Origin of the sequence: Pseudomonas capeferrum (assembly GCF_013523055.1) — a bacterium.
Classification (GTDB): Bacteria; Pseudomonadota; Gammaproteobacteria; order Pseudomonadales; family Pseudomonadaceae; genus Aquipseudomonas; species Aquipseudomonas capeferrum_A.
In genome coordinates, this window is the sequence record NZ_JAAMQM010000010.1 from 1 (window position 1) to 55725 (window position 55725).

At 62.5% G+C, this 55725-nt stretch carries 53 protein-coding genes and 3 pseudogenes (1 of these 56 only partly in view); 29 read left to right on the forward strand and 27 right to left on the reverse strand.

Annotated elements, in window-relative coordinates; genetic code table 11:
* From G7009_RS12665 to G7009_RS12680, 5 genes and pseudogenes are all read left to right on the forward strand, one after another.
* Positions 1-185, forward strand: a pseudogene (locus tag G7009_RS12665) (phytanoyl-CoA dioxygenase family protein); the annotation flags it as partial.
* A 143-nt stretch (positions 186-328) separates the two neighbouring features.
* Positions 329-535 carry a hypothetical protein gene (locus G7009_RS12670; protein ID WP_181130417.1) on the forward strand — a complete coding sequence of 69 codons (207 nt, stop codon included), beginning with the start codon at positions 329-331 and terminating at the stop codon, positions 533-535.
* 461 nt (positions 536-996) lie between these two features.
* Positions 997-1854, forward strand: a pseudogene (locus G7009_RS28220) (PDC sensor domain-containing protein); the annotation flags it as partial.
* 339 nt (positions 1855-2193) lie between these two features.
* A pseudogene (locus G7009_RS28225) lies at positions 2194-2712 on the forward strand (methyl-accepting chemotaxis protein); the annotation flags it as partial.
* A gap of 388 nt (positions 2713-3100) precedes the next feature.
* Positions 3101-3433 carry a tyrosine-type recombinase/integrase gene (locus G7009_RS12680; RefSeq protein WP_181130419.1) on the forward strand — a complete coding sequence of 111 codons (333 nt, stop codon included), beginning with the start codon at positions 3101-3103 and terminating at the stop codon, positions 3431-3433.
* On the opposite strand, the gene G7009_RS12685 is transcribed toward G7009_RS12680, so the two are convergent.
* Together G7009_RS12685 and G7009_RS12690 are read right to left on the reverse strand one after the other, a co-directional pair.
* A complete protein-coding gene (locus G7009_RS12685) occupies positions 3434-4576 on the reverse strand; it encodes a glycerate kinase (protein WP_181130420.1) in 1143 nt (380 codons plus the stop codon). It lies immediately after the preceding gene.
* A 140-nt stretch (positions 4577-4716) separates the two neighbouring features.
* Entirely contained in the window at positions 4717-5814 is a 1098-nt protein-coding gene (locus G7009_RS12690; protein ID WP_181130421.1) for a sugar diacid recognition domain-containing protein, read from the reverse strand.
* A gap of 158 nt (positions 5815-5972) precedes the next feature.
* Between G7009_RS12690 and G7009_RS12695 the strand changes: the two genes are divergently transcribed.
* On the forward strand, positions 5973-7301 hold the full coding sequence (locus G7009_RS12695; RefSeq protein ID WP_181130422.1) for an MFS transporter: 1329 nt from the start codon (positions 5973-5975) through the stop codon (positions 7299-7301).
* A 54-nt stretch (positions 7302-7355) separates the two neighbouring features.
* Here the strand turns inward: G7009_RS12695 and catA are convergent, their stop codons facing one another.
* The 9 genes from catA to G7009_RS12740 all read right to left on the reverse strand — a co-directional run bounded on the left by catA (position 7356) and on the right by G7009_RS12740 (position 15554).
* On the reverse strand, positions 7356-8282 hold the full coding sequence (gene catA / locus G7009_RS12700) for a catechol 1,2-dioxygenase (RefSeq protein ID WP_181130423.1): 927 nt from the start codon (positions 8280-8282) through the stop codon (positions 7356-7358).
* Positions 8283-8325: 43 nt separating this feature from the next.
* Complete coding sequence (catC, locus tag G7009_RS12705; RefSeq protein ID WP_181130424.1) at positions 8326-8616, reverse strand: muconolactone Delta-isomerase; 291 nt, start codon at positions 8614-8616, stop codon at positions 8326-8328.
* Between the two features lie 27 nt (positions 8617-8643).
* A complete protein-coding gene (locus G7009_RS12710) occupies positions 8644-9765 on the reverse strand; it encodes a muconate cycloisomerase family protein (RefSeq protein WP_181130425.1) in 1122 nt (373 codons plus the stop codon).
* A gap of 63 nt (positions 9766-9828) precedes the next feature.
* Entirely contained in the window at positions 9829-10590 is a 762-nt protein-coding gene (locus G7009_RS12715) for a 1,6-dihydroxycyclohexa-2,4-diene-1-carboxylate dehydrogenase (protein ID WP_181130426.1), read from the reverse strand.
* A gap of 121 nt (positions 10591-10711) precedes the next feature.
* Entirely contained in the window at positions 10712-11722 is a 1011-nt protein-coding gene (gene benC, locus G7009_RS12720; RefSeq protein ID WP_181130427.1) for a benzoate 1,2-dioxygenase electron transfer component BenC, read from the reverse strand.
* 70 nt (positions 11723-11792) lie between these two features.
* A complete protein-coding gene (benB, locus tag G7009_RS12725; RefSeq protein ID WP_181130428.1) occupies positions 11793-12281 on the reverse strand; it encodes a benzoate 1,2-dioxygenase small subunit in 489 nt (162 codons plus the stop codon).
* Positions 12278-13636: a benzoate 1,2-dioxygenase large subunit gene (benA, locus tag G7009_RS12730; protein WP_181130429.1), complete on the reverse strand. Its 1359-nt coding sequence runs from the start codon at positions 13634-13636 to the stop codon at positions 12278-12280. Before benA ends, benB begins: the two co-directional genes overlap by 4 nt.
* Positions 13637-13749: 113 nt before the next feature.
* The gene (locus tag G7009_RS12735; protein WP_258197929.1) at positions 13750-14457 is read right to left on the reverse strand and encodes a conjugal transfer protein TraX; all 708 of its coding nucleotides are present in this window, start codon (positions 14455-14457) and stop codon (positions 13750-13752) included.
* Positions 14454-15554, reverse strand: a complete 1101-nt coding sequence (locus G7009_RS12740) for a metal-dependent hydrolase (RefSeq protein ID WP_181130430.1) — start codon at positions 15552-15554, stop codon at positions 14454-14456. Before G7009_RS12740 ends, G7009_RS12735 begins: the two co-directional genes overlap by 4 nt.
* Positions 15555-15709: 155 nt before the next feature.
* Here G7009_RS12740 and G7009_RS12745 point away from each other — a divergent pair, with 155 nt between their 5' ends.
* Complete coding sequence (locus G7009_RS12745; RefSeq protein ID WP_181130431.1) at positions 15710-16717, forward strand: aldo/keto reductase; 1008 nt, start codon at positions 15710-15712, stop codon at positions 16715-16717.
* On the opposite strand, the gene G7009_RS12750 is transcribed toward G7009_RS12745, so the two are convergent.
* From G7009_RS12750 to G7009_RS12760, 3 genes are all read right to left on the reverse strand, one after another.
* Entirely contained in the window at positions 16695-18953 is a 2259-nt protein-coding gene (locus G7009_RS12750; RefSeq protein WP_181130432.1) for a PAS domain-containing hybrid sensor histidine kinase/response regulator, read from the reverse strand. The two genes, G7009_RS12745 and G7009_RS12750, sit on opposite strands and share 23 nt — an antisense overlap.
* Positions 18886-20034, reverse strand: coding sequence for a nitric oxide-sensing protein NosP (gene nosP / locus G7009_RS12755; protein ID WP_181130433.1), 1149 nt, complete (start codon positions 20032-20034; stop codon positions 18886-18888). Before nosP ends, G7009_RS12750 begins: the two co-directional genes overlap by 68 nt.
* Positions 20035-20493: 459 nt before the next feature.
* Positions 20494-21675: a porin gene (locus tag G7009_RS12760; RefSeq protein ID WP_181130434.1), complete on the reverse strand. Its 1182-nt coding sequence runs from the start codon at positions 21673-21675 to the stop codon at positions 20494-20496.
* A gap of 325 nt (positions 21676-22000) precedes the next feature.
* Here G7009_RS12760 and G7009_RS12765 point away from each other — a divergent pair, with 325 nt between their 5' ends.
* From G7009_RS12765 to G7009_RS12775, 3 genes are all read left to right on the forward strand, one after another.
* Positions 22001-23071, forward strand: coding sequence for an enoyl-CoA hydratase/isomerase family protein (locus G7009_RS12765; RefSeq protein ID WP_181130435.1), 1071 nt, complete (start codon positions 22001-22003; stop codon positions 23069-23071).
* Positions 23072-23087: 16 nt separating this feature from the next.
* Positions 23088-24239 (forward strand): acyl-CoA dehydrogenase family protein, encoded by a 1152-nt coding sequence (locus G7009_RS12770; RefSeq protein WP_181130436.1) that lies wholly within the window; start codon positions 23088-23090, stop codon positions 24237-24239.
* A 1059-nt stretch (positions 24240-25298) separates the two neighbouring features.
* Positions 25299-25679, forward strand: coding sequence for a hypothetical protein (locus G7009_RS12775; RefSeq protein ID WP_181130437.1), 381 nt, complete (start codon positions 25299-25301; stop codon positions 25677-25679).
* Between the two features lie 39 nt (positions 25680-25718).
* Here the strand turns inward: G7009_RS12775 and G7009_RS12780 are convergent, their stop codons facing one another.
* The 3 genes from G7009_RS12780 to pedF are packed head-to-tail and all read right to left on the reverse strand — an operon-like array spanning position 25719 to position 27847.
* Complete coding sequence (locus G7009_RS12780; RefSeq protein ID WP_181130438.1) at positions 25719-26645, reverse strand: quinoprotein relay system zinc metallohydrolase 1; 927 nt, start codon at positions 26643-26645, stop codon at positions 25719-25721.
* Between the two features lie 3 nt (positions 26646-26648).
* Positions 26649-27404, reverse strand: coding sequence for a quinoprotein dehydrogenase-associated SoxYZ-like carrier (locus tag G7009_RS12785; protein ID WP_308813323.1), 756 nt, complete (start codon positions 27402-27404; stop codon positions 26649-26651).
* Between the two features lie 5 nt (positions 27405-27409).
* Complete coding sequence (gene pedF / locus G7009_RS12790) at positions 27410-27847, reverse strand: cytochrome c-550 PedF (RefSeq protein WP_181130439.1); 438 nt, start codon at positions 27845-27847, stop codon at positions 27410-27412.
* 261 nt (positions 27848-28108) lie between these two features.
* On the opposite strand from pedF, the gene exaA reads away from it, so the two are divergent.
* Together exaA and G7009_RS12800 are read left to right on the forward strand one after the other, a co-directional pair.
* Positions 28109-29980: a quinoprotein ethanol dehydrogenase gene (gene exaA, locus G7009_RS12795; protein WP_181130440.1), complete on the forward strand. Its 1872-nt coding sequence runs from the start codon at positions 28109-28111 to the stop codon at positions 29978-29980.
* A gap of 365 nt (positions 29981-30345) precedes the next feature.
* On the forward strand, positions 30346-30990 hold the full coding sequence (locus G7009_RS12800) for a pentapeptide repeat-containing protein (RefSeq protein ID WP_181130441.1): 645 nt from the start codon (positions 30346-30348) through the stop codon (positions 30988-30990).
* A gap of 1287 nt (positions 30991-32277) precedes the next feature.
* On the opposite strand, the gene G7009_RS12805 is transcribed toward G7009_RS12800, so the two are convergent.
* The gene (locus G7009_RS12805) at positions 32278-32913 is read right to left on the reverse strand and encodes a response regulator (RefSeq protein ID WP_181130442.1); all 636 of its coding nucleotides are present in this window, start codon (positions 32911-32913) and stop codon (positions 32278-32280) included.
* Between the two features lie 155 nt (positions 32914-33068).
* Between G7009_RS12805 and G7009_RS12810 the strand changes: the two genes are divergently transcribed.
* The 3 genes from G7009_RS12810 (at position 33069) to G7009_RS12820 (ending at position 35939) form a co-directional block, all read left to right on the forward strand.
* Positions 33069-33620, forward strand: coding sequence for a PQQ-dependent catabolism-associated CXXCW motif protein (locus G7009_RS12810; protein WP_181130443.1), 552 nt, complete (start codon positions 33069-33071; stop codon positions 33618-33620).
* A 45-nt stretch (positions 33621-33665) separates the two neighbouring features.
* Positions 33666-34331, forward strand: a complete 666-nt coding sequence (locus tag G7009_RS12815) for a response regulator transcription factor (protein ID WP_181130444.1) — start codon at positions 33666-33668, stop codon at positions 34329-34331.
* 540 nt (positions 34332-34871) lie between these two features.
* A complete protein-coding gene (locus G7009_RS12820; RefSeq protein ID WP_181130445.1) occupies positions 34872-35939 on the forward strand; it encodes a 3-deoxy-7-phosphoheptulonate synthase in 1068 nt (355 codons plus the stop codon).
* Here G7009_RS12820 and G7009_RS12825 read toward each other — a convergent pair.
* Positions 35931-36911 (reverse strand): AraC family transcriptional regulator, encoded by a 981-nt coding sequence (locus tag G7009_RS12825; protein WP_181130446.1) that lies wholly within the window; start codon positions 36909-36911, stop codon positions 35931-35933. The genes G7009_RS12820 and G7009_RS12825 overlap by 9 nt on opposite strands.
* 385 nt (positions 36912-37296) lie before the next feature.
* On the opposite strand from G7009_RS12825, the gene G7009_RS12830 reads away from it, so the two are divergent.
* On the forward strand, positions 37297-38181 hold the full coding sequence (locus tag G7009_RS12830) for an alpha/beta hydrolase (protein WP_181130447.1): 885 nt from the start codon (positions 37297-37299) through the stop codon (positions 38179-38181).
* Positions 38182-38186: 5 nt separating this feature from the next.
* On the opposite strand, the gene G7009_RS12835 is transcribed toward G7009_RS12830, so the two are convergent.
* From G7009_RS12835 to G7009_RS12850, 4 genes are all read right to left on the reverse strand, one after another.
* Positions 38187-38918, reverse strand: coding sequence for a hypothetical protein (locus G7009_RS12835; protein ID WP_375139555.1), 732 nt, complete (start codon positions 38916-38918; stop codon positions 38187-38189).
* 150 nt (positions 38919-39068) lie between these two features.
* A complete protein-coding gene (hisN, locus tag G7009_RS12840; protein ID WP_181130449.1) occupies positions 39069-39860 on the reverse strand; it encodes a histidinol-phosphatase in 792 nt (263 codons plus the stop codon).
* A 125-nt stretch (positions 39861-39985) separates the two neighbouring features.
* Complete coding sequence (locus tag G7009_RS12845) at positions 39986-40864, reverse strand: alpha/beta fold hydrolase (protein WP_181130450.1); 879 nt, start codon at positions 40862-40864, stop codon at positions 39986-39988.
* 20 nt (positions 40865-40884) lie between these two features.
* Entirely contained in the window at positions 40885-41505 is a 621-nt protein-coding gene (locus G7009_RS12850; RefSeq protein WP_181130451.1) for a LysE family translocator, read from the reverse strand.
* A 257-nt stretch (positions 41506-41762) separates the two neighbouring features.
* Between G7009_RS12850 and G7009_RS12855 the strand changes: the two genes are divergently transcribed.
* From G7009_RS12855 to G7009_RS12890, 8 genes are all read left to right on the forward strand, one after another.
* Positions 41763-42242 carry a GNAT family N-acetyltransferase gene (locus tag G7009_RS12855; protein WP_181130452.1) on the forward strand — a complete coding sequence of 160 codons (480 nt, stop codon included), beginning with the start codon at positions 41763-41765 and terminating at the stop codon, positions 42240-42242.
* A gap of 87 nt (positions 42243-42329) precedes the next feature.
* Entirely contained in the window at positions 42330-42611 is a 282-nt protein-coding gene (locus tag G7009_RS12860) for a peptidylprolyl isomerase (protein ID WP_181130453.1), read from the forward strand.
* A gap of 240 nt (positions 42612-42851) precedes the next feature.
* Complete coding sequence (locus tag G7009_RS12865; RefSeq protein ID WP_181130594.1) at positions 42852-44651, forward strand: extracellular solute-binding protein; 1800 nt, start codon at positions 42852-42854, stop codon at positions 44649-44651.
* Entirely contained in the window at positions 44648-45706 is a 1059-nt protein-coding gene (locus G7009_RS12870) for a microcin C ABC transporter permease YejB (protein WP_181130454.1), read from the forward strand. Before G7009_RS12865 ends, G7009_RS12870 begins: the two co-directional genes overlap by 4 nt.
* Positions 45706-46722 carry an ABC transporter permease gene (locus tag G7009_RS12875; RefSeq protein WP_181130455.1) on the forward strand — a complete coding sequence of 339 codons (1017 nt, stop codon included), beginning with the start codon at positions 45706-45708 and terminating at the stop codon, positions 46720-46722. Before G7009_RS12870 ends, G7009_RS12875 begins: the two co-directional genes overlap by 1 nt.
* Before the next feature lie 42 nt (positions 46723-46764).
* Entirely contained in the window at positions 46765-47535 is a 771-nt protein-coding gene (hbdH, locus tag G7009_RS12880; RefSeq protein ID WP_181130456.1) for a 3-hydroxybutyrate dehydrogenase, read from the forward strand.
* Between the two features lie 145 nt (positions 47536-47680).
* Positions 47681-49639: an acetoacetate--CoA ligase gene (locus G7009_RS12885; RefSeq protein WP_181130457.1), complete on the forward strand. Its 1959-nt coding sequence runs from the start codon at positions 47681-47683 to the stop codon at positions 49637-49639.
* 31 nt (positions 49640-49670) lie between these two features.
* On the forward strand, positions 49671-49946 hold the full coding sequence (locus G7009_RS12890; protein WP_181130458.1) for a peptidylprolyl isomerase: 276 nt from the start codon (positions 49671-49673) through the stop codon (positions 49944-49946).
* Between the two features lie 90 nt (positions 49947-50036).
* Here G7009_RS12890 and G7009_RS12895 read toward each other — a convergent pair whose 3' ends face one another.
* Positions 50037-50678: a LysE family translocator gene (locus tag G7009_RS12895; RefSeq protein WP_181130459.1), complete on the reverse strand. Its 642-nt coding sequence runs from the start codon at positions 50676-50678 to the stop codon at positions 50037-50039.
* A gap of 132 nt (positions 50679-50810) precedes the next feature.
* Here G7009_RS12895 and G7009_RS12900 point away from each other — a divergent pair, with 132 nt between their 5' ends.
* The 4 genes from G7009_RS12900 to G7009_RS12915 all read left to right on the forward strand — a co-directional run bounded on the left by G7009_RS12900 (position 50811) and on the right by G7009_RS12915 (position 53356).
* A complete protein-coding gene (locus G7009_RS12900) occupies positions 50811-51635 on the forward strand; it encodes a helix-turn-helix transcriptional regulator (protein WP_181130595.1) in 825 nt (274 codons plus the stop codon).
* Between the two features lie 66 nt (positions 51636-51701).
* Positions 51702-52325, forward strand: coding sequence for a LysE family translocator (locus G7009_RS12905; protein ID WP_181130460.1), 624 nt, complete (start codon positions 51702-51704; stop codon positions 52323-52325).
* 47 nt (positions 52326-52372) lie between these two features.
* Complete coding sequence (locus G7009_RS12910; RefSeq protein ID WP_181130461.1) at positions 52373-52525, forward strand: hypothetical protein; 153 nt, start codon at positions 52373-52375, stop codon at positions 52523-52525.
* An 87-nt stretch (positions 52526-52612) separates the two neighbouring features.
* The gene (locus G7009_RS12915) at positions 52613-53356 is read left to right on the forward strand and encodes a carbon-nitrogen hydrolase family protein (RefSeq protein ID WP_181130462.1); all 744 of its coding nucleotides are present in this window, start codon (positions 52613-52615) and stop codon (positions 53354-53356) included.
* Positions 53357-53394: 38 nt separating this feature from the next.
* On the opposite strand, the gene G7009_RS12920 is transcribed toward G7009_RS12915, so the two are convergent.
* Both G7009_RS12920 and G7009_RS12925 read right to left on the reverse strand, forming a co-directional pair.
* Positions 53395-53895 (reverse strand): methylated-DNA--[protein]-cysteine S-methyltransferase, encoded by a 501-nt coding sequence (locus G7009_RS12920; RefSeq protein WP_181130463.1) that lies wholly within the window; start codon positions 53893-53895, stop codon positions 53395-53397.
* Between the two features lie 429 nt (positions 53896-54324).
* A complete protein-coding gene (locus G7009_RS12925; protein ID WP_181130464.1) occupies positions 54325-54648 on the reverse strand; it encodes a hypothetical protein in 324 nt (107 codons plus the stop codon).
* A 292-nt stretch (positions 54649-54940) separates the two neighbouring features.
* Between G7009_RS12925 and G7009_RS12930 the strand changes: the two genes are divergently transcribed.
* Positions 54941-55333, forward strand: coding sequence for a low affinity iron permease family protein (locus G7009_RS12930; protein ID WP_181130465.1), 393 nt, complete (start codon positions 54941-54943; stop codon positions 55331-55333).
* 134 nt (positions 55334-55467) lie between these two features.
* Here G7009_RS12930 and G7009_RS12935 read toward each other — a convergent pair whose 3' ends face one another.
* Positions 55468-55725 carry the 3' portion of a hypothetical protein gene (locus tag G7009_RS12935; RefSeq protein WP_181130466.1) on the reverse strand. The gene runs 36 nt beyond the window's last position, so only the last 258 of its 294 coding nucleotides appear in the window; its start codon lies beyond the right edge, outside the window — the gene reads right to left on this strand; the stop codon is at positions 55468-55470.

The following is a 55725-nucleotide window of genomic DNA, read 5'->3' on the forward strand; positions in this document are numbered from 1 at the left end:
GGCTGGTACCCGAGGAAGCCTATCCGTTCGTGGTGGACATGGAGCTGGTACGCACTCTGTCACCGCGCGTGCAACAGATCCTCGGCTTCCGCTCCTTTACCGCCGACCTCTACGGCCTGCCGGGCCTGTGGCAGGTGAACTACGAGGAAATCGCCGACTACATCGGCCTCAATCCTCCTCGCTGATACCTGCACCTCTTGCCGCCACGCACTGATCTTCTTGACTTGCGCGCGTGGCGCGCACCTTTCAACGCCCTACCGTCTTGAGGACTACGCATGTCAACGTCTGGATCACTAAGTCTTCCGTCAGCGTCCTGGGACTGGGTGCCATGGGCGGTTCATTGGCCCGCAGCGAACAGATCGACTACCGCGAAGTCAGCCTCAACAGCCAGGCCGAAGCGATAGATCAACATGACTGCGAACTGCTCTGCTCTGGCTCTCTGAAGGATTATCAGAAACTTCAGCCATTGTGCCGGACACTGGGCGCCACGCTGACTTATCTGGGTAGCGATTGTGGCGCAACCCTGGAGGGCTGAGCGCCCGCCTCTTCTCTACTTGCTGACGGTGATGCATGCGTACAAGCCTGTCGATCCAACTGAAAATCGTTTTCTTGACAGGTCTCTGCCTGTTGCTCTGCCTGGCCGCGGTGATTGCGGCCAACCTCTATCAAATGAATCGAACCGATCACATGGTCGAACAACGCAGCAGCGCGTTACTGGAGGAGACTGCGCGCCTGCAACTGGCCACCAGCGGCGCCGTGCAACGCCAGCTGATCGAGAAAAAATTCAGTGACGCATTGTTATTCGGGCAAGAGTTCAACAGACAGCTGCTGGCCTTGCGCTCCCAGATATCCATGGGCCGTGCGCAGGAACATGAGGTGCGCAAGGAGATCATCGGGCAAAGTCACAGCGCGCTGGCCGCGCACCCCGAACTGCTCGGCCTGTTCGTAACATTTGAGCCTGACCGGCTAGGTGGCAACGATGGCGCATTCGTCGGCATGGACGAACTGGGCGGCAATGACAGCGGGCGTTTTTCAAGCTACTGGTCCCAGGCAGACCCGTCTGAGCCGAAATACGCCGTCTACCCGGAAGAACTGTTTACCCGCACCACCCCCGATGCCAGCGGCACCCCCTACAACTACTGGTACACCTGTGCGCTGAAGACACGCGCGCAATGTCTGACCTCTCCGTACCAGGATATCTTGAACGGCCAGTCTGTGACCCTTATCTCAATGGCCATTCCTCTGCTGGACGCTGGAAGCGTCATTGGCATGACCGTCGTCGACATCAACATTTCCGATCTCCAGAACCAGAGCCAGGAACTGGCTGGCGGACTGTATGGTGCAAACGCTGTAGTCAGCATTATCAGCAGTACCGGCGTAGTCGCGGCTAAAAGCGATGACGGACACGCCAGTGGCAAGACTAGCGCTGAGATATGGCCAGGCACAGGCAGCACTTACAATGCAGCTCACCTTCCGCCTCAGCCCCAAGCGACCCGACTAGGCGAGCACTACCAGTTGCTCGTACCTTTCAGTCCTGTGCCGGGCAACGCGGCATGGGCGGTGAAGATCGATGTACCCTGGGATGTATTGATGCTGCCTGCCCGTACTTTGACCACGATATTGACCGAGCAGCGCCAGGCCGCAACGCTGAATGTCATATTACTGGGGGGGTTATTGGCCTTCATCGGGTTGATCGTGATCGCATGGTGTATTCGCAGCGCGTTGGCGCCGCTCCATTCGATCACCCAGAGGATCCAAGACATTGCGGTTGGCAACGGCGATCTCACTCAACGCATCAGTTACTCGCAACAGGACGAGCTGGGCCTGCTGGCCGGTTGGTTCAACCGTTTTCTTGACAAGCTGCAACCTATCATCAAAGACATTCAGCAGACTTCGCTGCAAACCCGACAGGCCGCAAGACAAGCCTCCCACCTGGCGACTCATTCGCACGAACAGTTGCTGCAACAGGCGAGCGAAGTAGACCTGGTGGCCACCGCCTCCAATGAAATGGCAGCGACGGCCCATGAGGTCGCACGCAGCACTGCATCAGCCGCGCAGGCAGCGTATGACACTGATCAGGCGGCAAGCCGGGCGCGCATTGAAGTGGGCCGCGCCACCCAAGCTATTGAAACCTTGGCCTCGGAAATGAACGACAGCATGGTGTTGGTTGAAAGCCTTGCATTGAGCAGCGCGAAAATCAGTGATGTTCTGGATGTGATCCGAAGCATCGCTGAACAGACAAACCTGCTGGCCTTGAACGCTGCCATTGAAGCTGCCCGCGCGGGAGAAGCAGGTCGTGGTTTTGCCGTGGTGGCCGATGAAGTGCGTACACTCGCGCGGCGAACTCAAGAGTCGGTGATTGAAAGCCAACACGTGATCGAACTGCTGCAAGACAACACCCGCACCGTGGTCAGTGCCATGCACAGCAGCCAGGGGCTGACCACCCAGGGTGTCGAAGAGGTACGCCGTGCCGTCGAGTCTCTGCACGCGATCAGCGCTGCCGTTGGCTCGATCAATGAAATGAATGTACAGATAGCCACCGCCACGGAGGAGCAAAGTGCGGTTGCTGAAGAAATCAATGCCAACGTCAATGCCATCCGCGACCTGAGCCTTACCCTCGGTAAGGGCGGTATGGAGTCTTCTCAACTCAGCGAAAGCCTGGATGGCCTGGCCATCGATCTCACTCAGAAGACGCAACAGTTCCGCGTATAGGGTGGTGCTGTTCACTTGAACCACACGGGCAAGCCCGCTCCTACACGATCCGCGTCAGGCCCAGATTCATGGGCTTTGCAGCGTTCTTGTAAGAGCAGGCTTGCCCGCGATGGGCCGCAAGGCGGTCCCCAGGATACAAAAGCAGGGACTGCGCGATAGCCCCGAGGTCAGGAGAAAAATGAGGTCAAAGGCCCACAACGCTACCGTGGCGGCCCTACGCCCAGTAATGTCCGCCTCAAACAGTTTCTTCCAGTCCAGCGCTACGGGCCTGGTGTCGCGGTACGACCCCATGCCGCTCCATGAACCCTCCGTCATCGACCAGCCGAGGCCGAGTACCAACGCTGGTACGACCAAAGTTTCACCTCCGGCGCCGGTAAGTCCAAAAATAATGCCGACGACAGCCATCGCCCATGGCCCGGTGTTCCGCAAGCTCGATCGCTGGGGCAAGCTGGGCGAGGCTTCGCTCAACAGCAACAGCCTGGTCGGTCTGCTCCGGCGCATGCTTGCACGTGCCGGAGTGCCCGCCGCCCTCTATACCGGTCACTCGCTACGCCGGGGATTCGCGACCTGGGCGATCGCGAACGGCTGGGAGCTCACGTCGCTGATGAGCTACGTGGGCTGGAAGGATGCCAAGTCGGCGCTGCGCTACATCGATGCGGCGCAGGGCTTCGGCGAGCTGGCGGTGCTGCCCGCGGGCCGCCGCCAAGCTCGCGATGCTTGATTAGGCCTGACCCGCCGCGCTGCGCCACAAACGGGCGATATCTCCTGCTCGCGCTTGCAGGAGCACTTGAGCGTCGGCGCAGGCCTGCTCCAGTGTCATCGGTCCGCTGGCCAGGGCGAACGCGGCATCGATGCCGTGGGCGTACAGCGCCTCGTAACCCGCGCCGAGCGTTCCGGCCAGGACCACGACGGGGACACCGTGACGCTTGGCGACTCGCGCCACCCCCAGCGGCGTCTTGCCGCGCAGGGTCTGCGCATCGAAGCGACCCTCCCCGGTAACGACCAGGTCGGCACCCTGCACCAAGGCATCGAGGCCAGACAGTTCGGCGACCACTTCCACACCGGGACGAAAGCGCGCGCTCATGAATGCCTTTGCCGCGAACCCCATGCCCCCTGCCGCGCCGCAGCCCGGGAAATCACGCAGGTCCTCGCCGAGCAGGTTCGCGCACAGGTCGGCGAAGTGGCCCAAGGCCTGATCCAGCGCCTGGACCTGAGCCGGGTCGGCGCCTTTCTGCGGACCGAAGATCGCCGACGCGCCATTGGGGCCGCACAGCGGGTTGTCGACATCCGCGGCGACCTCGATTTCCACCTCCGCCAGACGCGGATCCAGGGCACTGGCATCGAGCCTGGCCAGCGTGGACAAGGCCAGGCCGCCTTCCTCCAATTCACGCCCCTGGGCATCCAGCAGGCGCAGTCCCAGCGCGCGCAACATGCCGCTACCTGCGTCGTTGGTGGCGCTGCCGCCGATGGCCAGGACGATCCGCTTGGCACCCGCGGCGAGGGCGGCGGCAATCAGCTCCCCGGTGCCCCAGGTACTGCTGCGGCAGGCATCGCGCTCGGCGCTGGGCACCAGTTGCAGGCCACTGGCCTCGGCCATCTCGATGATTGCGGTATGGCTGTCCGGCAGCCAGCCCCAGCCAGCCTCCACGCGGGTACCCAAGGGACCGCGCACGAACTGCCGACGCAATTCGCCGTGGCTGACGGCCACGATCGCTGCCATGGTGCCTTCGCCTCCATCGGCCATGGGGCATTCGATGCATTGGGCATGCGGCAGCACCTCGCTCATGCCTCTGGCAATGGCACGAGCGACGCCGGCCGCGTCGAGGCTGTCCTTGAACGAGTCGGGGGCGATGACGATCTTCATGGGGAATCTCCTGTCCAGATGCCTGGCATGCTGACAGCACATAGCCACGGTAAGCCTCGGTCATCTGCACAACACCCCCGAGGCGTTGTTTGGGCAAACGCCTTCGCACCCGGCGCCTGCCTCAAGGTCCCGCCGTGCAATCACTCCACCGGTAGCAGTTGCAAGCCCAGGTAGAGACTGAGCATCCCTTCCAGGCGCTGGGGGTCGACCTCACCCAGCTCGGCGATGCGCTCCAGGCGATAACGCAGACTGTTACGGTGAATGCCTAGCGCATCGGCGCAGGCCTGGCTCTGACCATCGTGCGCGCACCAGGCTCGCAAGGTGGCCAACAGCTGACCGCTACCGTCCCTGGCGCGTATACGTTGCAACGGCTCCAGCAGTTCCTCCAGCGCTTCATCGCTGCGGTGCCGCCAAAGCATGGCCGGCAAACGGTAGCGCGCCAGGGTGAGACAGCGCTCGCCCGGCAGTACGTCCCGCCCGTAGGCGAGCAGGTCGCGAACCCGCCGGTAGCCACGACGCAGCTGCTCCAAGCCCTGCGCGACACTGCCCAATGCCATGCGCTCGACTTGCCAGCCATGACGCTGCAGGCGTTCGAGCAGACGTGACTCGTCCAGCGCCAGGCCCGCCGGCCGACACCATAGCAATGACTGTCGCGCGGGGCTGACGCACCAGCTGTCGGGGTAGCGGCTCAACAGCCAGGCGGACAGCGTTTGCGCGCAGGGACCGGATTCGAGCTCGAACAGGCAGGGAATCCGGGGCAGTTGCGGCTTGAGCCCCAACTGCTGCGCTTCGTCGATCAACCGAGGCGAATCACCGCTGCCTCCCAGCAGCAAAGCCAACAGGTCATCGCAGCGTTGTCGCCGCCACTGCTGTTCCACTTGCAGGTGACGTTGGGCCAGAAGCATCTCGGCCGTCATCCGCAGCAATTCACCCGCGGTGCGCAATTGCTGCGGATCGCCGGTCAGGCCAAGCACTCCGATCAATCGGCCATCGAGCATCAGGGGCAGATTGACGCCAGGTTGCACGCCCTTCAGGCATTTGGCTGCCTCGACATCCAGCTCGACGATCCGTCCGTTGGCCAGCACCAGTTGCGCACCCTCGTGGCGGGTATTGATGCGCTCCGGCTCGCCGCTCCCGAGTATCAGGCCCTGGCTGTCCATGACGTTGACATTGCATGGCAGGATGGCCATTGCCCGGCTGACGATGTCCTGCGCCAGATCATGGTCCAGTTCGAACATGAGAAGGTCCTTGCGGTCGGAGGCTTTGTTCCACGGCACAGCGACGGGCAGCACGGGCTGTGCAAAAGCACAAAGACAGCCGCGGCCCACTCCCCGAGACTCGTCAAGGCGAGCGCCGACAGGCGTGTTGGCGAAAACAAAACATAAGAGAGTTCATCATGGCACACAGCCCTGCCCTCCACCAAGGCCAGGACGTCACCCGCGACGCGCTGTACCGGCGTATCACCCTGCGGCTGATTCCCTTCATCTTCATCTGCTACCTGTTCAACTACCTGGACCGCGTCAACGTCGGCTTTGCCAAGCTGCAGATGCTGGATGCCCTGAAGTTCAGTGAAACGGTCTATGGCCTGGGTGCCGGGATCTTCTTCATCGGCTATGTACTCTGCGGCCTGCCCAGCAACCTGGCGCTCAACCGCTTCGGGCCGCGGCGCTGGATCGCGGTGATGATGATCGTCTGGGGCACGCTGTCGACCTGCCTGCTGTTCGTCACCACGCCCCTGGAGTTCTACGCGCTGCGCCTGCTGACCGGCGCCGCCGAAGCCGGCTTCTTCCCCGGTGTGGTGCTCTATCTCGCGCGCTGGTTCCCGGCCGACCGCCGCGGCCGCATCATGGCCCTGTTCATGTCGGCGATCCCGGTATCGGGCCTGCTGGGCGGGCCGTTCTCCGGCTGGGTTCTCGAACATTTTTCCGCCGGGCAACATGGCCTGGCCGGTTGGCAGTGGATGTTCCTGATCCAGGGTGTGCCGACGGTCGTGCTAGGCGTGCTCGCCATCGTACTGCTCAGTGACGGCTATCAAAAGGCTGCCTGGCTGAGCCCGAGCGAACGCCAGGTGATCGAGGCCGACCTTCGGGCCGATGCCGCGAGCAAGCCTGTCACGACCCACGACAGTGTCCTGTCGGTCCTGACCCACCCGCTGATCTGGACCTTCGGTTTCGTCTACTTCTGCATCCAGAGCGGCGTCTACGCGATCAACTTCTGGCTGCCCTCGATCATCAAGAGCATGGGCTTCGACAGCGCCCTGCTGATCGGATGGCTGAGTGCCATCCCGTACCTGCTGGCGGGTGTCTTCATGATTCTGGTGGGGCGTTCGGCGGACTTGCGCAACGAGCGGCGCTGGCACCTGGTGGTGCCGATGCTGATGGGCGCCATCGGCTTGCTGATCGCCGTGAATTTCGCCCAGACCCCGACCATCGCCATCCTCGGCCTGAGCATTGCAACGATGGGCGCCCTCACCGGCTTGCCGATGTTCTGGCCGGTGCCGACCGCGCTGCTGAGCGCCAGTACCGCTGTCGCGGGCCTGGCGATCATCAACTCGGTGGGGCAGATGGCCGGTTTCCTCAGCCCCTACCTGGTGGGCTTCATCAAGGACCAGACCGGCTCCACCGATGCGGCGCTCTACTCCTTGGCGGGGCTGATCGTGGTAGGCAGCCTGGTGGCGTTGCGCGTTACCCGTGCCGCAGCCCTCAAGCCAGCTGCGGCGGGCTGATCACCGGGCGGGCTGCTGTCCCGAGGCTTGGCTGAGGGACAGCAGCGGATTTTCTCAGCCGACCTGCAGTGCACGTGGTCGGCTGCTGCGCAGCTGCGCGTCCTCATCCGTCGCTTCCTGCAAGCGGAAATCGAACTGCAGCTCGGCGTACCGTCCTGGTACGCCCTGGGCGCCATCTTCCCGGAACACCACTTCGCCCACCAGGCCGTCACGGGTGGCATAGGCGAAGTCATCCCACAGGTAGCGGTCCCCCGAGAGGTTGATCTGAGTCGTCAGGTGACGATGACCCGGTGCCGAGATGAAGAAGTGCACATGGGCCGGGCGCTGGCCGTGACGGCCCAGCAGGTCCAGGCATTCCTGGGTCGGCCCTTGCGGATCGCAGCCGTAACCGGACGGTACGATGGAGCGGGCACGGTAGCGGCCCTCGGCGTCGGTGACGATGTGTCGGCGCAGGTTGTATTCGGACTGGCTCTGATCGAAGAACGAGTAGGTGCCGCGGGTGTTGGCATGCCACAGATCGACCGTGGCACCTGGCAACGGTCGGCCTTGCAGGTCGAAGACCTGGCCTTCGAGGAACATCACCGTAGCCACTCCCTCCTCCGTACCGTCATCCATGCGCACCTGCCCCTCGGCAAGCGGCGCGCCGGCCACATACAACGGCCCTTCGATGGTGCGAGGCGTGCCGCCAATCCGGCCGGCGTGCTCGTCCTTGGCGTCCTGCAGCAGGTCCAGGAAGTGCTCGATACCCAGGCCCGCGACCAGCAGCCCGGCTTCGCCACGTCCACCGAGACGGTTGAGGTAGTCGACGGCGTACCAGAACTCGTCCTCGCTGATCTCCAGGTCTTCGATCAGTCGCGCGGTGTCCTGCAGGACGCGCAGGACGATCTGCTTGAGGCGCGGGTTGCCTTCGTCATTGCCGAGGCCCGCGGCGTTCTTGAAGAATGTTTGTATGTCGGCAGTCTGCGAAATCTTCACGGTCATGGTTGCCTACCTCATCTTGTTCTTGGCAATGGATGAAATTGCTTCAGCGGTCGTCGGCATGGATCGACGAAGGATGACGGCAGAGCCCGTCGACCTCGATGTCCATGTAGGGGAACAGCGGCAGTTGCATCAACGTGTCGTGCAGTGCCTCGACACTCGGCACGTCGAACACGCTGTAGTTGGCGTAGTGGCCGGCGATGCGCCAGAGGTGGCGCCAGGTCCCTTCGGCCTGCAGACGCTGGGCCAGCGCCTTTTCATCGGCCTTCAGGCGCGCGGCCTGGGTAGGGTCCATGTCAAGCGGCAGCTTCACGGTCATCTTCACGTGGAACAGCATGGTGTCTCTCCTTCGTTGGCAGGCGGTTCAGTGGCGTACGAAACGCGCCAGACGCGCCTCGTCCAGGCTCAGGCCGAGGCCGGGCGTGCGCGGGACATGCAGCTCGAAGTCGCGATAGACCGGCGCCTCGGTAACGATGTCCTCGGTCAGCAGCAGCGGGCCGAACAGTTCGGTGCCCCAGGTCAACTGGCGCAGAGTGAGGAAAGCGTGGGCCGAGGCCAGTGTGCCGATAGCCCCCTCGAGCATGGTCCCGCCGTACAGTGCGATGCCGGCCGCTTCGGCGATCTGCGCGGTGCGCAGGACAGCGCGTGGGCCACCGTTCTTGGCAATCTTCAAGGCGAAGATGCTGGCCGCGCCGTCAGCGGCCAGGCTGAAGGCGTCCTCGACGCTCTCGATCGACTCGTCGGCCATGATCGGCGCGATGCTGCGCTGGTTCAGGCGCACCTGGCCCGAGCGGTTGATACGCGAGATCGGCTGCTCGATCAGATCGATGCCGTGCTCGCCCAAGACCTGGCAACCGCGGATCGCCTGGGATTCGTCCCAGTACTGGTTGACGTCCACACGCACGCTGGCGCGATCGCCCAAGGCCTTCTTGATCGCCACCACGTGGCGCAGGTCCTGCTCGAGCGGGTTGGCACCGATCTTCAGCTTGAAGATGCGATGACGTCGCGCCTCGAGCATCTGCTCGGCCTCGGCGATGTCGCGAGTGGTGTCGCCGCTGGCCAGGGTCCAGGCGACCTCCAGGCTGTCGCGCACGCGCCCGCCCAGCAGCTCGCTGACCGGCAGGCCGAGTCGCTTGCCCTGTGCATCGAGCAGTGCGCTTTCGATACCGGATTTGGCGAAGGTGTTGCCCTTGGCGATCTTGTCCAGCTTGAGCATGGCGGCGTTGATGTTGTCCGCCGCCAGGCCCAGCAGCGCTGGAGCGAGGTGGGCATCGATATTGGCCTTGATGCTTTCCGGGCTTTCGTAGCCGTAGGCCAGGCCACCGATGGTGGTCGCCTCGCCGATGCCCTCGACGCCGTCGCTGCAGCGCAGGCGCAGGATCACCAGGGTCTGGCGCTGCATCGTGTGCATGGCCAGCTTGTGCGGGCGGATGGTCGGCAGGTCGACGATCAAGGCGTCCAGCCGGTCGATCAATGGGGTGGTCATGAAGCACTCTCCTGTAGAGTCAGTGGAAAAACGGACAGGCCGATATCGCCGGCAGGCCCGTGATCAGCCAAGGTCGCCACCGCCCACGGGGATCGTCACGCCGGTGATGTAGGATGCCTCGTCGGAAGCCAGGAAGAGGATCGCGCCGACCTGCTCGTCGAGCGTGCCGTAGCGTTTCATCAGGCTGCTGTCGAGGGTCTGGTCGACGATCTGCTGGTACCAGACCTTTTCCTCGGCGGTCTGCTCTTCGCTGTTGCGTGGAATACGCCTTGGAGGCGCTTCGGTGCCGCCCGGGGCAGTGGCATTGACGCGGATACCGCGCTCGGCCGTTTCGAACGCGAGGCAAGCGGTGAGCGCGTTGACGCCACCCTTGGCCGCGCCATAGGGCACCCGGTTGATGCCGCGGGTGGCGATGGACGAGACATTGACGATGGCCCCCTGCTCCCGCGCCAGCATGTAGGGCAGCGCGGCATGGCAGCACCACAGCGTCGGGAACAGCGAACGACGTACCTCCGCCTCGATCTGCTCGGCCTGGTAATGCTCGAACGGCTTGGCCCAGAGCGTGCCACCTACGTTGTTGACCAACACGTCGAGCTGGCCGAACCTGTCCACCGCCTGGCCCATGATCCGGGTGCATTCGGCGTGCTGTTCGAGGTCGGCCGTCAGGGTCAGCATGCCCTCGCCGGCCAGTTCGTGGACCAGCTCGGAGCGGTCGACCGCCACCACCTGGGCGCCTTCCGCGCGCAGTCTCCAGCACACGGCGCGGCCGATGCCTTGCGCGGCGCCGGTGACCAAGGCGACCTTGTCCGAGAAACGATTGTTCATGTGCATCTCCTGTCGCGGGACCTGCCCGCCTATGCGAGGGCGCTCGCTTGCGCGCTCCTCGACCTGGAGTAAAAGGAGGTCGCCCGTACCCGCAGGGTACGCACGACCTCAAAGAGAAGGTTCAGGCCGCTGCCGCGAACTTTTCGAAGTAGAAGTTCGCCGGTGTGATGCCTTGCTCGCGCAGGTGCAGGCTGACCGCTTCGACCATGGGTGGCGGACCGCACAGGTACACATCGACGTCGCCTTCATTGAGATGCCCGGCCTCGATGTGCTGGGTCACATAGCCCTTGCGCGGGTATTCGCACTGCGGATCGGCCACGCAGGCGGCGAAGGTGAAGTTGGGGATGCGTGCGGCGAAGTCCTGCAGGCGGTCCAGCTCGACCAGGTCGAAGTCGTTGGTCACCCCGTAGATCAGGTGCACCGGATGATCGCTGCCCTGCTCGGCGATCCGCTCCAGCATCGCGGTGAACGGGGCCAGGCCGGTGCCGCCCGCCAGCAGCAACAGCGGTCTCTGGATCGAGCGCAGGTAGAAACTGCCCAGGGGTCCGGCCAAGGTCATGCCGTCGCCGGCCTTGGCCATCTCGGTGAGGAAGCTGCTCATCAGCCCGCCAGGCACGTTGCGGATCAGGAAACTGACCTCGCCGTCCTTCTGCAACGAACTGAAGGAATACGCGCGACTCTGGTCGCTGCCTGGGACCTGCAGGTTGACGTACTGCCCCGGGAGGAACGCCAGCCGGGCCAGGGACTCGCCCTTTACGGACAGGGCAATGGTGCTCTGCGACAGCTGGCGAACCCTGCTGATGGTCGCGTCGAAGCTGGCTTGCGCGGTCTTGCAGACCTGGGAAGACGCCGGGATGCGCACCACGCAATCGCTTTCGGCGCGCATCTGGCACGTGAGGACGTAGCCTTGAGCGATTTCATCTTCGCTCAGGGCGTCTTCGATGAAGTTGTCGCCCAGGTCGTAGCGACCCGATTCGGCCTGGCACTTGCAGGTACCGCAAGCGCCGTCACGGCAGTCCAGCGGAATGTTGATGCCTTGGCGGTAGGCCGCGTCGGCAACGGTTTCATGGCCGGCGGCCTCGATGAAGCGGGTCACGCCGTCTTCGAAATTCAGTGCGATCTGGAAACTCATGGTGCACCTCGCGGGCGAGCGACTGCCCGACATGCCCAGGCATGCCGCAAGTCCCTCGCCTGACCGAAACTCAGATGTGATAGATGTCGATGAGCTGACGCACGAAGTCGTTCTTCAGGATCACCTTCTTGGCCTTGATCAATGGCTGTTCGCCGCGCAGATCGAGGGTGTAGAAGCTGGTGCCGAAGTAACTGTCGACGGTCTTGTAGCGAAAGCTCAGGGTGTGCCAGTTGAAGCGAACCTGGCACTGCCCGTCGCTCTGCTCGACGATCTCGATGTTGCTCAGGTTGTGCGAGGTCCGCGTATCGGGAATGGTCGCGCTGGAGCGCTCGGTCTTGATCCGGAAGATCCGGTCCTCGAGGCCGCCGCGATTGCCGTACCAGATCAGCGAGACCTCTCGCTGGGGATCCTCGGTAAGCTGATCATCGTCGTCCCAGGCAGGCATCCAGAAGGTCGCATCGGATGCATACAGCTCAAGCCACTCATCCCAATGCGCGTCGTCAAGATAGCGTGCTTCGCGATAGAGGAAGTCGCGGACCGTTTCGTAGGTGCTGGTCATGGCACGCTCTCCACGGGAATGAGTTCGGACGTCTCGGTCACCGCCTTGATCATGGTGTCCTGCCAGTATTTGTGCTGGAGCACGAACAGGCCCTCGTCCTCGGTACGAACGCCGGAAAGCAACGGCTGCAGGTCGATTTCGCGGGCCGCCTCGTCTGCCCCGTCCACCCAATGGGTCGCCCCTCGGGACATGTCGTTCCAGCCCGCACCGCCGCCATAACCGGTCTGGCAGGAGCGGAACTCCTCCAGGTCATCGGGCGTGGCCATGCCGCTGACATTGAAGAAATCTTCGTACTGGCGAATGCGCTTGGCCCGGGCGTCGTCGCTCTCGCCCTTGGGCGCGATGCAGTAGATGGTGATTTCCGTGCGATTGACCGAAATCGGCCGTGCCACACGAATCTGCGAGCTGAACTGATCCATCAGGTAGACGTTGGGGTACAGGCACAGGTTGCGCGAGTTCTGGATCATCCAGTCGGCGCGCGCCTGGCCGTGATCGCGGGCCAGTTCATCCCGACGTTCGAAGGCCGGACGGTCCTCGGGGTTGGCCCAGCGGGTCCAGAGCAGCAGGTGGCCGTGGTCGAACGAGTAGAAACCGCCACCATGCTTGGCCCAGGAACCGGCGCTCATGGTCTTGATCTCGCCGCCCGCGTCACGCTGCTTGCGCTGGTTCTGCGTGGCGGCATAGTTCCAGTGCACGGCGCTGACGTGGTAACCGTCGGCACCGTTCTCGGCGGTGAGCTTCCAGTTGCCTTCGTAGATATAGGAACTGGCGCCGCGCAGCACTTCCAGACCTTCGGGGGACTGGTCGACGATCATGTCGATGATCTTCGCCGATTCACCCAAGTGCTCGGTAAGTGGCTTGACGTCGGCATTGAGGCTGCCGAAGAGGAAGCCGCGATAGGATTCGAAACGCGCCACGCGCGTCAGGTCATGCGAACCCTCGCAATTGAAGCTGCTTGGATAGCCTGCTTCGGACGGGTCCTTGACCTTGAGCAGCTTGCCGCTGTTGTTGAAAGTCCAGCCATGGAACGGGCAGGTGTAGCTGGAGCGGTTGCCGCGCTTGTGCCGACAGAGCATGGCGCCACGGTGGCTGCAGGCATTGAGGAAGGCATTGAGTTCACCGTCCTTGTTGCGCGCGATGAAGATCGGCTGGCGCCCCATGGTGGTGGTGAGGTAGTCGTTGCGATTGGGGATCTGGCTCTCGTGGGCGAGGTAGATCCAATTACCCTCGAAGATATGTTGCATCTCCAGGTCGAACAGGCGCGGGTCGGTGAACATCTCGCGTTTGCAGCGGTAGATGCCCTTCTCCCGGTCTTCTTCGAGCAAGGCATTGAGATAGTCGATTCCCAGGGACATGGCCAGGGCCTCCGTTGTTATTGTCAGGCCAGGTCAGGTTAGGCCCAGGGCGGGCGCGGCAATATCCGATTCCTGCAGATCGCTATCCGTTTCCTGCAGTCAGGTTGCGCTTGTCATGAAAGCCCTTGCAGGGCCTTGATGACCAGCAGGTGCAGCGGGTAGAAGCCGTATCCCCAGCGACCGATCCGCGGCACTGCCCAGCTATCGCGACGCAACAGCCAGGCGCCCAGGGGAACGGACAGGGCGACGCTGGCCAGGATGAGCAAGGCCAGCGGCGCGGTGGGGTGATCGGCCAGCCAGCTGTTGGTGAGGTTCGCGGCCATCGCGGTCAGGCAGGCCAGCACCCAGAAAAGACCGCCGCGGACAGTGGCGAGCAGCAAGACCGCCGGCAGCAGCACGCCCGGCAAACCATACATCAGCGCATCGCTGTGCCAAGCCGCGGCGACTGCCGCCACGAGGCCCAGCATGCGAGCCGCGACCTGTGAATGATGCACGCCCCAGGCCACCAGCAGGCCCAAGGTCAGGGTCGGCATCACGCTGAAGGTTTCAGAGCCGGTGTCCAGCCAGCGGTAGGGAAGCTCGGACATGACCGAAAAGGCGCACATCCAGCCCAGGTAGCGCGCATTGGCACCGCTGGCCAGTGTGCCTGGCCTGGAGCGGCCTACATTCACGGCAATCGCCAGACAGAACAAAGGGAAGGCCAGGCGCCCTGGCACGAACAGGCCGTACGCCTGGGGCCAGAGAAAGCGCAGATGATCGGCCACCATGGTCAGGATCGCCACCCACTTGACCAGGTCCAGCCCCGCCGAACGCCTGTTCAGCGGCCAGTCTCGACCGAACCAGGCTGTGCGGACCGGTCCAGATACTGGTTGGCCCAGCGGGCCAGCGGCAAGGGTGGCTGCTGGACGACGATGCGCCGCCAGATGAGCGCAAGGGCTTCGCTGTCGAACATCGAGCCAGGACCCGCTCCTCGCCACATCGTTGGTGTGATGGCGCTCCAGTGCCCACGTTCATCACGGGCAGCCATGTTGAAGCGGAAGGTGTAATTGCCGGGGATACCCATGCGCAGGTCGGTGACGACCAAGGCATTGCCTATCACGTCGTAACGCAGCCAGTCATCGGTGAACCAGCGCAACCGTTCATGCAAGGGTTGATCGCGCAGGATAGCCGCCGCCTCGAGGTTGCGTGAATAACGCAGCATCTCGGGTGGGGCATGGTCGAATACACTGCTGATCCCCTCGTAATAATGCCCATCCGGTGTCTTGGCCAAGACACGCCAGACCAGGCTGTTGAACGCGATGGGTACGGCGCGCACCTCCGTCGCGGCGATGCCTTGCCGCTCCAACGCGGCTTGAAAGCGCTCTTCGCCGAGATGACGTCCGAAGAGCCCGAAGCCCAGGTAGGCCGTGCTGAAGACCAGCGCCGTGACCAGCAGCGGCACCCCGCGCCCGGCGAAACCCTTGATCGCAGCGAAGATCACCGCCGCGAGCAGCGGCACGGTGTAGACCGGATCGATGATGAACACCGCCGCCCAGCTCACGGGCGTGAAGTGCAGAGGCCAGAACAGTTGCGTGCCATACACCGTGAATGCATCGAGCAACGGATGGGTGATCAATACCAGCCAGAATGCCAGGAACAACCGCGGCGCGCTGTAGCCGCGCTCGGGCGAGCGTCTTCGTGATTGCCAGGCGACCAGCCAGGCCAGTATCAGCGCCAGGCCGGTCAGCACGAACACCGAGTGGGAAAAGCCCCGGTGATAGGTCATCTGCGACACCGGATCGGCATAGCGGATCACTACGTCGAGATCGGGCAAGGTCCCCAGCGCGGCGCCATAGAGCAACGAGCGTTTTCCCTGCACCCTGCCCAGTACCGTCCCTTGCAGCGCGGCACCCAATACAGCTTGAGTCAATGAGTCCAATGGTGTGGCTCCTGGGCAAGTAGTACTGCGAACCTACCCGTATCGACGGGGCCAGCGCAAATCCCCCGGCCCGACGCACGCGGCATCATGCTTTCAAACCGCGAATGACCTGTGTAAAACGAACGCACCTTCCAGTGCAAAAAAGGATTTCGAGCATGATCTACCGTCCGCTGGGCCAGAGTGGCCTGCAGGTTTCCGCCCTGACCCTGGGCAGCATGATGTTCGGCGAGCAGACCAGTACCGAAGATTCGCTGCGCATCATCGACAAGGCCTGGGACCAAGGCATCAACTTCATCGACACGGCAGACGTGTACAACGCCGGGCGCTCCGAAGAGATCGTCGGCGAGGCCGTTGCCCGCCATCGCCAGGACTGGATCGTGGCCTCCAAGGTCGGCTACGGCCCGGCGGATGGCTTGCCCAACCGCAGTGGCCTGTCGCGCAAGCACATCTTCAACGCCATCGAGGCGACGCTCACGCGCATGGACACCGATTACCTCGACATCTACTACCTGCACCGCGAAGACCACAGCGTGCCGCTGGAGCAGACCGTCGCGGCCATGGGCGACCTGCTGCGCCAGGGCAAGATTCGTCATTGGGGCGTCTCCAACTTCCGCGGTTGGCGCATCGCCGAGATCTGCAACCTGGCCGACCGCCTGGGCGTGGCCAAGCCCGTGGTCAGCCAACCGCTGTACAACATCGTCAACCGCCAGGGCGAGCCCGAACAATTCTGCGCCGCGGCCCATCATGGCCTGGGCATCGTGCCGTTCAGCCCGCTGGCGCGCGGCGTGCTCAGCGGCAAGTACGCGCCAGGTGCCACGCCGGATGCCGGCAGCCGCGCCGGTCGCCAGGACAAGCGCATCCTGGAAACCGAGTGGCGCCAGGAGTCCCTGGACATCGCCAGGAAGATCCACGCCTACACCGAGGCCAAGGGCGTCGGCATCGTCGAGTTCGCCATCGCCTGGGTGCTGAACAATCGCCTGATCAGCTCGGCCATCGTCGGGCCGCGCACCGAAGCGCAGTGGGACACCTACAGTGGTGCCCTGGAGGTGAAGGTCACGGCGGAGGACGAGGCGTTCATCGATTCATTGGTGACGCCGGGGCATGCGTCGACGCCGGGGTACAACGATGTGGCGCACTTTGTCAGCGGGCGCCTGCCACGCTGAGCAAATGACTCATCGCCATCTTCAGCTTCATGGGTCGCACCGGCTTGTGCATGAGGGTATGCCCAAGCTCGCGCACCTGCTGCTTGAGCTCGTTGCTGTAGTTGGCCGTGATCATCAGAACCGGTATCGGTCGGTGACGCCGGGCGTTGATCGCGGTCACGGCGTCGACGCCCGTGCGCTGGTCGTCCAGATGGTAGTCGGCGATCAGTAGATCGACCTTGGCCCGCTCCAGCGCCACCTGACGTTCCAGATCCGCTTCGCTCAGGGCCGTGACCACTTGGCAGCCCCACTGCTGCAGCAGGCTGGACATGCCCGCGCAGATCGCGGCGTCGTTATCCAGCACCCAGATCCGCGCGCCCTCCAGCGGTTGTACCAGAGGCATTTCCGCAGCGGGCAAGGCCGAACGACGCGGCGCCCGGCGACAGCGCGGCACCTCCACGGAGAAGACCGAGCCCTTGCCTGGCACCGAGCGCAGGTGCACGGCATGGCCCAGGATGCCGGCGATCTTCTCGACGATCGCCAGTCCCAAGCCCAGCCCACGATCCTGGTCGGGACGCTGGGCCTCCCCACGCTTGAACTCCTGGAACACTTCGACGCATTTGTCCGCGGCGATCCCTACACCCGTATCCCAGACCTCGATCCAGACCTTGCGCCCGCGCCGACGACAGCCGAGCAGTATGCGCCCGTGGGGGGTATAGCGGATGGCATTGCTCAGAAGATTGCGCAGGATGCGTGCCAGGAGCTGGATATCGCTGCGCACGCGTAGTCTCGTAGGAATGTAGTCCAGCCGCAGACCCTCGCTGAGCGCCACCTGGGCATGCTCGGCCGCCAGGGTATCGAGCAGGTCCCGTAGGGCGAAACTGGCGATATCGGCTTTGATCACGCCGGCATCGAGCTTGGAGATGTCGACCAAGGTGCCCAACAGGTTCTCCACCCCGTCGAGCGAATTGCTGACGTTGCGCACCAGGTTCGGCTGCAGGCCGGGTTCACGTTGTTCAAGCAGCGCGCTGGTGAACAGACGCGCGGCGTTGAGCGGTTGCAGAAGATCGTGGCTGACGGCGGCGAGGAACTTGGTCTTCGACAGATTGGCCCGGTCGGCCTCGGCCTTGGCTTCGCGCAAGCACGCCTCGACCCGACGACGCTGGTCGATTTCACCCAGCAACTGCCGATTGAGGCTGGTCAGCTCGGCGGTACGTTCGTGGACCCGAGCTTCCAGGTGCTGGTAGGCCTGGTGCAGGGCCTCGGCTTGGGCATAGCGCTCGGTGATGTCGGTGAAGGTATTGACGAAACCACCGGCAGGCAGCGGATGGGTGCGAATCTCCAACAGACGCCCATCGAACAACCGCTGCTCCAGCTCCTGCAGGACGTTGCCGACCGAATCGCGGCTCTCGGGCGTCAGCAAGGCCAATTCGCTGTCGCCGATCACTTCGGCGAACAGCCGCTGGCTGGCGATCGGCGCCAGGCCGCTCAGCTCCAGGAAGCGACGGTTCCACAGTTCCAGCACGCCCTCGGCATTAACCATCGCCAGGCCCTGGGACAGGTTGTCCACGGCACGTTGCAGCAGGTAGGACTTCTGCGCCAACGCTTGCTCGCGGCGCCGCGTCTCTCGTTGCTTGACCCGCGTGACGTCGGTGAATAGCATCACTCGCCCACCATCTCGGGTGGGCCGCTCGCTGACCTGCAGCCAGCGCTCGTTGCGCAGGCGGTACAGCGGCTGCTCGTCGAGACTGCCGCGAGGCTCCTCGCGCAGCAGGCTGTGCATCAGGCGCTTGACCTCCATCAGGTGCATGCCGCTGGACATGCGCAGGCGACTGTTGGCCCACAGCGCCTTGAAGCGGCGATTGAAGAGCACCACGCGCAGATCGTGATCGAACAGCACGAAGGCGTCGGAGATGCTTTCGATCGCATCCACCAGCCGCAGGTGGGCGGTCTCGGCCCGCTGGTGGGCATCGCTGAGCAACAGATGGCTGGCCTTGAGATCGATCAGCGCCTGATTCAGCGCATCGGTGCGCTCGCGGACCTGCTCGGCCAATACGACCGAATGCTGGAATGCCGCAAAGGCATCGTCCGGCCGCGCCGCACCGGATTCGAGCCGCTCGATCAAGGCCGCATTGATGCGCTTGAGCTTGTGATTCTCGCGTTGCAACTGCGCCAGCCGGGTCGCGCACTCAGGCGCGTGGCTGGCGAGGTCGTCCGATGGCAACGCCGGTGAAGGTCTGGTTGATATGCATGCCATTGAACTGTTCCCCGTAGGTGTTGAAGCCCAGTACTCGCTGCTCGCGCAGGAAATCGCCAACCTGGCCAAGGGTGCCCTCGCCTTCGAGCTCCAGGCGCCGCAGGCAGCAATCGCAGCCGATCGTCACCAGCAGCGGGCCGAGACGCTGGCGCAGCCCATCGAACAGTGCCTGCAGGTCGGGCAGCAACGGGCCAGGACGCATGGCGGTGAGGACGATGCCGTTCTCGACCGCGCAGTAGAAGCTCAGGCTTTGGTCCTCATGGACTTGCTGGATGGCGCGGATGTAGTGGTTCTGGTTGATCCGTACCGCCAGCGGATGGGCGGCGAACAGGCGATGATCCAAGGCTTCGAGAGGCACGCCGATCAGTTGCGCATATTCGCGCGCGGCCGGCTCGGCATTGAGCTCGTAGACGCGACGCAGGGTACGGTCTGCCCGAGTGACCACCAGCTTTTCCTGGCGAGGGCGAATGTGATGGGTACTGAACACTTCGAAATCCAGCCAGGTGTTGACCAGCAGTACGACAGTCGCGCCGCTGTGGAAGGCACCGTCGAAATACACATGGGTGCGGCTCAGGTAATTGTCGTCACCGGCCGAACCACCGAATTGCGGGATGTCGCCCAAGGCTGCCGCCAACGCGGCAAGGACGATTTCCTCGCGGCTGGACAGACCGTCGAACAGGGTCAGGGCGAAACTGTGACCCTTGATCGGCGCCAGGTTGTTGCTTCTGCATTCGCCGACCAGGCGCTCCACTACCGCCTGGGCATCCAGGAGGCTGAAGCCTGGCATCGCATCGACCAGGGTCGCGGCAATGGAGAAATGACGCCGGTCGAAGCCGAGCGCGGTGATGCATCCCCGTCCATAGCCTTCGGGGGTCAGTTCCCCGGCGCTGGTGCAGCCCGTCAGGCGTACATCGACGAAGACCTGGCCCAGGGCATGGGCCAAGGCTGGCAGGTCATACTCGGCGGAGCAGAAAAACAGCACGAAACCCAACTCCGGATGCAGGAGCTGCGCGGCCAGCTCTTGGGCCGCCTGCTCGGCACTGCTGGCCCGGGAGACCGCGCTGACGACACCTTCGCTCATGAGCTACTTCCTGGAGGGGATGGATGGCGGCAGTGTAGGAAAACGCGGTGAGGGCGCGAATGCTACTTGGGTAGCGGGTCGACCGGGATTTGGTTGTAGGCGCGGCTTGCGCGCAAGGTTGGGTGTGATGTCGGTGTCGGCTTTCGGTTTTGAAATTTTCTGGGTCTGTTCCGGCCCTGTCGCGGGACAAGCCCGCTCGCCACCGGAATTGCAGTGCCTCGGTAGTGGAGGTCTGCTAACAAGCCGGATACCACCAGGTATCGAGCCGCAGCTCCGGTGGCGAGCGGGCTTGTCCCGCGATAGGACCCTCAGCTGCACAACAACTCTCAGCGCCGAAATCGGATGATCCGCGTAGCCAACTGACGTTGGGGGCCTGCTGAAATGCCGAGCACTCGGATGGGGCCTGCAGCGCCCCACCTTCATCAAAGGCTATCTTCGCGAGGCAGCCTTGCCGCCGACTCACCAGGTCAGCACGGCACCCACCGCGAAGGTGTCAGTGTCCTCGTTCTGCGCGTCGCCCTCATGCCCGTCGATCTCGAACTGGTTGTATTCGGCCACCAGTTTGAGGTTGTCATTGACGTCGTGGAACAGGGCAATGCCACGGGTCTCGTAGTCGGCGCCGGTATTGACCGCGCCGTTGCCGTCGTCCTCGGTCTTGCCGTAGGACAATGCCACACGGTTCCTGCCGAAGCGGTACGAGCCCTGGATCAGGTAGCCCTGGCTGTCCACCTCGCGCAAGGTCGCCTCGCCGGCGTTGTTGGTGAAGAACGGATTGATGCCCTTGGCGGTGAAACCCGACCCGGTCAGGGAAAAATCGCCCATCTTGGCCTGTACGCCATAACCCACGCCCTTGGAGGTTACCGAGTCGACATTGCTGTCGGTGTTGTCCGAGGTCTGGTAGCTGCCGTTCAGCCAACTGTAGATCTGCGCGCCCCCAAGGTCGAACTGGTAGGTGATCTCGCTCTCGGTGCGCGGGTTCTCCTGGTAGGCCTTGCCGATCGCGCTGTCATCGTTGGTATCGACCGGGTCCATGATGCCGACGGCAATCCGCAGGCCTTCCATCACCGGTGTCCGGTAAGTGATCTGCGAGGTCGGGAATGGATACGGGTAGCCGCTGCCGATGTTGCCGAACGACACCCCGCCGCCATCGACCAGGCCAAGGGTATCGCTGACCTGGCCATAGCCGGCCAGCAGTTCGTCGAGCAGGATGTTGGAGCGCGCGAACAGTCCGAAATCCTTGCCGATCAGGACCTCGCCCCACGCTGCATTGGCCACGGTGCCGTAGAACTGGCGTACGTCGATCGCGGTGTCGGTGGAGTTGGTATCGCTGTCGTTGATGGTCACCCAGAACGACGCACGGCCACCGAGCTTGAGGTCGTCCACCTGCCGCGTCATGTTGAAGCCCAGGTAGTTGGGCAGGAACCCCATCTTCACCCGGGACTGACGTCGGTCGAACTGCTCGCCGGCGCGGTCCACGTCGCTGTTGACGTAGAAGGCATTGATATAGCCGTCGGTCGAGAAGGTGGTCTGGTCCTTGTCATACAGCACGATCTCGGCACTGGCCAATGGAGCCAGGCCCAAGGCGGCAAGGCCGCCAAGCAGCGGCAGGATACGGCGTTGAACGTTGTTATTGTTGTACATGGCGCGCTCCGCAACGGATGGGACGGTTGTCGAAGCCGATTATCGAAAGCGCCACGTCCACGCCCTACGCTTACTTGGCAGCATATGGCCAGTACCTTGGCGGTGCCGCATGGATCGCCGTTCCAGGGAAGTAATACCCTGTCCGGCGGTGTCACAGGCTAAAGTGGCAATACTCGGTCCGGAGGGCGATACGACGCGGTAAAAATGCAGATAGGTATTGCAGATTTACCCTTTGTGCGAGGCAAATCGGCATTGCTAGGATCCGTCGGTCTCAAGCGCATTCCGGACTTCATATGGAAACCAATGACAAGGCAGGAAGACCACGATGAACGCGCAAGCACAGACCCAGCAAGCCGGGCACGTCCTGGTAGAGGTCCGTAACCACGTTGGCCACTTGACCCTCAACCGTCCTTCCGGGCTCAACGCCTTGACTCTCGACATGGTGCGCAGCCTGCGTCATCACCTCGAGCGATGGGCCGACGATCCGCAGGTTCATGCCGTGATGTTGCGCGGCGCGGGCCCGAAAGGCTTCTGTGCCGGTGGCGATATCCGCGCGTTGCATGACAGCTTCAAGGCCGGCGACCGTCTGCATACCGACTTCTTCGTCGAGGAATACGACCTCGATCTGCGCATCCATCGCTATTGCAAGCCAGTGATGGCCTTGATGGACGGGTTTACCCTGGGCGGTGGCATGGGCCTGGCCCAGGGCGCCGACCTGCGGATCGTCACCGAGCGCAGCCGGCTGGGCATGCCGGAAGTCGGCATTGGCTATTTCCCGGATGTCGGCGGCAGCTATTTCCTCTCGCGGGTGCCGGGTGAACTGGGAACCTACCTCGGTCTCACCGGTACCCAGATCCAGGCGGCCGACGCACTGTACTGCGGCCTGGCCAACTGGTATGTGGACAGCGGGAAGCTCGCGGCGCTGGATGCCGGACTCGACCGGCTCACCTTCGGCGAACACCCGCTCAAGGATCTGCAAGGGCTGTTGGCGAAGCTGGGTAGCCAGGCCTTGACCAACGCGCCGCTCGACAAGCTGCGCCCGGTGATCGACCATTTCTTTGCCCAGGCGGACGTTTCCAGCATTGTCGAGCAACTGCGCGCGGTGCGGATCGGCGACAGCCACCAATGGGCGCTGGACACCGCCGATCAGCTGGAAACGCGCTCCCCCTTGGCCATGGCGGTTACTCTCGAGATGCTCCGTCGCGGACGTCATATGAGCCTGGAGGACTGTTTCGCCATGGAGTTGCATCTGGACCAGCAATGGTTCGAGTTCGGCGACATCATCGAAGGCGTGCGTGCCCTGATCATCGACAAGGACAAGCAACCGCGCTGGAACCCGCCGACCCTGGCCGGCCTGACCCGCCAACGGACAGAGCAATTCTTCGAAGGCCTTTGAACCTGGGAGCATGCACATGCAAGACCTGGAATTGAGCGAAGAGCAGATCATGATCCGTGACATGGCCCGGGATTTCGCCCGCGGCGAGATCGCGCCGCATGCCCAGGCCTGGGAAAAGGCCGGTTGGATCGACGACGCATTGGTCGGCAAGATGGGCGAACTGGGCCTGCTTGGAATGGTGGTGCCCGAGCAGTGGGGCGGCAGCTATACCGACTATGTGGCCTACGCGCTGGCTGTCGAGGAGATCTCCGCCGGAGACGGGGCCACCGGTGCGCTGATGAGCATCCACAACTCGGTAGGCTGCGGGCCGTTGCTGGCCTACGGCACGCCTGAGCAGCAGCAGGACTGGCTGCCTGGCCTGGCCAGTGGTGAGATCATTGGCTGTTTTTGCCTTACCGAACCTCAGGCAGGCTCGGAAGCCCACAACCTGCGCACCCGCGCCGAGCTCCAGGGCGATCACTGGGTGATCAATGGTGCCAAGCAGTTCGTCAGCAACGCGCGCCGCGCCAAGTTGGCGATCGTGTTCGCGGTGACCGACCCTGATCTGGGCAAGAAAGGTCTCTCGGCCTTCCTCGTGCCCACCGACAACCCGGGCTTCATCGTCGAACGCAGCGAGCACAAGATGGGCATTCGCGCATCCGATACCTGCGCCGTGTCCTTGGACAACTGCCGTATCCCGGCCAAAAACCTGCTGGGTGAGCGCGGCAAGGGCCTGGCCATCGCCTTGTCCAATCTCGAAGGCGGACGCATCGGTATCGCCGCCCAGGCCCTCGGTATCGCCCGTGCCGCCTTCGAGGCCGCCCTGCTTTATGCGCGCGAGCGTATCCAGTTCGGCAAGCCGATCAACGAACACCAGAGCATCGCCAACCTGCTGGCCGACATGCAGGTCCAGCTCAACGCCACTCGCTTGCTGATCCTCCATGCGGCGCGCCTGCGCAGCGCCGGCAAGCCGTGCTTGAGCGAAGCGTCCCAGGCCAAGCTGTTCGCGTCGGAGATGGCCGAGCGGGTCTGCTCCATGGCGATCCAGGTGCATGGCGGATACGGATACCTGGAGGACTATCCCGTGGAGCGTTATTACCGCGATGCGCGGATTACCCAGATCTACGAGGGCTCGAGCGAAATCCAGCGGATGCTGATCGCTCGTGAATTGAAGAACTATCCGTTATGAGCCAGCGTTAACGTCCAGGTCTGCTCGATGGCGGGTCGTGATGTGCCTTTCAAGGCGCCGAGTCAGGCGCCTTTCTATTTGCAATGAAAGTTCCTACACGATTATCAGGCCGCGTCTGATATAGCGTGCCGTTTGCTCGCCGACACACTGAGTCTCTGGACGAGGAATGAACTCCAATTGAACAGTGCTTCGGCTTCGGCCTCTGGCATGCGATTCACTTACAAATCGGGAAGAAAGGAATGTAAGTTCGAGGCCTCACACACAACCTTGCCAAAGGTGAAATGGGATAAGAAAGCAACGTCTGTCGGCTCGAAACGCGCGACTTGTGAAGCGAAAACCCCTCGCCCGCCGTATTCGCGGGAACCCGCTCGTGAGCAGACGACAGGCATGGACCTGCATTCGCCAGGCCACCCCATCGACTCGTAACTAACAGACCTGCTTACAACTACAGCGTCACATTTATCATCAAATAAAAACAAGGGCCAGCAGGGCAATGCCAGTCAGTTAAGCCCCACAATCTGCAATGGGGCTGCTTCGCACCCCTTCGCGGGCAAGCCCGCCCCCACAAGTTGAGCGCTGAATTCAAGAACTGCGCACTTCCTGTGGGAGCGGGCTTGCCCGCGAAGGGGTGCGAAGCAGCCCCATTGGCCTTAACTGACAAACATTAAGGCCAGGATTTTCATAAACTTCAGCCCTGTCCTGCCCAAGAAATCTTGAGCATGATTAATACTATAAAAGGCACTACAGGCCCTGCCTACTCATCAACTATCAAGCGCATATATTCTTCCCAACCCGAAAAAACTCCCGATTCAGTGGCAACGCGAGATGTGACGCTTTCTGAAGCAGGTAATAGCGCTGAGCAATCACGAGGCACATACGAAAAAGCACACGGAAGAGAAGTTTCAACGCATTGACGGCCCTGATACGTTCCTGATGAAACTTCGTGCTGAGATAAGGCGGTCAGGCAAGGAATCCACTGCCCTGACCGAAGAACCGCTGAGTGCTTCTCAGGAACGTCTGGCTCAGAGTCGGCACGCTGGAAAATAGGTAACCGGGGCGGTGAAAGGACAACGTGATACCGAAAATCCGTTTGCTCATCTGTCGCGAAAAGCGCTCGTGGCGATGCTGGAAGATGAAAGTGGCGCCTATACCAAAGTCGAGCGTTATGCGGCCTGGGAGGCGATTCACGACCTTGACAATGCAGGGGTCCGTCGAAACAGGATGCTTCAAGAGCATGAACCCGACAGGCGTCCAGATCTACTCAGAACTCTTGAGTACATCGATAACCTCAGTGAACTTGAGCAAATGCGTAATCCTCCAGGGTATCGTGAGTTCTTCGTAAATCTGCTCAACCAGGGTGAGGCTCTGGAATCAGGCTACGAGCCACCAAGCTTACCGTCGCTGCTCGACATCCTGCAGCAGATCGAGGACGTGGGTTAGCGAGCCGCAGCCCTCTTAGCAACATGCTGACAGGCGGCCTCAACGCTCGATGCGCGCCATCCGTGCCCGTTCATAGCGCGGGTACAGGTGGCTTACGCTGCGCACCAGCTCGTAGCGGGTCAGGCTGAGTGGTTCGAAACGCTGCGGGATGGGCGCGTCGATCACTTCGGTCATGTCCAGCCCCGCCGCCGCGCTGTCACCGAGCAAGGTATCGAGCCAGCCGAGGTAGTCGCGGGTCTGTTCGAAAGGTGTCGCATCTTCGCTAACGGGGCCATGTCCGGGGACCACGATTTTCCACGGAAGAACCTGCAGGCGCGCCAGGTCCTCTTGCCAGACATCCAGGCCTGGACTGTGCGGCGTGGTCGGGGCTCGGTCGTGAAACAGCAGGTCCCCGGCGAACAGGACGCCAGTCGTTTCATCCAAAATCGCCAGGTCCGCCCTACTGTGGCCGGCCATGGCCAGCAGACGCAGGCGATGGCTACCGAACACGTGCAAGCCCGGCTCCGAGGTCAGCGTGGGCAGGTGCACCTGGGTGCCGCGCATCCAGTCGCCCACCATGCGGTAGAGGTTTTCCGCCAGCGCATCGCCCTCCTCGGCCAGCTGTTCGCGGGTATGTGCCAGGGCGGCGATCGGCACATCGGCGAAGGCCTGGTTGCCCAAGGCGTGGTCGGGATGGTGGTGGGTCAGCAGCACCTGCGCCACGGGGCGGTCGGTCACCCGGGCAATGGCTCGACGCAGGGCTTGGCCATAACGCAAGGAGGGACCGGTGTCGATGACCACGACACCCGCTTCGCTGACAATGAACGCGGTGTTGACGATATTGCCGCCATTGTCACGGGAGAAATTATCCGTGCTGCCCACGAGAACCCAGGTGTTCTCCGCCACCTGGCGGGGCTGCAGGCGGTAGTCGAGGTCGGCGAAGGCCGGTAACGTGGCCAGCACCAGGGACAGGAGGATCGCGCGCATTGGCTACTCCAGCACGGCTTGGAAAGGATTGCCGTTGTTGTCACGCAGTTCCAGACGTGTCGGCCCCGATGTGCGTGACTCGAAGGAAAGGTTTGGGTTCTCGCTGACCGCGGGAAACAGCCGCAAGGTCGCCAGAGGCTGCCCTTGGCCATCGAACAAGTCGGCCTGTTCGATGAAGAATTCCGGGATACCGCTTTGCAGGCCATTGTCCATGGGGTGCGAAACCTCGACACGCAACCGTTGCAGGCCGTCGCGCGCGTGGCGGGCGCCCAGCACCTGGCCGAGGCGCTGTTCCCAGTCGGGTTGGGCCCGCGCCACGCTGGGGGCGGTACAGCCGCCGCCTGCCGCGTCGATAAGGCTCGACCCTACATGCCAGACGCCGTCCTCGGTCTGGGCCGCCGCGCGCAAGGGCGTCGCCTGCTCGATGCGAATGCGCAAGGCGAGCAAGGGGCTTACCTCGGGGCCAGGCTGGTAGTCGAAGATCATGGGCAAGGGGTTGAGTTCGGCCCAGGCGATGATGCGCCGCACCCGCCCAGGCAGCCCCCGGGCATCGACCAGTAACGGAACCTGACGCGCGTCCTCCGCAAAAGGTGGTGCGACCACTTTGACCCGAGCATCGAACCGGTAGGGCTCGTCCTTGATCCACTGCTTGCGATAGAACTCCCACATCACCGACGGGACTGGGTCTGGGCCCGGCTCCAGGGCAAGTACGGCGTTGCTGGCAGCCAGCAGGGCAAGGCACAGCACGATCCGGCGCACGTCGCTCACTCCACGACACGGACGCTGTCCAGGTAGGTCCGCACGGCCCAGAGTGCTTCCTGAGAGAGGAAGTCGGCCATCTTCGGCATGTAGACCCGGCCGTCGCGCACCGCGCCATTGCGCACGCGCTCGACGTACCACTCATCACCGATGGCACCTTCCTCCAGCAGGCGCAGGTCTGGCGCGATGCCCCCGGACTTGGCTTCCAGGCCGTGGCAGGCGGCGCAGTTCTGGTTGTAGGCCGAGGCGCCTATGGCCAGCGCCTTGTCGTGATTCTTGCTCTCGCGGTAGGGGTTCTCGGCGCGCCACTCGCTGCCCAGGGGTTCCAGGCCATCGGTGTTGACCGCCGACGGGGTCACGTCGCCGTGCGCCAGGACCGCGCTGGCAGCGCACAGGCCCAGGACGAGCAAGGTAGGCTTCAAGGCGTTTTTCACGATTGTCATTATTCTGCCCTCGACTTCTCAGGTTGCACGCGGCCGTCCCTCGACTGAAAGACGGTCCGGGCATGCTAGGAAGCCAGGCGGCCAGCACCCATGCTGCTTTGGTGGTCGCGCACTCATCCCTTGGTAGTAGCGCTTGCGAGGCAGTTCCAAATCATGGTCGGCCTGGGAAGTTTTCCCGCAACAGGCAGGAAATTTTCCGTATCTCGGTAGGCGGCGGCGTTCCAGGCTATGCAGGCCACAACCTTACTGGGAACTCCAAACATGACAATAAGATCGTTACCCACCACGCTTTCGCCCTTGTCCGCTGCCGTGCACACCGTGCTGCTGGTCGGCAGTCTGGCCCTCGCCGGCGCCGTGCAGGCGCAGCCGGTCAGTTGGGAAGACATCGCCGATGACCACAAGACCACCCATAACGTGCTGCAGTACGGCATGGGCACCAATGCCCAGCGCTGGAGCCCGCTGGCCCAGGTCAACGACCAGAACGTGTTCAAGCTGACGCCGGCGTGGTCCTACTCCTTCGGTGACGAGAAGCAGCGCGGCCAGGAATCCCAGGCCATCGTCAACGACGGTGTGATCTATGTCACCGGTTCCTATTCACGGGTCTTCGCCCTCGATGCCAAGACCGGCAAACGGCTATGGACCTACAACCATCGCCTGCCGGACAACATTCGCCCCTGCTGCGACGTGGTCAACCGCGGCGCGGCCATCTACGGCGACAAGATCTACTTTGGCACCCTCGACGCGCGTGTCGTGGCGCTGAACAAGGATACCGGCAAGGTCGTCTGGAACAAGAAGTTCGGCGACCACAGCGCCGGCTATACCATGACCGGCGCGCCTACCCTGATCAAGGACCAGAAGTCCGGCAAGGTCCTGCTGATCCACGGCAGCTCGGGTGACGAGTTCGGCGTGGTGGGCCAGTTGTACGCCCGCGATCCGGATACGGGCGAGGAAGTCTGGATGCGTCCCTTCGTCGAAGGACACATGGGCCGCCTGAACGGCAAGGACAGTACGGCGACCGGCGATGTCAAAGCCCCGTCCTGGCCAGACGATCCGAATACCGAGACCGGCAAGGTGGAAGCCTGGAGCCATGGCGGCGGCGCGCCCTGGCAGAGCGCGAGCTTCGATGCCGAGACCAATACCATCATTGTCGGGGCGGGTAACCCGGGGCCCTGGAACACATGGGCGCGAACCTCGAAGGACGGCAATCCACACGACTATGACAGCCTGTACACCTCCGGCCAGGTCGGCGTCGATGCCACTACCGGGGAAGTGAAGTGGTTCTACCAGCACACCCCGAACGATGCCTGGGATTTCTCTGGCAACAACGAACTGGTGCTCTTCGATTACAAGGACAAGAACGGCAAGCAGTTCAAGGCCACCGCCCATGCCGACCGCAACGGGTTTTTCTATGTGGTCGATCGCACCAACGGCAAGCTGCAGAATGCCTTCCCGTTTACGGACAACATCACCTGGGCCAGCCATATCGACCTCAAGACCGGGCGTCCCGTGGAAAACGAGGGACAACGTCCGGCCAAGCCCGAGCCTGGCCAGAGCAAGGGCAAGCCGGTCGAGGTCTCCCCGCCTTTCCTCGGCGGCAAGAACTGGAACCCCATGGCCTACAGCCAGGACACCGGCCTCTTCTACGTGCCCTCCAACCAGTGGAAGGAGGAATACTGGACCGAGGAGGTGAACTACAAGAAGGGCTCCGCGTACCTGGGCATGGGTTTCCGTATCAAGCGCATGTATGACGATCACGTCGGTTCGCTGCGAGCCATGGACCCAGCCACTGGCAAGATGGTCTGGGAACACAAGGAGCGGTTGCCGCTGTGGGCAGGAGTCCTGGCCACCAAGGGCAACCTGGTCTTTACCGGAACGGGCGACGGCTACTTCAAGGCCTTCAACGCCAAGACGGGCGACGAGCTGTGGAAATTCCAGACAGGTAGCGGCATCGTCTCGCCGCCCATCACCTGGGAGCAGGATGGCGAGCAGTACATCGGCGTGACCGTCGGTTACGGCGGCGCGGTACCGTTGTGGGGCGGCGACATGGCCGAGCTGACCAAGCCGGTGGCCCAGGGCGGCTCGTTCTGGGTGTTCAAGATCCCGGCCTGGGATACCAAGACCGCACAGCGTTGAGCTAAGCACTTTCACCCCAGTGGTCTGGCGTTGTAACCGTAGAGACTGGCTGGGTCGCGAGCGACCGTACAGGCGTGACGTTGGCATAACCCTCCCCGGGCTGACGTTTCACCCGTGCGGCGTATCGCGGGCAAGCCTTGATGTCGCTCGGTCAAGATCAACGGGGCGCTTTGCGGCCCGCCTGGAGATTGCAAGGCTTGACGGCCTGGCATTGGGTCACGCCGTTTTCTTTGATGCTTTGGCGCGTGGTGGTCGGTACGAGTCTTTCGCATCTCCGGCCAGTGCATCATTCAGGCCGTTCATGCGGCCCTTCCTCCCTTCGTTGAAAGACTGCCGACGTCGGGCATGTCCTTAGGAGATCTGCCATGAAGTACCTCCCCTTGCTGCTCACTCTTGCCATGGCTCCCGCCCTTGCCGATGAACCGGCTGACGGCCCTCTGACCCTCAACGGTTGCGTGATCGCCGAGCACAGCAAATGCGCCGGTGCCAACCTGCGCGGGGCCGACCTGAGCAATCAGGACCTGCGCAAGATGGACCTGTCCGGCGCCGATCTGCGCGAGGCCAACCTGCGCCATGCGCGGCTCGACCTGGCGAATCTGGAGAAAGCCGACCTGCGAGGCGCCAACCTGACCCGGGCGAGCCTGCAACAGACCAATCTACGGATCGCCCAGCTGCAGGGCGCCACGCTGATCGCGGCTCAGGCCTGGGGGGTGTTCGCCCAGGGCGCCAATTTCGAAGGAGCGGACCTGAGCGGCGCCTATCTTGAATTCGGTCGCCTATCCGGGGCCAAGCTGCATGGCAGCAACCTGAAAGCCGCGGACTTGGAGATGACCTGGCTGAGCAAGGCCGACTTGAAGGGCGCCAACCTGGCCGATGCCAATTTGCAGGAAGCCAAGCTGGGCGAAAGCAATCTGGAGAACGCCGACCTGCGTGGGACACGGCAACATTATGCCAACTTCCAGGACAGCAATATGGAGGGGTGCAAGGGGTGTCCCGATACGTGGAAATGACATCATCCGCCACCTCGCCTTGTTAGGCGCCGCCGTGAGGCGAAGTCGCGCTTGCCCTTCTTTTTGAAGCGTGGGGGCAGGTGTTCTTGGCGATGAAATTGGAGAAGGTTTGTTTGCGGTGACGCATACCCGCCACCATCGTGGTAGCTGTACGGTTGCATTACCAGGCGAGTCCTTCGGACTCGATCGCAGGCAAGCCAGCTCCCACCGGTTCAGTGGCAGTTCACCTCTTCTGTGGTGAACCAAATTGGTAGGGGTGGCAGTTCGCTCCTTCTGTGGTAAACCAAAATTGGTATGGGTGGTAGTTCACCCTTCTGTGGTGAACCAAAACTGGTATGGGTGGCAGGTCACCCGTTCTGTGATGAACCAAAACTGGTATGGGCGGCAGTTTGCTCCTTCTGTGGTGGACCAAAATTGGTATGGGTGGCAGTTCACTCCTCCTGTGGTGAACCAAAATTGGTAGGGGTGGCAGTTCACTCCTTCTGTGGTGAACCAAAATTGGTATAGGTGGCAGTTCACTCCTTCTGTGGTGAACCAAAATTGGTATGGGTGGCAGTTCGCTCCTTCTGTGGTGAACCAAAACTGGTATGGGCGGCAGTTCGATCCTTCTGTGGTGAACCAAAATTGGTAGGAGTGGCAGTTCACCCCTCCTGTGGTGGACCAAAATTGGTAGGAGTGGCAGTTCGCTCCTTCTGTGGTGAACCAAAACTGGTATGGGTGGCAGTTCACCCCTCCTGTGGTGAACCAAAATTGGTAGGGGTGGCAGTTCACTCCTTCTGTGGTGAACCAAAACTGGTATGGATGGCAGTTCGCTCCTTCTGTGGTGAACCAAAATTGGTATGGATGGCAGTTCACCCCTTCTGTGGTGAACCAAAACTGGTATGGGCGGCAGTTCATCCCTTCTGTGGTGAACCAAAATTGGTATGGATGGCAGTTCACCCCTTCTGTGGTGAACCAAAACTGGTATGGGCGGCAGTTCATCCCTTCTGTGGTGAACCAAAACTGGTATAGGTGGCAGTTCACCCCTTCTGTGGTGAACCAACTGGCATGGGTGGCAGTGCACTCCTTCCGTGGTGAACCAAAAACTGCCACGGTACCGGTGGGAGCTGGCTTGCCTGCGATCGAGGCCGCAGGACTCGCCTGGCAATGCAAGCTGCCAATCCACACTAGAAGCTGTGGAGACACCGATCCTAATCAATAGCTCCTCTGCGCAACCCCGTAAAACCGAGCCCATGCACCTGACAACTGCGGCTCCAATCACACTGCTTCAACCCCCAGCAATCCCCCTCAAGCCGCCACCTTCACCAACCCACTGGCAATCGCCAGATGCACCAGCTCCGCCTGCCCACTGACCTGCAGTTTGCTCTTGAGCAATGTCAGGTGGTTGGACACCGTCTTGCTGCTGATGCACAGCTGCTGCGCAATCACGCGCAAGGCGGTGCCCTTGGCCAGCATCAGGAAGATTTCGGTTTCGCGCTGTGTCAGGCCGTCCAACCGATCGCAGGTGGACTGACGAGGCTGACAGGCCAACGCCGTGGCCAGCCCCTGCTCGATGTAGGCATGTCCCGCCAGGCTCCGGCGCACGGCCTCGATCAGCGTCTCGGGCGCGACGCTTTTGGACAGGAAGCCACAGGCGCCCGCTTCCAGGGCCTGCCGAACCAGACCCAGCTCCGTATGCTCGCTAAGGAACAGCACGCGCAAGTGCGGCAGGCGTTGGCGCAGCCTGCGGGTGGTCTCCAGCCCACTGATGCCCGGCAGATCGAAATCCATGATGACCAGCCCCGGCACCTGGACCTGCACCTGCTGCAGCGCTTCTTCGCCGCTACCCGCCTGGCGCACCGGCATCTGGGCAAGGTGCTGTTCCAGTGTCGTTGCCAGGCCCAGGCGCAGCAACGGATGATCGTCGACCAAGAGGATGGCCATGCCCTTTCTCCCTGATTCATGGGTACTCCCATCCTAGGACCCTGCATGCACCCGCCCCTTACGACTTTGGTACTGGTTCGCCTGTCGATGGTCGCATTCACAAAGCCTGGGTACTGGCTCTTAATGACCCGCATAACAAGAACGAGACTGCGACCATGCCGCGCGCCCTGCCTGTCCTCGTGTGCCTTCTGATGGCGTTACACCTACCCACCGCAAGCGTGGCTGCCACTACTCCGCTTTTCTCTCCCGACGGCTACCGCATCACGCTCTACCGTAGCCCGACACCCACCGAAGCACCGGCCGGCGCGCGGTTGGTCGATACCGCACAGGTCCGTCGACTCATGGCCCAGCAGGCCTCGCCGTTGCTGATCGACGTCTATCGCCTTCCCTGGCTGCAAGACCGTTTCATCGCCACCGAGCCCCATGCCAACCTGCCTGGCAGTCACTGGTTGCCCAATACCGGCGACGGCGTCCTGGAGTCACGCTGGGCCAGCTATTTGAGCGACCAGCTGCAGCATCTGAGTGGCGGTGACCCAGGCCGTGGCCTGGTGTTCTACTGCCGCTCCGATTGCTGGCTGAGCTGGAATGCGGTCAAGCGCGCCGCGGCGCTGGGCTACACCTCGCTGTACTGGTACCGTGATGGCCTGGATGCCTGGGAAGCCGCGGGCCTGCCGGTGCAGGACGCCACGCCCGTACCACTGCCCTGAAACACCGTTTGCGTGCACATACCCACAACAACAAGGTGCAAAGCCATGTACAAGATCCTCATCGCCGACGATCACCCGCTGTTCCGCGAGGCTATCCACAATGTCATCGCCGATGGCTTTCCCGGCAGCGAGGTGATGGAGACCGCGGACCTCGACAGTGCCGTGGAGCTGACCCAGGTCAATGACGATCTGGACCTGATCCTGCTCGACCTCAACATGCCCGGCATGCACGGTCTGGGCGGGCTGATGAACCTGCGCAACGAGGCGCCGACCATCCCGGTGGTCATCGTCTCCGCCGAACAGGACAAACAGGTGGTGCTGCAGGCCATTACCTATGGCGCGGTGGGTTTCATCACCAAGTCCTCGCCGCGCGCGCAGATGACCGAAGCCATCGAGCAGATCCTCAACGGCAACGTCTACCTGCCGCCGGACATCATCCGCACGCAGAAGCCGGGCACCCGACGCAACTCGACCGAATCCCACGGCTTTGCCCCCGAACTGCTGCAGGCATTGACTCGCAAACAGTTGTTGGTGCTCGAACGCATGACCAAGGGCGAGTCGAACAAGCAGATCGCCTACAACCTGGATATCGCCGAGACCACCGTCAAGGCACATGTGTCGGCCATCCTGCGCAAGCTCAACGTGCATAACCGGGTGCAGGCGATACTCAGTGCCGGGGACATCGACTTCAGTGCCTATCTCAGGCGATAGCGGGAAATGATCGCCCTCATTGCATCTGGCCATTGAACATTGCGATCAAGGTGCAGTAAGCTCGGGACCATTCACTGGAGAGCCACATGCCTGCCAACCGTCTTCTCAACCCCCTTCGCACCGGACGCACCCAGCGCCCTGTGAGGGTCGTTGCCGACTGCCAGGCCGTCGCCAGTTTTTATTACGGGTATTGGTTTAGCCACTGGCGCCGCTGATACCCACAACGGCGCCCACCTTCGAGGGGCCGCCGAACTTGAGAACACTCAACCCCCGGTCGGCCTCCCGACCGGGGGTTTTGCATTTCAAGGCCGCCAGAAATTCATTCGCAACGAGGACCTGATCATGAACTACACCACCTATTACTTCGCTCACACCTATGCCTGGCGATTTAGCCAATTCCGTTCGGGCCAGCCTGCCGCCTCCGTTCGGTCCATCACTGGTGGCACTCCCTCACCTAGCGCCACGACGGCCCTTTGTCGAACACCTCGATAGGGCCGACCGCGCGGGCCAGAACCCGCCGTCCGCCCAGGAATCAACGCCATGCATAGCTCCTCCCTCGCACTGCCCCTGACCCAACCCCAGGCTGCCAACACCTCCGTCAGCCAACGTTTGCCCAGCCCTCACCTGCTCAAGCAGCAGATGCCCCTGTCCTCGGTGCTCGCTCAACAGGTCGAGCAACACCGCCAGGCGGTCCGCGCCATTCTCGAAGGTCGCGACAAGCGCCTGCTGGTGATCGTCGGGCCCTGCTCGATCCATGACCCACGCTCGGCCCTTGAATACGCTGATCGCCTGGCCGAACTGAGCCATGAGGTCGGTGAGCGGATGCTGCTGGTCATGCGCGCCTATGTCGAAAAGCCACGCACCACGGTGGGATGGAAGGGTCTGGTGTACGACCCCCACCTCGATGGCAGCGACGACATGCACGCCGGGTTGGGGCTGTCGCGAGGCTTGATGCTGGGCATGCTCGAGCGGGGGCTGCCGATTGCCACCGAGCTGCTGCAACCCATGGCGGCGGGTTACTTCGACGATCTGTTGAGCTGGGCGGCCATTGGCGCGCGTACCACCGAATCCCAGGTGCACCGCGAGATGGTCAGCGGGCTGGGCTTGCCGGTCGGCTTCAAGAACGGCACCGATGGCGGTGTCGGCATTGCCGCCGATGCCATCCGCAGCGCAGCCCATGCGCACCGGCACTTCGGAATGGATGCCCAAGGCTTCCCGGCCCTCGTCGAGACCCTTGGCAACCCTGACACTCATCTGGTGCTGCGTGGCGGACACAAGGGGCCTAACCATGATGCGACGAGTGTCGAGCAGGCGCGCCAAGGGCTGACGAAGGCAGGGTTGGCGGAGCGGATCATGGTCGACTGCAGCCATGCCAACAGTGGCAAGGATCCGCTGCGCCAGCCCGCGGTCTTCACCGATGTGCTGGATCAGCGCCTGGCAGGAGACAAAACCCTGGTCGGTGTAATGCTCGAAAGCCACCTGTTCGACGGCTGCCAGCCGCTGGGCAAAGGTGCCCTGAAGTACGGAGTATCGGTCACCGACGGCTGCCTTGGCTGGACATCGACGCAAAGCCTGCTGCGCGAGGCGGCCACGCGGTTGTCACGCTGAAAGTATCGGAGCCGCCCAGCCTCTTCGCTTGAGCGTCTCCGATGGCAGCTCACCGAACTGCATCCGGTAGCTCTCGGAAAACCGGCCCAGGTGCAGGAACCCCCAGTCCAGAGCGATTTCGGTGAGGTTGCGCACCGGACAGTCGGGATCGCTCAGGCAAGCGTGGATACGTTCCAGCTTGCGCTGACGTATGTAACGCTTGGGAGTGCTGTCCAGTTGGCGGTCGAACAGGCTGTAGAGCGAGCGCTGGCTCATCCGCGCCTGATCGGCCAGGCCTTCGCAGGTCAAGTCGCGTTTGAGGTTGCGCTCGATGTAGTCGAGGATGCGCTCCAGGTCGGCGCTCGGCGAGCCGAGGCATTCCCGGCTGATATTGGTGCTCATCAAGGACAACAGCTTGCTGCCGACGATCTGGCTGTAATGTCCCTGCACCCGTTGCAACGAATCGGCCACCTCGGCCTCCTGGCAGATCATTGCCAGCAGGTTGACGAAACCGTCCAGCTCATCGAGCCGGTAGTGATTGCGCAGAAAGCGCACGCCAGGCTCGGGCCGACGCCAGCGTTGCTCGGCGCAGATGTCCTCGAGCAGCCACACCGGCACCTTGAGGATGAACTTCTCGCAGTCCTCCGAATAGGTCAGGTCGACCGGATCGTCCGGGTTGATCAACAGCAACTCACCCGGCACCAAGTGATGTTCACGCTGCCGCGCGCGCCAGAGGCAGTTGCCCTTGAGCAGTATCTGCAGGTGATAACTGGTTTCCAACGCCGGCGAGGTGACACGCACGCTGCCACCGTAGCTGATACGGCACAGATCGAGGTCGGCGAATTTGCGGTGACTCAGGTTGGCCAGGGGATGGGTCGTACGCGAAAGGCCGATGCAATGCTGCCCGACATGCAGGTTCACGTAATCGGAGACCGCATGGGGGTCGGCATATTGAAACACGCTACTGCGCTCGCTCAGCAGGCGGCTTTCCATAGGCAAGGCACTCGATCTGTTATTGTTCTAGGCGCCGAGATCTGCTGCCCGAGGGCTGCGATCGCGGTCGTTCACGGTCATTCTAACCGGCTGCCGAGGATGCTTCGGGACAGTCGACAGCCGGTGTTCAGGCGCCACACTAAGCAATGAGGCCATGTCGATGCAATTCGACCATGGCCGGGACCGGGCGAACAGCGAACGAAGACCTTGTCGATCCGTTCGATTACCGGGCGACAGCGCAACGGTTGGGCAAGACGGGGCGGCGCTCTGCCTGCTGCCGAAATGCCTTGCAAACATCCAATCCCGCCACTCGGGAAATTTTCCTACAGTCGCACATGGCCCTCTGTTAAAAAAACGATGCCGTCTACTGGAGTCCAGTTCATCCATGTCATTCTCGTTGCCTTCCTCCCTCAAGCGCCGCTGGCCCGCATGGCTGTGCCTGATCCTGCTGATCATCGGCCTGCCCGCGGGCTGCAGCGTGCTTCAGCACAAGGAGCGCGAGCTGGTGTTTCGCATCGAGCCGGGAGAGGCCAGCTGGTTCCGTGGCCTGCCCGAAGGGGTGCAGGAGCTCGACCTGCGTCCGCGCACCTTCGGTCAGGACCAGAGCCTGCATGCCTGGTGGTGGCCGGCCCAACGCGCCGATGCCCCCGCCATTCTCTATCTGCATGGCGTTCGCTGGAACCTTACCGGCCAGCTGTTTCGCATCGAGCAACTGCATGCCATGGGTTACTCGGTGCTGGCCGTGGATTATCGCGGTTTCGGCCAGAGCCGCGGCGACTTGCCTTCCGAGGCCACTGTTTACGAAGACGCGCGCACTGCCTGGGAGCGCTTCAGCGAACTGCAGCCTGATGCAAGCAAGCGCCTGATTTTCGGTCACTCGCTGGGCGGGGCCGTCGCCGTCGACCTGGCGTCCGAACTGGCCAGTCAGGCGGAAAAGGACGGCAGCCCGGTACCGGCTCGCGGACTGATCCTGGAGTCCACCTTCACCTCCCTCGGTGACGTGGCCGCGGTGGTTGCCGATACCGCGCTGCCGATCCGCTGGCTGCTGTCGCAGAAATTCGATTCCCTGGACAAGATCAACACCATCGGCATGCCGCTGCTGGTGGTGCACGGCCTGGACGACCGTTATGTACCTCCTCGCTTCAGTCAGCAGCTCTTCGATGCGGCGCACCAGCCCAAGGCACTGCTGCTGGTCCCAGGGGCGTCCCACAACAACAGCATGAAATTGGCGGGACAGCGTTATCGGCAAGCGATCCAGGCCTTGCTCTAGACCGTCTATTGCACTGGCAGGAAGTTCATGAACAGCAGGCTTTGCGCATAGTTGAGGCCAATCCGCCGGTAGCGCTCGTCGAGCATCTGGGCGAGCAGGTCGAGCCTGGCTACGATCTTGCCAAACTCGACCGCGAAACTGAGATTGCTGCCCTCTTCCGAGATTTCGTTGGAAAACAGCAGCAATACCCCATTGGCGTCCTGACGCTGGCTGAGCATCCAGGTCGCTTTCTCGATATTGCGAGCAGCATTATTGACGAAAAGCGGGTCAATGGCATCGGTCATGAAGAATTCGGTACGCCCGCCGTGCGCCGTGATCAACATGCTGCCGATGGCGTAGATGAAGGCGCCTACCCGATCGCCTCGGAACTCGGGACTCAAGGCATGGCTGAGCGCCGCCAGGTCACGCCGGTTCCCCAGTTGCGGCAGGGGCTGGCGCTGCTCGATCGCCTGCCGGATATGTCGTTCGGCAGTGGCGGCGTCGACGAAACCCGACATCTTCCATTGATTCGGATTGCGCAGGTAGAGCTTGTTCATCAGCAGGTAGAGGCTTTGCAGGTTGTCGTGCATGGAGAGGGTCGCCATACGGTCGACGCTGGTCTGGAAAAACTCTCGCGGAGTGCCCTCCCCGAACTGATTGACGATGTCCCGACCCTGCTGCTGGGTGCAGGCGCACAGGCCCATCAAGGCACCTGCGAGGACGGCGCGCGGTAGGAAGGTAGAGAGAGAAGCGGGCATCGGCAACGGCATCTGCGGTCAGCGGCCCAGTCGGAAATCGGCTTGGCCTGGCCAGGCATAGAGCGCCAGGAACGCAAAAAGTGCGATGACCGTACCTCGCCCCGCGCCTGCTCGGCGCAGGCGCGGGGCGAGTTTCCGTACCGGACGCGTCTAGGCCGCGGCGCGGAGCATTTCCAGCACCTGCGCGTGCAACGCGCGATCACCGCAGGCCACCACGGCCCCACCTTGCTGTGCCGAACCGCCATCCCAGGCGGTGATGATGCCGCCGGCGCCTTCGATGATCGGGATCAATGCCTGCACGTCGTAGGGCTGCAAGCTGGCCTCGACGATCACATCGACGAAGCCGCTGGCCAGCATGCAATAGGCGTAGCAGTCACCGCCGTAACGCATGAGGCGGGCCTGGCCGGCCACTTTTTCGAACGCTTTCTGGCGGGCCGGGGTATCGAACATGTCGGGCGTGGTGCACATCAGTGTGGCCGTGGCCAGATCGGCGCACGCTCGGGTCTTCAAGAGGGCAGTAGCACTCCAGGCCCCTTGCGGTGTGCCGATGAAGCGTTCGCCGGTGAAAGGCTGGTTCATAACGCCGATCACTGGCCGGGCGCCGTCGTTGAGGGCAATCAGCGTGCCCCAGAGGGGTAGCCCGGTGATGAAGGCGCGGGTGCCGTCGATGGGGTCCAGTACCCAAGTCAGCGGACTGCTTCCCGGCTCCACGCCCTGTTCTTCTCCGAGAATCCCGTGATCGGGATAGCGAGCCTGGATCAAAGCGCGCATGGCATCTTCAGCCGCCTTGTCGGCCGCGGTCACCGGATCATATAGCCGACCGCCCTTGTCTTCGATGTCCAGCGGGGCACGAAAGTAGGGCTGGATCGCCGCGGCGGCGGCGTCGGCCAACCGCTCGGCGAACGCGCGGTATTCGCCGATCTGGTCGTCGGTCAGGAGCATGGGGAAAGCCTCGTCTTGGAGAAGTGGCCGCATGATACCCGAGTTGTAGCGGCCTTCAGCAGCAGGTGCATGTCGACGGATCGAGGTACTCCCGTGGTCGAGAGACGCCTCCACTGGCTCTGGCCTCAAGCATCCGCTTGCAGAAACGCCCGCACCCGCTCGGCAGCCATGGCGGGATCCTCTTGCATGAAGCAATGCCCTCCCTCTACCTGCCGGACTGTTACATGAGCGTTGATCGCGGCCATATGACGGGCCGAAGGCGGCACGAAGTCGTAAGTGTCCGCGCCATGCACGATATGAGTCGGTGACCGAATGCCGGCCAAGGTCGACCACATCCGCGCCGGGTACGAGCTGAATATATCGACCTCGCGACTGGGTCGGCACTTGAGCACCACGCCCTCGCCGGTATCGCCAATGGCATGGGTCACATAGGCCTGCAGCGCAGGATCGCTCCATCCCTTGAAGATTCCCCGCCCCTGCAGCGAAGCCAAGGCCGCTTCTCGATCGGGCCAGTGACTACGGCGTTTGGCGGCCTTGCGCGCCAAGGCGTGCCAACGTTGCAAGCCCACCAGGGCAGCTGCGCGCATCATGAAGATCATGCGCCGGTTGAACAGCACCGGGTCGAGCAATACGCCGCGCTCGAACAACCCCGGCTCTCGCGCGAGAATCAGGCCGGTCAGCACACCGCCGAAGCTATGGCCCACGGCGTGACGCTTAACGCCACCGTAATCACGCCTCCCCGCCTCGAAAGCCTCGACCGCCAGCGCAGCCGCGCGATCCCAACCGCGAAATGGCCCGCCATGGTCACTGTCGCCATGGCCTTGGACATCGCTGAGCCACAGGTCGAAATGCTCGCCCAGACGCATGAGCAACGGCTCATAAGCCAGACTGCAAAAACCGTTGCCATGCAGGAAATGCAGCAGCGGACGCCCACTGGGTGGTGAGCGCCAGCCACGTAGGGTAAAGCCTTCGGAGCAGTCATGGGACCAAGGAATCAGCTGCATCGGAAACTGCGCTCGTCGGCTCAGGAGAATGCCGATTCTACAAAGAGTAACGGGTATAGCGAAATCACTAGCAAGGCGGCCATCACCAGATTGAATAGCGTCAGCCAGCGCGGCTCTCGCAGAATGTTGCGCAATGCACTGCCGAACATGACCCAGACGCCGACACTGGGAAGGTTGACCAGCGCGAACACGGCCGCGATGACGATCACGTTCATGACATAGCCTTGCGCAGGCGTATAAGTAGTGATCGCTCCCACTGCCATCACCCATGCCTTGGGGTTGACCCACTGGAACGCCGCAGCGCCCCAGAAGCCGAGCGGCTTGCGGGACCCCGCCGTATCGCTTGCCAGCGGGCCCGAAGTGGCGATCTTCCAGGCCAGATACAGCAGGTAGGCAGCGCCGGCATAGCGCAGGATGGTGTACAACGACGGCACCGCCTTGAATACCTCGCCCAGGCCAAATCCAACCGCCAGTACCATCACCATGAAACCCACGCTGATCCCTATCGCATGGGGAATGGTACGGCGCACGCCGAAGTTGACGCCGGACGCCAACAGCATGGTGTTGTTGGGCCCTGGGGTAATCGAGGAAACGAAGGCGAAAAGTACGAAGGCGGTGAATAGATCGAGTGATCCAAGCATGAGGGAGCTTCCAAGGCATTTTTTATGTGACTTCACACTAGCTGAGCAATCCTGCCACTCGACCCATACAGTTAGGTTAAATTGTTCCCCTACACTTTACTGTGTTGCTGACCTGCTTTTCCCTAGGATCCATGTCCTTGTAATCGTCGATGTCGTTCGCTCTTCGTACAATGGATTTGCGCGAGCTTGCGGGCACGTTTACAGCGCTGCCCTCCATGGCCGATCATGTTTCCCTGACTCCTTGAGGCGCCGATCCCATGACCCTGTCCATCCGCCCCGCCGTGCGCTCCGATGCGGCGCGAATCCTGACTTTCATCACTGAACTGGCTGAATACGAACGCGCCCGACACGAAGTGGTCGCCACCTTGACCGATATCGAGAAGACCTTGTTCGAGCCTGATTCCAGAACCAGTAGCCTGATCTGTGAGCGCGACGGTGAGCCTGTCGGCTTCGCTGTCTATTTCCAGAGCTATTCGACGTGGCTGGGGCGCAATGGGATCTACCTGGAGGACCTCTATGTCACGCCTGGGCAACGCGGCAGCGGCGCGGGTCGACAATTGCTCAGGTACATTGCCCAGGAGGCCGTGGCCAATGGTTGCGGACGGCTCGAATGGAGCGTGCTCGACTGGAACGAGCCCGCGATAGGCTTCTATGACTCCCTGGGTGCCCAGGCACAGAGCGAGTGGGTCCGCTATCGCCTTGAGGGCGATCGCCTGGCGCGCTTTGCAACGCAATAACCGCTCGGATTCGAGGCATCGGTGTTCGGGGAGACACCGTGAAACAATTACGCTAGGCTTGGCGCTTTCCCCCAAGGAGTAGTTCCCATGGCTAAAGCCACCGCCCGCCACATCCTCGTCTCCAGCGAAGACAAGTGCAACGAACTCAAGGCGCAGATCGAAGCCGGTGCCGACTTCGGCGAAGTTGCCAAGGCCAACTCCACCTGCCCATCCAGCCGCCAGGGCGGTGACCTGGGCTCGTTCGGTCCAGGCCAGATGGTCAAGGAATTCGATACCGTGGTCTTCAGCGCGCCCGTCAATACCGTGCAAGGTCCGGTCAAGACCCAGTTCGGCTATCACCTGCTCGAAGTGACCAGCCGTCAGGACTGATCCTTCTTGCCAGTCGTTGGACTGACACTGAAAGCGGGCAACGCGCAATCGTTGCCCGCTTTCAGTGTCATGGCCCAGGATACCAGCGACCTTCCCGGGCACATCGGACCGAAGACCGCTGCGGGCCTTGCATCCATTCGGACTTGCGCCGGCATTCCCCTCCCTACGTGCACCAGGTTGCTCCAGAAAGCTCGCCGTTCTCTGGCCGCCGGACATATCCTCCTGACGTTGTGCCTGGGCATGCCGTCCGCCGCCCTCGCCGCCCCTGGCCATGCGCTCACCGTCTATGGCGAACCCGCTCGCTACCCCGCTGACTTTCGGCACTTCGACTACGTCAACCCTGACGCCCCCAAGGGCGGCAGCCTGAGCCGCTCGGCCCTGGAAATCGGTCAGTTCGATCACATACTGCCCTATGTCGACAAGGGCACCGGCGTCAGCCAGGTCGACGGGTGGCTGTACGCCCCCCTGGCCGTGCGCTCGCTCGACGAGCCCTATACGGTCTACGGCCTGATCGCCAAGTCCATGGAGCGTGGCCCGGACGATGCCTGGCTACGCTTCGAGCTGGATCCGCGCGCAACCTTTGCCGATGGCCAGCCGGTATGCGCCGACGATGTACGCTTCACCTACGAGCTGTTGATGAGCCAGGGCAGCCTGACCTATCGCACCCAGTTCGCCGACGTCGCCAGTGTCACGGTCGAAGGGCCGAGACAGGTGCGGTTCGACTTCAAGCGTCCGCACAGCCGTACCTTGGCGCTGGACCTGGCCAGCCTGCCGGTGTTTGCGCAGCACGATCTGCAGCAGCGTGACTTTGGCACCGGCGCCGGGTTCGGCAAGCCGGTAGGCAGCGGTCCGTATCGCATCGGCAGCATCGACAATGGCCGCAGCATCACCTTCGAGCGCGATCCGAACTGGTGGGCCAAGGACTTGCCGGTCAACCGCGGACGCTACAATTTCGATCGCCTGCGCATCGAGTTCTTCGGCGACACGGAGGTGGCGCGCCAGGTGTTGCGCGGCGGGGCCTACGACTACAACCGCGAGTTCTCGGCCACCGGCTATACCCTCGGCTATCAGGGGGCGGCGCTTGACGACGGTCGCCTGCAACGCGCCCATCTCGGTGCCGCCAAACCCCAGGCCGCGCAGGGCTTCGTGTTCAATCTCGAGCGCCCGATGTTCCAGGATCGGCGTGTGCGGCAGGCCCTGGGTCTGCTGTGGGACTTCGAGTGGAGCAACCGGCAGATGATGCGCAACCTGTACATCCGCCAGCAGAGCTTCTTCTCCAACACACCGCTGGCCGCGCGTGAACCGCCCGATGCCGACGAACTGGCATTGCTCGAACCCTTGCGCGGGCAGGTGGCGGAAGAGGTGTTCGAGCGCGTGTTCACCGCGCCGGTCACCGATGGCTCCGGTATCGTTCGCGCTCAGCAGTTGCAAGCCTTGGCACTGCTCGCCGCCGCCGGATGGCACCCCGCGGGCGATCGACTGGTCAATGCCCAGGGCGAGCCGCTGAGCTTTACCTTCCTGAACGGTCAGTCGGGCCTGGAGCGCCTGCTTCTACCCTGGAAGCGCACGCTGGCGCAGATAGGTATCGACCTGCAGATCCGCAATGTCGATTCGGCCCAGTATGTCAATCGCCTGATGGCTCGCGACTACGACATGATCGTCACCGGTTATCCGGTCACCTTGTCACCGGGCGCCGAGCTGTACAGCTACTTCGGCTCGGCCGCGGCCCATGACCCTGGCTCGAACAACCTGATGGTCCTGCGCGATCCCGCGGTGGATCGGCTGATCGATGGCCTGGTACGCGCCGACAGCCAGGCCGCCATGCAACGCCATGCGCGCGCCTTGGATCGCGTGCTGCAGTGGAACTACTACTGGATCCCCAACTACTACCCGCCCGGCAGCTCGACCGCCTGGTGGAATCGCTTCGGCCTGCCCAGGGTGCAACCGGCCTATGACGAAGGCCTGGACAGCTGGTGGGAGATCAGCCCGACACCCTTGACCGATGCGCAGATGGCCGAGCGGCTGGGACGCGCGCCATGACGGCCTATATCCTGCGGCGCCTGCTGCTGATCATTCCGACCCTGCTGGCTATCCTGCTGGTCAATTTCGCCATCGTCCAGGCCGCGCCAGGTGGGCCCGTGGAGCAAGCGGTGGCACGCCTGCAGGGCCTCGCCGGCGGCGCGCCCGGAGCGCGGGTCGAGACCGTGCAAAACGCGTCCCGGGCCAGCCGTGGCCTCGACCCCAAGCTGATCGAGGAGATCAAGCGCCAGTACGGCTTCGACAAGAGCGCGCCGGAGCGCCTGTGGCTGATGCTTGGCCAGTATGCTCGGCTGGACTTTGGCAGCAGCTTCTTCCGCGGCGCCAAGGTCACGGATCTGATCGTGGACAAACTGCCGGTTACCCTGTCCCTGGGCTTCTGGGCGACCTTGATCACCTACCTGGTGTCCATTCCGCTAGGTATTCGCAAGGCGGTACACCACGGCAGCCGCTTCGATGCCTGGAGCAGTGCCTTGATCGTGATCGGCTACGCCCTGCCGTCGTTCCTGTTCGCCTTGCTGCTGATCGTGCTGTTCGCCGGTGGCACCTCGCTGAACTGGTTCCCGGTTCGCGGCCTGGTCTCCGAGAATTTCGCGCAACTCAATCTGCTGGGCAAGGTGGCCGATTACTTCTGGCATCTGGTACTGCCGGTCAGCGCACTGGTGATCGGCGGTTTCGCGACCCTGACCTTGCTGACCAAGAACGCTTTCCTCGACGAGATCTCTCGCCAGTACGTGGTCACCGCCCGGGCCAAGGGGCTGAGCGAGCGTCGCGTGCTCTACGGACACGTCTTGCGCAACGCCATGCTGCTCGTGGTCGCAGGCATCCCACAGGCGCTGATCACCGTATTCTTTGCCGGTTCCCTGCTCATCGAGGTGATCTTTTCGCTCGATGGGCTCGGGCGCATGAGCTACGAAGCGGCAGTGTCGCGTGACTACCCGGTGGTGTTCGGCACCTTGTTCATCTTTACCCTGGCCGGCCTCCTGATCCGTCTGCTCGGTGACCTGGCCTATACCGTACTGGACCCACGCATCGACTTCGACGCGAGGTCGCACTGATGCTGTCGCCCGTCGCACGCCGTCGCCTGCAGCGCTTTCGTCGCAACCGCAGGGGCTGGATCTCGCTGTGGCTGTTCGCGATCATCCTGCTGCTCAGCCTAGGCGCCGAACTGGTGGCCAACGACAAGCCGTTGCTGCTCAGCTACAAAGGCGAACTGTATGTGCCGATGCTCAAGCGCTATACCGAGCGGCAGTTCGGGGGACAACTGCCCTTCCAGCCCGACTACCGTAGCCAGTACGTCCGTCAGCTGATCGAGGCCCAAGGCGGCTGGATGCTCTTCCCGCCGATCCCATTTGGCGCCGACACACCCAACTACGATTTGCAGGTACCGACGCCAAGCCCGCCATCCACGAGCAACTGGCTGGGCACCGACGATCAGGGCCGCGATGTCCTGGCGCGGGTACTGTACGGCACGCGCGTGTCGCTGCTGTTCGCCTTCACGCTGACAGCCATCAGTGTCCTGATCGGCCTGACCGCGGGCGCGCTGCAGGGTTATCACGGCGGTTGGGTCGACCTGCTTGGCCAACGCGTACTCGAGGTCTGGTCGGGCTTGCCGGTGCTTTACCTGCTGATCATCCTCAGTGGCTTCGTGGAGCCGGACTTCTGGTGGCTGCTGGGGATCATGGCGCTGTTTTCGTGGCTGGCGCTGGTCGACGTGGTGCGCGCCGAATTCCTTCGCGGGCGCAACCTGGAATACGTCAAGGCTGCCAGGGCGCTCGGCCTGCCGGATCATCAGGTGATGCTGAGACATATCCTGCCCAATGCCATGAACGCTACCCTGACTTATGTGCCGTTCATGCTGACCGGGGCCATTTCGACCTTGACCGCCCTGGATTTCCTCGGCTTCGGCATGCCGGCTGGCAGCGCCTCGCTGGGGGAGCTGGTGACCCAGGGCAAGCAGCACCTGGAAGCGCCCTGGCTGGGTTTCACGGCGTTTTTCGCCCTGGCCCTGATCCTGTCGCTATTGGTATTCATCGGCGATGCCTTGCGCGAGGCCTTCGACCCTCGAGCCTGAACCGCGCGGCCGGCACCGCTTCATTCGTCCAAGGAGCTTTCCATGAATCTGCACGGCAAGACAGCGGTCATCACCGGTTCCACCAGCGGCATCGGTCTCGGCATCGCCCAGGCGCTGGCCAGGGCTGGGGCGAATATCGTGCTCAACGGGTTCGGCGACGCCAAGGCGGCGATCGACGAGGTGGCCAGGCACGGGGGCAAGGTCAGTCATCACCCGGCCGATTTGTGCGAGGTCGAGCAGATCGAGGCACTCTTTGCCCATGCCGAAGCGGTTTTCGGCGCGGTCGATATCCTGGTCAACAATGCCGGAATCCAGCACGTGGCGCCGGTCGATCAGTTCCCGCCCGAGGCCTGGGACAAGATCATCGCACTGAACCTGTCGGCGGTCTTCCATGGTACGCAGCGTGTCTTGCCGGGTATGCGGGCGCGCGACTGGGGGCGTATCGTCAACGTCGCTTCCGTGCACGGCTTGGTCGGGTCGACCGGCAAGGCGGCTTACGTGGCGGCCAAGCATGGGGTGATCGGCCTGACCAAGGTGGTCGGCCTGGAAACCGCTACCAGCAATGTCACCTGCAATGCCATCTGCCCTGGCTGGGTACTGACGCCGCTGGTGCAGAAGCAGATCGATGACCGCGTCGCCGCGGGCGCCGAGCCACGACAGGCGCGGCAGGATCTGCTGGCCGAGAAGCAGCCGTCACTCGCCTTCGTGACCCCGGAGCATCTCGGGGAGCTGGTGGTGTTCCTGTGCAGCGAAGCGGGTAGCCAGGTCCGTGGCGCGGCATGGAATGTCGACGGGGGCTGGCTGGCCAGGTAAGCGGCTGGATCGCTCTGGACCGGCGGGGATCGAGTCGCTGCGCGGCGTGATCGGTCGCACATCCATCGGTGCAATGGACCACACTGTATTGGACTGGCGGCGCAAGGGCGCATCGCTTCCACAATCGGTACCGGAGGAGTCAGGCATGAGCGAAGTTCTGTGGCGCCCGAGCACGGCACAAGTCCAGGCGAGCCGGATGGATGCGTTTCGTCGCCAGGTCAACCGGCGCTACCACCTTGAGCTGAATGACTATGCCGCCTTGCACCGCTGGAGCATCGAGCAGCGCCCGGCGTTCTGGGAGGCGCTGGCGGAGTGCTTCCAGGTGCGCTGGCACGCATCGCCGCGCAAGGTCCTGGACGACACCGGGCACATGCGCGAAGCGCGATGGTTCGCTGGGGCGACGCTGAACTACGCCGAACACCTGCTCCTACGTCGTGACGATGGCACGGCGGTGGTGGCCGTGGGTGAGGATGGTACGCGCCAGGCCTTGAGCCACGCGGACCTCGCCGCCCATGTCGCGGGACTGCAACGCGCGTTGCGCGAGGCGGGTATCGGCGAGGGCGACCGGGTAGCGGCGGTGATGCCCAACACCTGGCAGACCCTGGTGGCCATGCTCGCATGCGCCAGTCTCGGGGCCATCTGGTCGAGCGCATCTCCGGACTTCGGTACTCATGGCATCATCGACCGTTTCGGCCAGATCGAGCCGAAGCTGTTGATCGTCTGCGCCGGATATCGGTACGCCGGCAGATCCATCGATCAGGTCGAGAAGGTCAACCAGGTGATAGGCGGCTTGCCGGGGCTGCAACGACTGCTGGTGGTCCCCTACGGCCGACCGCACACTCGCGCCGACGAATTCACGGCGCCGCGGGTCAGCTTGTGGGACGACTTCTACCAGCCCGGAGGAGAGCCCGCATTCGTCCCGCTGCCCTTCGACCATCCGCTCTACATCCTCTATTCCAGCGGCACCACGGGCGTGCCCAAATGCATCGTCCACCGCGCGGGCGGCGTGCTGCTGCAACATCTCAAGGAACACGGCCTGCACAGCGACTTGAAGCCCGACGATGTGTTGTTCTACTACACCACCTGTGGCTGGATGATGTGGAACTGGCTGGTCGGGGGGCTGGCCGTGGGCGCGACCCTGGTGCTGTACGACGGCTCGCCGTTCCATCCGGGCCCATCGCGCCTGCTGGACCTGATCGACAGCGAACGCATTCAGGCCTTCGGCACCAGTGCCAAGTACCTGGCCGCGCTGGAGCAGACCGGCCTGGAGCCGATGCGCAGCCACGCGCTCGACAGTCTGCGCCTGATCATGTCCACCGGGTCGCCGCTCTCGCCGCACAGCTACGATTACGTGTACACCCGCATCAAGACCGACCTGTGCCTGGCCTCCATGTCCGGCGGGACGGATATCGTCTCCTGTTTCGTGCTTGGCAATCCGACCTTGCCGGTGCATCGCGGCGAGATCCAATGCAAGGGGCTCGGCATGGCGGTCGAAGTCTGGGACGAAGATGGCAGGCAGGTGATCGGCGAGAAAGGCGAGCTGGTCTGCACCCGCGCCTGCCCGAGCATGCCGTCGGGGTTCTGGGGGGATGAAGACGGCTCACGCTACCGCGATGCCTACTTCAGCCAGTACCCGGACGTGTGGTCGCAAGGCGACTATGCCGAGGAACACACCACGGGCGGCCTGATGATTCATGGGCGCTCGGACGCGGTGCTCAACCCGGGTGGCGTGCGCATCGGCACGGCGGAGATCTATCGTCAGGTGGAAAAGGTCGAAGAGGTACTGGAGAGCGTCGCCATCGGCCAGCAGTGGCATGGCGATGTGCGCGTGGTGCTGTTCGTCCGCCTGCGCGATGGCCTGCGTCTCGATGATGCCCTGACCGAGCGCATACGCCAGGTCATTCGTCACTATACGACCCCCCGTCACGTGCCTGCGGTGATTGCCCAGGTGACCGACATACCACGCACCCTCAGTGGCAAGCTGGTCGAGTTGGCCATTCGCAATGTGGTACACGGGCTGCCGGTCAAGAACACCGACGCGTTGGCCAACCCTGAAGCCCTCGAGCAATTCCGCGACCGCGCCGAGCTGCGCGATCAGGCATAATGGCGCCCTTTGCTCCGCGTACAGGTACTCCATGAAAGCCCAAGCCCGCCACATTCTGGTCAAGACCGCCGAAGAGGCCGAGCAGCTCAAGCAACGCCTCGCCAAGGGCGATGCCTTCGACGTGCTGGCCAAGAAATTTTCCCTCTGTCCTTCCGGCAAGCGTGGCGGCGACCTGGGAGAAGTGCGTCCGGGACAGCTGGTGGGTGCGGTCGACCAGGTGATTTTCAAGAAGCCGCTGCGCGTGGTGCATGGGCCGATCAAGACCAAGTTCGGTTATCACCTGGTGCAGGTTTTCTATCGCGATTGATGGGTGGGCATTTGAAGTTTCAAGCAGAGCGCCGAGGCTCTGCTGGTCGATGAAGTAGAGTCAAAGGATGCCGCCGTCTTCAATGCCACATCAACGGCGCATCGTCAGGAGACCCACGCCGGCACAGCCGAGCAGCGAGGCGCTGCAGCGGTTGAATAGTCGTCGCGGGCCCGGCTGGTTGAACCACCGCTGCAAGTAGGCGCCAAGGCCGGCATAGAGTCCGATGGCCACCCACTCCAGCAAGAGAAAGAGTGCCCCCAACCAGAGGAACTGCTCACCGATCGACCAGTCGCCCCCTACTGTAACGAACTGCGGCAAGAACGCGGTGAAGATCAGGATGGCCTTGGGATTGCCTGCCGCGACGAGAAATTCCTGGCGAGCCAGCCGCATGATCGCTCGTCCACTCAGCGTGCCCGTGATCTCGCAGCTGCCGTCATGCGGGATGTCCACCGGCGCGCGCCACAGTCGCCAGGCGATGTGGAACAGGTAGGCGGCGCCCAGTATCTTGATCGCCATGAACAGGTATTCGCTTGTATGCAGCACCACCGCCAGGCCCAGGGCGGCAAGCGCGATCATGCCGCTGAAGGCGATAATACGTCCGGCGCCCGCGACACAGGCAGTACGCAGGCCATGCCGACTGGCATTGTGCAGCGACAGCAGGTTGTTGGGGCCCGGCGCCATGTTCAGGGCGAAGCAGGCGGGGATGAACAGCAGCAAATTCGTCAGGTCCATTCTTGTTCTCCTTGGCGATCGACGCAGCCTCGCCCGCGCCGGGCGCGAGCGTCAAGCACAGTGAAGGCTCGAATGGCCGTAACAGAAACCTGGGGTTACACTGCCCGACCACCTTTTATGTATTGGGCAATGATGAGCCAAGCCTCCAGCCATTTCTGGCATGATCCGGCGATGCCCTGGGTCGAGAGCCGCCGCGCTTGTCATAGCCGTGCGTGCTACAAGGCCCACAGCCATCCGACCTTCTCCATCGGCGCCGTCGATGCGGGGGCCAGCCATTTCAGTGGCGCCGGCCCTGAGCAGGTGCGCCTGACGCCCGGCACCCTGGTGCTGGTGCCTGCTCATCGAGTGCATGCCTGCAACCCGGAACCGGGCCAGGCCTGGAGCTACCAGATGCTGCACCTGGACGCCGACTGGCTGCGCCAATTGCGCCTGGAGACAGGTATCGATGTCGGCGAACCAGGCGCCACGGCTCGCATCACCCGGACTCCTGCCCTGTATCGGCAATTCTGCCGCCTCAACACGCTGCTGTTCGGTGCCGCCAGCGCCGCGGAGAAAGAAGCCGCTCTGATCGAGTTCATCGGCGATCATGATTTCCAGCAATACCCAACCTTGGTAGCGGCGCCAGTACCGAGCTTGAGCCCCCCTGCCCTGCGGCATCTGGTCAGCCAAATCGAGGAGGCCGATCTCGGCGAACTCACGGTAGAGAATCTGGCGGCGAGCGCCGGCCTGGGCCGCTATCAGCTGATTCGCGGTTTCCGCGCGGCAACTGGCATGACGCCCCATGCCTATCTGCTCAACGCACGGATCAACCGCGCACGAGGCTGGCTGCGCGAGGGGTTGGAGCTTGCCGAGATCGCCTATCGTCTGGGCTTTGCCGACCAAAGCCACTTCCAACGGGTCTTCAAGGCGCATGCCGGGGTGACTCCGGGACACTACCGCGTGCGACACGCGCAATAATCTTCAATACGCGCCAGGTTCGCCGGACCAGACTGACGGCTTTTCGTCACCTGGAAACCTCGCTCCATGGAACAGTTCCTGATCATCGCCGCCGCGCATTTCCTTGCTCTTCTCTCCCCGGGTCCCGATTTCTTCCTGATTGCCCGGACGTCCATCAACGCCGGTTGGCGCGTGGCCAGCGGTGCCTGTCTGGGGATCGCCCTGGCCAATGGCATCTTCATCCTGGCGGCCTTTACGGGCGTCTCTGTGCTCGAAGTCGGCAGCCCGTTATTCATCGTTTTGCAACTGGCGGGATGCGCCTATCTCCTGTACCTGGGCTGGCTGTTCATCCGCCATGCCGGCGGCAGCACCCTGACGCCGGCCGAGGGGCAGGAACGGGGGCCCGGTCGCTGGCTGCAAGGCCTGTGGATGGGGCTGTTGTCGGGACTGCTAAACCCCAAGAACGCACTATTCTATGTCAGCCTGGCCAGCATGATCGCCGGCAGCCATACCGGGTCGGGCTGGAAACTGGTCTACGGCGCCTGGATGTTCGGCGTCGTCCTGTCGTGGGATCTGCTGGTGGCGGTCGCGATCGGCAACCGGCGCGTCCTGCGTCGATTCTCCCATGCCTTGCCTTGGCTGGAACGCAGTACCGGTGTCTTGTTGATCCTGCTGGCCCTGGGCGTGCTGGTGCATCTGGCATTGAGCTGACCCAGGCGTCGAATAGTGGCACAGGCCGCTTCAGGCAAGGGTTCAGCATGTGTACGATACTTCAATGCAGCGCCTTGCTGGCGCTGGCTTTCTACGGTCTTACACAGGCTGCAGCAGCGCAAGTCGAGGTTCGCTTCGAGCGTCCCGAGCAATTTCGCGATGCCAGTTTGAACGGTCGAGGCCAGGAGCGCCTTGATTGAGATTGTGCCAACGCAAGTGATAGTGACGCACTTCCTAGAAGTATTTCCCCCTTAGTCTGTTCGCAGCAACTTTGAAGGATCAATGTAATGAAATCCTGTGCCGTCCAACTGGCATCCATCAAGGGCGACCTTGCCGCCAACCTGTCGCGTCATCTCCTGGCCGCCCGGCAGGCACTGGAGCGAGACGCCGAACTTGTCTGCTTCCCGGAATTATCGCTGACCGGCTATGAGCCGCGTCTGGCTCGGCAATTGGCGCTGTCCCCTGATACGCCGCTGCTGCAGCCCCTGCAAGCGCTCTGTGATATCAGTCATGCTTCTATCTGCGTGGGCCTGCCTCTGTCGATCGCGGGCGGTGTGCGTATCGGCATGATGATTCTCCGACCTCATAGCCCTCGCCTGATCTATACCAAGCGGCGTCTGCATGAAGATGAAGTGGCCTGGTTCACGGCTGGCGAGCAGCCGCTCATCTTCGCCGCGGGCTCACATCGAGTCGCGCCGGCCATTTGTTATGAATCGATGTTCCTGGAGCATGCCGAGGAGGCGCGCGGCCTTGGCGCCGACCTGTACATGGTCAGCGTGGCCAAGACAGCCAAAGGTATTCAGGAGGGATTCAAGCACTATCCCGAGGTTGCGCGGCGTCTGAATCTGCCGGTGCTGATGGCCAACTGCACGGGGCCGGCGGATGACTTCATCGGAGCGGGTCGTTCCGCAGCCTGGGATCACAGGGGTCGCCTGGTGGCCGAGCTCGATCATCAGCAGCAAGGATTGCTCATGTTTGATAGTCGCCAGGGGTCGGCCGAAACATTCATGCTGACCGGCATGGCAGCTTGATCCACCGGACTTCATCGAAACGGGCGGCCTGTCCTGGCTTAGAAATCCAGCGCGAGACTTTGCCGCCCTTCCAGTGCCAGCAGATAGTGCTTGGCCTCGAGGCCACCGGCAAACCCGGTAAGGCTGCCCGAGGCCCCGATCACGCGATGGCAAGGCGCGATGATCGAGATCGGATTGCGCCCATTGGCCGCGCCGACGGCTCGCACCGCCGACGGATTGCCGATTTGCCGGGCGATTTCGCCGTAACTGCGGGTTTCGCCGAACGGAATGGTCAGCAGCGCTGCCCATACGTCGCGCTGGAATCCCGTGCCGGCAAAATCCAGCTGCAGGTCGAACCGCTGTCGCTGCCCCGCGAAGTATTCCTGTAACTGTCGCCCCACCTCCTGCAGGACTTCATGCCGGTCGTTGCGCTCAAGATCGCCGAGTCGTACTCGGTTGGCGCGCTCTTGTTCCCACAGCACGGCGGCCAGCCGGTCGCCCCGTGCGACGAGCGTCAGTGTTCCGACAGGAGATGGCAGCAGTGTATAGACATTGGACATGAGCGGTTCCCGCGAGGTAACGAGCGACAAGCGGCACTCTACGCAGTCGACTGGCAGTGCGCACTCGCTTTCTTGCGCTTGCATCGGCTGGAGGCCGCCGCGCGCAAGGCGGCAGCTTTTCGAGACGGCTGCCTCCTTCTCTGGCCGCCGAGTGCAACCGACATGAGAAAAAATGAATTCCCCTTGCAGGGGTACGTCAGAACCCATGAGCACGGTAAATCTGACGAGGTAACAGAGATGACTATCGAAGCAGAGAGTATTGCCAAACTCACTGAGGCACTGAAGGTACGAGGCCTCACAAGGGTATCGGATATTGCCTTCACTCGAGCGCCTTACCGGCGTGGGCACCGCTGGATCTGCACCATTGAATAGCAGTCCAGTTGCTGGCGGGCCGGAATACCCCGGCGCCGCCGGCACCCATCTCGAGGCCTACTTGGCACAGGCTACCGCATTGACCTTGCGTTTCAAGGGCAAGGGCATGCGCGGCTCGACTTCCGTCGCGATTCTGCGAGCTCGTCCGACGCCCCAGGCAAGCGCGCGAGTCATGGATTCCCCAGGGCGGGTATCATAGGCTTCCTCGTGCAACGCTATTCCCGAATTTGCATAGATGCCAATGAACATTTGGGTTGCGCCCGTGCGAGATAAACGTACCTGGACATCGATATGCTTGCCGTCATCCAAGGTTTCGTCATGGGTGCGGTGATGAAGCGTCGGATCAGCCCAGGACCAGAAAAGATCGCCACGAATTCTCATTGCCCGCACTCCTACGACTTTTGTCTTATTGATTTTTACGCTCATGACACGATAGCGCAAGCCAAGCGGAAAACAATGGGCTGCATGCGCTTTTTGTCGGCTTCCACCTACCCTTGCGGATCATCACACCGGATCGTTACCCCTTTATGAAAGGCCACTGCACGGCCACATGCGCGGGGTCGTTGAAGCCTCGAAGATGGTTGTGTTCAGCTCGCCCTGGTTAAATGTAACAAAGAACTTCAAAGCACCTGCGGCTGTCGCAATAACTAGACAGTATAAAAGGAGCTTGACGATGCGATTCTCGAAGTTTTGCCAGTGGCTTTCCAACAAAGCGGGTAGCCCCAAGACATTCCTGCTTGCGCTTGTATTGATAGCCGGGTGGGCTCTCTCGGGCCCCTGGTTCCACTACAACGATACCTGGCAGCTGATCATCAACACTTCGACAACGATCATCACGTTTCTGATGGTCTTTCTCATCCAGAACACACAGAACAGAGACAACGATATCGTCCACCTCAAGCTGGACGAGCTGATACGCGCTACCACGTCTGCACAAAGGTCGGTGCTCAATCTGGAAGACCTTGAGAACAAGGAGCTAAGACGCTTGCGGAAGCGGTATCGGTCGCTTGGGGAGGGTCAGGATCCTGCGTTTGCAGATTCAGGAAACAAGAAGATTCAGCATTGATCGTATCGGTCGGTTTTTAGTCGGTGCCAATGGCATGGCACCGTCGAGGCGCATCATCAACCAGATCTGAGCGATTGCAGCGAGACATCTAGCCCGCTAGGTCGCGGCGATTTCTGGCCGCTCGCCCGGACGTATCAGTCCTCTTCCATCTGCTCACAGACGCCGTTGGCCCCACCCTTGCCGGTATACGATACTTCAGCGGAGCCATCGGGTCTGACCATGAGCGATACCGTCACTCCACCGCCCTTCCCTTCGAAATGGGTCTCGCTGAATTTCTTCAGCTTTGTCTCTTTGCCATTAATGTAGATCGGGCCACCCTCATCGGCGTGAACCTCGATGTTTCCTGGGCAGATGGCATTCACCAGCGGAATGTCTGCATTGGCCGATCCTGC

What these genes read in the sequence shown, in the direction of transcription:
- nosP (WP_181130433.1), bottom strand. Translation starts at nt 20,034, where the DNA reads ATGAGCGAAGGTGTCGTCAGCGCGGTCTCCCGGGCCAGCAGTGCCGAG.
- exaA (WP_181130440.1), top strand. Translation starts at nt 28,109, where the DNA reads ATGACAATAAGATCGTTACCCACCACGCTTTCGCCCTTGTCCGCTGCC.
- G7009_RS12860 (WP_181130453.1), top strand. Translation starts at nt 42,330, where the DNA reads ATGGCTAAAGCCACCGCCCGCCACATCCTCGTCTCCAGCGAAGACAAG.
- benB (WP_181130428.1), bottom strand. Translation starts at nt 12,281, where the DNA reads ATGACCAGCACCTACGAAACGGTCCGCGACTTCCTCTATCGCGAAGCA.
- G7009_RS12815 (WP_181130444.1), top strand. Translation starts at nt 33,666, where the DNA reads ATGTACAAGATCCTCATCGCCGACGATCACCCGCTGTTCCGCGAGGCT.
- hbdH (WP_181130456.1), top strand. Translation starts at nt 46,765, where the DNA reads ATGAATCTGCACGGCAAGACAGCGGTCATCACCGGTTCCACCAGCGGC.
- G7009_RS12805 (WP_181130442.1), bottom strand. Translation starts at nt 32,913, where the DNA reads ATGGCCATCCTCTTGGTCGACGATCATCCGTTGCTGCGCCTGGGCCTG.
- G7009_RS12690 (WP_181130421.1), bottom strand. Translation starts at nt 5,814, where the DNA reads ATGTTCGAACTGGACCATGATCTGGCGCAGGACATCGTCAGCCGGGCA.
- G7009_RS12895 (WP_181130459.1), bottom strand. Translation starts at nt 50,678, where the DNA reads ATGGACCTGACGAATTTGCTGCTGTTCATCCCCGCCTGCTTCGCCCTG.
- G7009_RS12915 (WP_181130462.1), top strand. Translation starts at nt 52,613, where the DNA reads ATGAAATCCTGTGCCGTCCAACTGGCATCCATCAAGGGCGACCTTGCC.
- G7009_RS12890 (WP_181130458.1), top strand. Translation starts at nt 49,671, where the DNA reads ATGAAAGCCCAAGCCCGCCACATTCTGGTCAAGACCGCCGAAGAGGCC.
- catC (WP_181130424.1), bottom strand. Translation starts at nt 8,616, where the DNA reads ATGCTGTTCCACGTGAAGATGACCGTGAAGCTGCCGCTTGACATGGAC.
- G7009_RS12835 (WP_375139555.1), bottom strand. Translation starts at nt 38,918, where the DNA reads ATGCCCGCTTCTCTCTCTACCTTCCTACCGCGCGCCGTCCTCGCAGGT.
- hisN (WP_181130449.1), bottom strand. Translation starts at nt 39,860, where the DNA reads ATGCTCCTGACCGACGACCAGATCGGCGAATACCGCGCGTTCGCCGAG.
- benC (WP_181130427.1), bottom strand. Translation starts at nt 11,722, where the DNA reads ATGAGTTTCCAGATCGCACTGAATTTCGAAGACGGCGTGACCCGCTTC.
- G7009_RS12900 (WP_181130595.1), top strand. Translation starts at nt 50,811, where the DNA reads ATGAGCCAAGCCTCCAGCCATTTCTGGCATGATCCGGCGATGCCCTGG.
- G7009_RS12670 (WP_181130417.1), top strand. Translation starts at nt 329, where the DNA reads ATGGGCGGTTCATTGGCCCGCAGCGAACAGATCGACTACCGCGAAGTC.
- G7009_RS12770 (WP_181130436.1), top strand. Translation starts at nt 23,088, where the DNA reads ATGCAAGACCTGGAATTGAGCGAAGAGCAGATCATGATCCGTGACATG.
- G7009_RS12710 (WP_181130425.1), bottom strand. Translation starts at nt 9,765, where the DNA reads ATGACCACCCCATTGATCGACCGGCTGGACGCCTTGATCGTCGACCTG.
- G7009_RS12685 (WP_181130420.1), bottom strand. Translation starts at nt 4,576, where the DNA reads ATGAAGATCGTCATCGCCCCCGACTCGTTCAAGGACAGCCTCGACGCG.
- G7009_RS12745 (WP_181130431.1), top strand. Translation starts at nt 15,710, where the DNA reads ATGATCTACCGTCCGCTGGGCCAGAGTGGCCTGCAGGTTTCCGCCCTG.
- catA (WP_181130423.1), bottom strand. Translation starts at nt 8,282, where the DNA reads ATGACCGTGAAGATTTCGCAGACTGCCGACATACAAACATTCTTCAAG.
- G7009_RS12820 (WP_181130445.1), top strand. Translation starts at nt 34,872, where the DNA reads ATGCATAGCTCCTCCCTCGCACTGCCCCTGACCCAACCCCAGGCTGCC.
- G7009_RS12865 (WP_181130594.1), top strand. Translation starts at nt 42,852, where the DNA reads ATGCCGTCCGCCGCCCTCGCCGCCCCTGGCCATGCGCTCACCGTCTAT.
- G7009_RS12695 (WP_181130422.1), top strand. Translation starts at nt 5,973, where the DNA reads ATGGCACACAGCCCTGCCCTCCACCAAGGCCAGGACGTCACCCGCGAC.
- pedF (WP_181130439.1), bottom strand. Translation starts at nt 27,847, where the DNA reads ATGACAATCGTGAAAAACGCCTTGAAGCCTACCTTGCTCGTCCTGGGC.
- G7009_RS12680 (WP_181130419.1), top strand. Translation starts at nt 3,101, where the DNA reads ATGCCGACGACAGCCATCGCCCATGGCCCGGTGTTCCGCAAGCTCGAT.
- benA (WP_181130429.1), bottom strand. Translation starts at nt 13,636, where the DNA reads ATGTCCCTGGGAATCGACTATCTCAATGCCTTGCTCGAAGAAGACCGG.
- G7009_RS12920 (WP_181130463.1), bottom strand. Translation starts at nt 53,895, where the DNA reads ATGTCCAATGTCTATACACTGCTGCCATCTCCTGTCGGAACACTGACG.
- G7009_RS12870 (WP_181130454.1), top strand. Translation starts at nt 44,648, where the DNA reads ATGACGGCCTATATCCTGCGGCGCCTGCTGCTGATCATTCCGACCCTG.
- G7009_RS12830 (WP_181130447.1), top strand. Translation starts at nt 37,297, where the DNA reads ATGTCATTCTCGTTGCCTTCCTCCCTCAAGCGCCGCTGGCCCGCATGG.
- G7009_RS12750 (WP_181130432.1), bottom strand. Translation starts at nt 18,953, where the DNA reads ATGGCATGCATATCAACCAGACCTTCACCGGCGTTGCCATCGGACGAC.
- G7009_RS12850 (WP_181130451.1), bottom strand. Translation starts at nt 41,505, where the DNA reads ATGCTTGGATCACTCGATCTATTCACCGCCTTCGTACTTTTCGCCTTC.
- G7009_RS12765 (WP_181130435.1), top strand. Translation starts at nt 22,001, where the DNA reads ATGAACGCGCAAGCACAGACCCAGCAAGCCGGGCACGTCCTGGTAGAG.
- G7009_RS12760 (WP_181130434.1), bottom strand. Translation starts at nt 21,675, where the DNA reads ATGTACAACAATAACAACGTTCAACGCCGTATCCTGCCGCTGCTTGGC.
- G7009_RS12925 (WP_181130464.1), bottom strand. Translation starts at nt 54,648, where the DNA reads ATGAGAATTCGTGGCGATCTTTTCTGGTCCTGGGCTGATCCGACGCTT.
- G7009_RS12855 (WP_181130452.1), top strand. Translation starts at nt 41,763, where the DNA reads ATGACCCTGTCCATCCGCCCCGCCGTGCGCTCCGATGCGGCGCGAATC.
- G7009_RS12825 (WP_181130446.1), bottom strand. Translation starts at nt 36,911, where the DNA reads ATGGAAAGCCGCCTGCTGAGCGAGCGCAGTAGCGTGTTTCAATATGCC.
- G7009_RS12910 (WP_181130461.1), top strand. Translation starts at nt 52,373, where the DNA reads ATGTGTACGATACTTCAATGCAGCGCCTTGCTGGCGCTGGCTTTCTAC.
- G7009_RS12715 (WP_181130426.1), bottom strand. Translation starts at nt 10,590, where the DNA reads ATGAACAATCGTTTCTCGGACAAGGTCGCCTTGGTCACCGGCGCCGCG.
- G7009_RS12845 (WP_181130450.1), bottom strand. Translation starts at nt 40,864, where the DNA reads ATGCAGCTGATTCCTTGGTCCCATGACTGCTCCGAAGGCTTTACCCTA.
- G7009_RS12885 (WP_181130457.1), top strand. Translation starts at nt 47,681, where the DNA reads ATGAGCGAAGTTCTGTGGCGCCCGAGCACGGCACAAGTCCAGGCGAGC.
- G7009_RS12810 (WP_181130443.1), top strand. Translation starts at nt 33,069, where the DNA reads ATGCCGCGCGCCCTGCCTGTCCTCGTGTGCCTTCTGATGGCGTTACAC.
- G7009_RS12875 (WP_181130455.1), top strand. Translation starts at nt 45,706, where the DNA reads ATGCTGTCGCCCGTCGCACGCCGTCGCCTGCAGCGCTTTCGTCGCAAC.
- G7009_RS12780 (WP_181130438.1), bottom strand. Translation starts at nt 26,645, where the DNA reads ATGCGCGCGATCCTCCTGTCCCTGGTGCTGGCCACGTTACCGGCCTTC.
- G7009_RS12905 (WP_181130460.1), top strand. Translation starts at nt 51,702, where the DNA reads ATGGAACAGTTCCTGATCATCGCCGCCGCGCATTTCCTTGCTCTTCTC.
- G7009_RS12930 (WP_181130465.1), top strand. Translation starts at nt 54,941, where the DNA reads ATGCGATTCTCGAAGTTTTGCCAGTGGCTTTCCAACAAAGCGGGTAGC.
- G7009_RS12800 (WP_181130441.1), top strand. Translation starts at nt 30,346, where the DNA reads ATGAAGTACCTCCCCTTGCTGCTCACTCTTGCCATGGCTCCCGCCCTT.